General features: G+C 56.8%; 47 protein-coding genes and 3 tRNA genes. 18 read left to right on the top strand and 32 right to left on the bottom strand.

The features are described 5' to 3' along the window. The first annotated feature begins 146 nt into the window (after nt 1–146). Entirely contained in the window at nt 147–602 is a 456-nt protein-coding gene (locus tag NOM06_RS16405) for a hypothetical protein (RefSeq protein ID WP_255912383.1), read from the top strand. 61 nt (nt 603–663) lie between these two features. Further along, nucleotides 664–3,552 carry a hypothetical protein gene (locus tag NOM06_RS16410; protein ID WP_255912384.1) on the top strand — a complete coding sequence of 963 codons (2,889 nt, stop codon included), beginning with the start codon at nt 664–666 and terminating at the stop codon, nt 3,550–3,552. Nucleotides 3,553–3,940: 388 nt separating this feature from the next. On the opposite strand, the gene NOM06_RS16415 is transcribed toward NOM06_RS16410, so the two are convergent. The 18 genes from NOM06_RS16415 to NOM06_RS16500 all read right to left on the bottom strand — a co-directional run bounded on the left by NOM06_RS16415 (nt 3,941) and on the right by NOM06_RS16500 (nt 21,754). Next, the gene (locus NOM06_RS16415; protein WP_255912385.1) at nt 3,941–4,987 is read right to left on the bottom strand and encodes a DUF3800 domain-containing protein; all 1,047 of its coding nucleotides are present in this window, start codon (nt 4,985–4,987) and stop codon (nt 3,941–3,943) included. Nucleotides 4,988–5,062: 75 nt separating this feature from the next. Further along, the gene (locus tag NOM06_RS16420; protein WP_255912386.1) at nt 5,063–7,390 is read right to left on the bottom strand and encodes a P-loop ATPase, Sll1717 family; all 2,328 of its coding nucleotides are present in this window, start codon (nt 7,388–7,390) and stop codon (nt 5,063–5,065) included. A gap of 587 nt (nt 7,391–7,977) precedes the next feature. Next, complete coding sequence (locus NOM06_RS16425) at nt 7,978–8,397, bottom strand: DUF2787 family protein (protein WP_255912387.1); 420 nt, start codon at nt 8,395–8,397, stop codon at nt 7,978–7,980. 62 nt (nt 8,398–8,459) lie between these two features. Beyond that, complete coding sequence (locus NOM06_RS16430) at nt 8,460–9,065, bottom strand: hypothetical protein (RefSeq protein ID WP_255912388.1); 606 nt, start codon at nt 9,063–9,065, stop codon at nt 8,460–8,462. A 122-nt stretch (nt 9,066–9,187) separates the two neighbouring features. Then, on the bottom strand, nt 9,188–9,490 hold the full coding sequence (locus NOM06_RS16435) for a YkvA family protein (RefSeq protein WP_025201450.1): 303 nt from the start codon (nt 9,488–9,490) through the stop codon (nt 9,188–9,190). Then, on the bottom strand, nt 9,483–9,839 hold the full coding sequence (locus NOM06_RS16440) for a hypothetical protein (RefSeq protein ID WP_255912389.1): 357 nt from the start codon (nt 9,837–9,839) through the stop codon (nt 9,483–9,485). Before NOM06_RS16440 ends, NOM06_RS16435 begins: the two co-directional genes overlap by 8 nt. 147 nt (nt 9,840–9,986) lie before the next feature. Then, a complete protein-coding gene (locus NOM06_RS16445) occupies nt 9,987–11,192 on the bottom strand; it encodes a site-specific integrase (RefSeq protein WP_255912390.1) in 1,206 nt (401 codons plus the stop codon). 349 nt (nt 11,193–11,541) lie between these two features. Beyond that, nucleotides 11,542–11,628 (bottom strand) — tRNA-Leu (locus tag NOM06_RS16450). Between the two features lie 41 nt (nt 11,629–11,669). Next, nucleotides 11,670–11,743, bottom strand: a tRNA-Cys gene (locus NOM06_RS16455). A 35-nt stretch (nt 11,744–11,778) separates the two neighbouring features. Beyond that, a tRNA-Gly gene (locus NOM06_RS16460) sits at nt 11,779–11,854 on the bottom strand. Nucleotides 11,855–12,035: 181 nt separating this feature from the next. Beyond that, on the bottom strand, nt 12,036–12,590 hold the full coding sequence (gene pgsA / locus NOM06_RS16465; protein ID WP_031227442.1) for a CDP-diacylglycerol--glycerol-3-phosphate 3-phosphatidyltransferase: 555 nt from the start codon (nt 12,588–12,590) through the stop codon (nt 12,036–12,038). A 199-nt stretch (nt 12,591–12,789) separates the two neighbouring features. Beyond that, the gene (gene uvrC / locus NOM06_RS16470) at nt 12,790–14,643 is read right to left on the bottom strand and encodes an excinuclease ABC subunit UvrC (RefSeq protein WP_255912391.1); all 1,854 of its coding nucleotides are present in this window, start codon (nt 14,641–14,643) and stop codon (nt 12,790–12,792) included. Between the two features lie 127 nt (nt 14,644–14,770). Further along, nucleotides 14,771–15,415 (bottom strand): UvrY/SirA/GacA family response regulator transcription factor, encoded by a 645-nt coding sequence (gene uvrY / locus NOM06_RS16475; protein ID WP_005337448.1) that lies wholly within the window; start codon nt 15,413–15,415, stop codon nt 14,771–14,773. A gap of 212 nt (nt 15,416–15,627) precedes the next feature. Further along, nucleotides 15,628–16,377 carry a 3-deoxy-manno-octulosonate cytidylyltransferase gene (kdsB, locus tag NOM06_RS16480; protein WP_201906360.1) on the bottom strand — a complete coding sequence of 250 codons (750 nt, stop codon included), beginning with the start codon at nt 16,375–16,377 and terminating at the stop codon, nt 15,628–15,630. After that, nucleotides 16,374–16,562, bottom strand: a complete 189-nt coding sequence (locus NOM06_RS16485) for a Trm112 family protein (RefSeq protein WP_005347033.1) — start codon at nt 16,560–16,562, stop codon at nt 16,374–16,376. The genes kdsB and NOM06_RS16485 overlap by 4 nt, the downstream gene beginning before the upstream one ends. Nucleotides 16,563–16,683: 121 nt before the next feature. Continuing rightward, nucleotides 16,684–17,685 (bottom strand): tetraacyldisaccharide 4'-kinase, encoded by a 1,002-nt coding sequence (gene lpxK / locus NOM06_RS16490; protein ID WP_255912392.1) that lies wholly within the window; start codon nt 17,683–17,685, stop codon nt 16,684–16,686. Further along, nucleotides 17,685–19,448 carry a lipid A ABC transporter ATP-binding protein/permease MsbA gene (gene msbA / locus NOM06_RS16495; RefSeq protein WP_255912394.1) on the bottom strand — a complete coding sequence of 588 codons (1,764 nt, stop codon included), beginning with the start codon at nt 19,446–19,448 and terminating at the stop codon, nt 17,685–17,687. Before msbA ends, lpxK begins: the two co-directional genes overlap by 1 nt. Nucleotides 19,449–19,552: 104 nt before the next feature. After that, entirely contained in the window at nt 19,553–21,754 is a 2,202-nt protein-coding gene (locus tag NOM06_RS16500) for a DNA internalization-related competence protein ComEC/Rec2 (protein WP_255912396.1), read from the bottom strand. A 27-nt stretch (nt 21,755–21,781) separates the two neighbouring features. On the opposite strand from NOM06_RS16500, the gene NOM06_RS16505 reads away from it, so the two are divergent. Next, a complete protein-coding gene (locus NOM06_RS16505) occupies nt 21,782–22,300 on the top strand; it encodes a DUF2062 domain-containing protein (protein WP_005347037.1) in 519 nt (172 codons plus the stop codon). After that, nucleotides 22,294–22,797: a DUF2062 domain-containing protein gene (locus NOM06_RS16510; RefSeq protein WP_107682359.1), complete on the top strand. Its 504-nt coding sequence runs from the start codon at nt 22,294–22,296 to the stop codon at nt 22,795–22,797. Before NOM06_RS16505 ends, NOM06_RS16510 begins: the two co-directional genes overlap by 7 nt. A gap of 106 nt (nt 22,798–22,903) precedes the next feature. Here the strand turns inward: NOM06_RS16510 and NOM06_RS16515 are convergent, their stop codons facing one another. The 9 genes from NOM06_RS16515 to glpT form a co-directional block, all read right to left on the bottom strand. Next, the gene (locus tag NOM06_RS16515) at nt 22,904–24,094 is read right to left on the bottom strand and encodes an amino acid aminotransferase (protein ID WP_005347039.1); all 1,191 of its coding nucleotides are present in this window, start codon (nt 24,092–24,094) and stop codon (nt 22,904–22,906) included. A gap of 145 nt (nt 24,095–24,239) precedes the next feature. Further along, nucleotides 24,240–25,181: a hypothetical protein gene (locus NOM06_RS16520; RefSeq protein ID WP_255912398.1), complete on the bottom strand. Its 942-nt coding sequence runs from the start codon at nt 25,179–25,181 to the stop codon at nt 24,240–24,242. Between the two features lie 171 nt (nt 25,182–25,352). Further along, nucleotides 25,353–26,225 carry an HTH-type transcriptional regulator HdfR gene (hdfR, locus tag NOM06_RS16525; RefSeq protein ID WP_255912400.1) on the bottom strand — a complete coding sequence of 291 codons (873 nt, stop codon included), beginning with the start codon at nt 26,223–26,225 and terminating at the stop codon, nt 25,353–25,355. Continuing rightward, complete coding sequence (locus NOM06_RS16530; RefSeq protein ID WP_005350885.1) at nt 26,225–26,596, bottom strand: DUF413 domain-containing protein; 372 nt, start codon at nt 26,594–26,596, stop codon at nt 26,225–26,227. Before NOM06_RS16530 ends, hdfR begins: the two co-directional genes overlap by 1 nt. A gap of 298 nt (nt 26,597–26,894) precedes the next feature. Continuing rightward, complete coding sequence (gene eco, locus NOM06_RS16535; RefSeq protein WP_005337529.1) at nt 26,895–27,377, bottom strand: serine protease inhibitor ecotin; 483 nt, start codon at nt 27,375–27,377, stop codon at nt 26,895–26,897. Nucleotides 27,378–27,595: 218 nt separating this feature from the next. Continuing rightward, nucleotides 27,596–28,684 carry a glycerophosphodiester phosphodiesterase gene (glpQ, locus tag NOM06_RS16540; RefSeq protein WP_255912402.1) on the bottom strand — a complete coding sequence of 363 codons (1,089 nt, stop codon included), beginning with the start codon at nt 28,682–28,684 and terminating at the stop codon, nt 27,596–27,598. 106 nt (nt 28,685–28,790) lie between these two features. After that, the gene (gene glpD, locus NOM06_RS16545) at nt 28,791–30,278 is read right to left on the bottom strand and encodes a glycerol-3-phosphate dehydrogenase (RefSeq protein WP_255912405.1); all 1,488 of its coding nucleotides are present in this window, start codon (nt 30,276–30,278) and stop codon (nt 28,791–28,793) included. Nucleotides 30,279–30,595: 317 nt separating this feature from the next. Continuing rightward, the gene (locus NOM06_RS16550; RefSeq protein ID WP_005347045.1) at nt 30,596–31,354 is read right to left on the bottom strand and encodes a DeoR/GlpR family transcriptional regulator; all 759 of its coding nucleotides are present in this window, start codon (nt 31,352–31,354) and stop codon (nt 30,596–30,598) included. A gap of 102 nt (nt 31,355–31,456) precedes the next feature. Continuing rightward, nucleotides 31,457–32,815 carry a glycerol-3-phosphate transporter gene (gene glpT / locus NOM06_RS16555; protein WP_005337540.1) on the bottom strand — a complete coding sequence of 453 codons (1,359 nt, stop codon included), beginning with the start codon at nt 32,813–32,815 and terminating at the stop codon, nt 31,457–31,459. Nucleotides 32,816–33,304: 489 nt separating this feature from the next. Here glpT and NOM06_RS16560 point away from each other — a divergent pair, with 489 nt between their 5' ends. From NOM06_RS16560 to NOM06_RS16575, 4 genes are all read left to right on the top strand, one after another. Continuing rightward, on the top strand, nt 33,305–34,153 hold the full coding sequence (locus NOM06_RS16560; protein ID WP_005350866.1) for an MIP/aquaporin family protein: 849 nt from the start codon (nt 33,305–33,307) through the stop codon (nt 34,151–34,153). A 54-nt stretch (nt 34,154–34,207) separates the two neighbouring features. After that, a complete protein-coding gene (gene glpK / locus NOM06_RS16565) occupies nt 34,208–35,710 on the top strand; it encodes a glycerol kinase GlpK (RefSeq protein ID WP_157160496.1) in 1,503 nt (500 codons plus the stop codon). A gap of 226 nt (nt 35,711–35,936) precedes the next feature. Continuing rightward, a complete protein-coding gene (locus NOM06_RS16570; protein ID WP_255912407.1) occupies nt 35,937–37,913 on the top strand; it encodes a methyl-accepting chemotaxis protein in 1,977 nt (658 codons plus the stop codon). A gap of 193 nt (nt 37,914–38,106) precedes the next feature. Next, on the top strand, nt 38,107–38,340 hold the full coding sequence (locus NOM06_RS16575; protein ID WP_113738681.1) for a hypothetical protein: 234 nt from the start codon (nt 38,107–38,109) through the stop codon (nt 38,338–38,340). A 171-nt stretch (nt 38,341–38,511) separates the two neighbouring features. On the opposite strand, the gene NOM06_RS16580 is transcribed toward NOM06_RS16575, so the two are convergent. Further along, nucleotides 38,512–39,414 (bottom strand): LysR substrate-binding domain-containing protein, encoded by a 903-nt coding sequence (locus NOM06_RS16580; protein ID WP_107682356.1) that lies wholly within the window; start codon nt 39,412–39,414, stop codon nt 38,512–38,514. Nucleotides 39,415–39,609: 195 nt separating this feature from the next. On the opposite strand from NOM06_RS16580, the gene NOM06_RS16585 reads away from it, so the two are divergent. After that, nucleotides 39,610–39,999 carry a DUF6404 family protein gene (locus tag NOM06_RS16585; protein WP_255912410.1) on the top strand — a complete coding sequence of 130 codons (390 nt, stop codon included), beginning with the start codon at nt 39,610–39,612 and terminating at the stop codon, nt 39,997–39,999. A 443-nt stretch (nt 40,000–40,442) separates the two neighbouring features. On the opposite strand, the gene NOM06_RS16590 is transcribed toward NOM06_RS16585, so the two are convergent. Both NOM06_RS16590 and NOM06_RS16595 read right to left on the bottom strand, forming a co-directional pair. Next, nucleotides 40,443–40,811 carry a VOC family protein gene (locus tag NOM06_RS16590; protein ID WP_199416085.1) on the bottom strand — a complete coding sequence of 123 codons (369 nt, stop codon included), beginning with the start codon at nt 40,809–40,811 and terminating at the stop codon, nt 40,443–40,445. Nucleotides 40,812–40,974: 163 nt separating this feature from the next. After that, on the bottom strand, nt 40,975–41,442 hold the full coding sequence (locus NOM06_RS16595; RefSeq protein WP_110302933.1) for a hypothetical protein: 468 nt from the start codon (nt 41,440–41,442) through the stop codon (nt 40,975–40,977). A 154-nt stretch (nt 41,443–41,596) separates the two neighbouring features. Here NOM06_RS16595 and NOM06_RS16600 point away from each other — a divergent pair, with 154 nt between their 5' ends. The 9 genes from NOM06_RS16600 to gloA all read left to right on the top strand — a co-directional run bounded on the left by NOM06_RS16600 (nt 41,597) and on the right by gloA (nt 52,565). Next, nucleotides 41,597–44,740 (top strand): DUF3427 domain-containing protein, encoded by a 3,144-nt coding sequence (locus NOM06_RS16600; RefSeq protein ID WP_255912413.1) that lies wholly within the window; start codon nt 41,597–41,599, stop codon nt 44,738–44,740. 181 nt (nt 44,741–44,921) lie between these two features. Next, the gene (gene rsxA, locus NOM06_RS16605) at nt 44,922–45,503 is read left to right on the top strand and encodes an electron transport complex subunit RsxA (RefSeq protein ID WP_005337600.1); all 582 of its coding nucleotides are present in this window, start codon (nt 44,922–44,924) and stop codon (nt 45,501–45,503) included. Nucleotides 45,504–45,505: 2 nt separating this feature from the next. Further along, on the top strand, nt 45,506–46,084 hold the full coding sequence (gene rsxB, locus NOM06_RS16610) for an electron transport complex subunit RsxB (protein WP_005350799.1): 579 nt from the start codon (nt 45,506–45,508) through the stop codon (nt 46,082–46,084). Nucleotides 46,085–46,098: 14 nt separating this feature from the next. After that, on the top strand, nt 46,099–48,813 hold the full coding sequence (gene rsxC, locus NOM06_RS16615) for an electron transport complex subunit RsxC (protein WP_255912416.1): 2,715 nt from the start codon (nt 46,099–46,101) through the stop codon (nt 48,811–48,813). Between the two features lie 11 nt (nt 48,814–48,824). Further along, nucleotides 48,825–49,877 (top strand): electron transport complex subunit RsxD, encoded by a 1,053-nt coding sequence (gene rsxD / locus NOM06_RS16620; RefSeq protein ID WP_255912419.1) that lies wholly within the window; start codon nt 48,825–48,827, stop codon nt 49,875–49,877. A 153-nt stretch (nt 49,878–50,030) separates the two neighbouring features. Next, nucleotides 50,031–50,663: an electron transport complex subunit RsxG gene (gene rsxG, locus NOM06_RS16625; RefSeq protein ID WP_255912421.1), complete on the top strand. Its 633-nt coding sequence runs from the start codon at nt 50,031–50,033 to the stop codon at nt 50,661–50,663. Between the two features lie 15 nt (nt 50,664–50,678). After that, nucleotides 50,679–51,440 (top strand): electron transport complex subunit E, encoded by a 762-nt coding sequence (locus NOM06_RS16630; protein WP_005350792.1) that lies wholly within the window; start codon nt 50,679–50,681, stop codon nt 51,438–51,440. 13 nt (nt 51,441–51,453) lie between these two features. Continuing rightward, complete coding sequence (gene nth / locus NOM06_RS16635) at nt 51,454–52,095, top strand: endonuclease III (protein ID WP_255912422.1); 642 nt, start codon at nt 51,454–51,456, stop codon at nt 52,093–52,095. Nucleotides 52,096–52,151: 56 nt separating this feature from the next. Continuing rightward, nucleotides 52,152–52,565 (top strand): lactoylglutathione lyase, encoded by a 414-nt coding sequence (gene gloA / locus NOM06_RS16640; RefSeq protein ID WP_005337610.1) that lies wholly within the window; start codon nt 52,152–52,154, stop codon nt 52,563–52,565. Between the two features lie 86 nt (nt 52,566–52,651). Here gloA and NOM06_RS16645 read toward each other — a convergent pair whose 3' ends face one another. Then, entirely contained in the window at nt 52,652–53,527 is an 876-nt protein-coding gene (locus NOM06_RS16645) for an OmpA family protein (protein ID WP_005337611.1), read from the bottom strand. 88 nt (nt 53,528–53,615) lie between these two features. Further along, the coding region (locus NOM06_RS16650; protein ID WP_255912423.1) for an IS3 family transposase at nt 53,616–54,299 on the bottom strand (684 nt) is incomplete at its 5' end.

Below are 54,299 nucleotides of genomic sequence, written 5' to 3' on the forward strand. Positions count from 1 at the left end.
ATGATTTTTCGTGTCATGCTGCCTATGTTGGGGTTGGCATCATTCGAATCAACTCGGTTTTGTTAGCGGCTCTTAGTGAAGTGGAGAAGTGGGAACGTAAACAACTGCAAAACCACAATTAACAACCCTAACTACAGGAGGCTCTCATGAGCACAAATAACACTCAACACACCGCTGCCTATCAAATCGTAGGTGCATTCATCAAAGTGAACGATGGTTTGACGAACCTCGGCACGATCAGTCGCGTTGCACACATGCAGCTCAATGATCCCGACCAGCCACATGCGCTGATGGCATGGTCCGACAGCAACTCATACCCGGCCATTATGTACAGGAGCAGTGACCGTCAAGAAATCGAGGAGCGCTTCAAAGAGGTCTCTAGTCTCGTGCTCAAGCAAAAGAAGCGCAAGTTCATCCGAACCAAGAAGTTACTGGTCGCAACAGACCTGATTGCCGGTTGCACCCCGATCGTAAAAGACGCCAATGTCTGGATCAGTATTTCCCTTCTGTTGCCAGACACCAAGCCCCTGTGGGTTGCATGCGACTCTAAAGAAGAACTTGATGCGGACATGGAGGCTATCGAACGCCAGCTAAGCGCCTAACCGTATTCCTTTTCAATAAAGGGTCTCCAAGGAGGCCCTTTTTTTTTACGAGCCAACACGCATGAAAAGACAAGAACAACCTACACATAATGCTGGAGACACGGCGGTGAACTTTTCCTACGCAGATACCGACCTGCTGCCGGAGCTTAATAACAGCCCCCTTCCCGATGACTACGGCATGCTCAACGACGAGCAACACCAGAGTGCATTGGCGCTCGCGATTGAAAGCGCACTCGACCCCTGCCAGTACATGAATGCTCCCTCACGCCTTCCTGACTGGATGATAGATGGCCTGAGTTCTGATGTGATTGCGGGAGACCCCGACATACCTGATTACCTGCTACCCGTGCAGGAGAATTCTACCAACAAGGCACTGCGGTTACGCACTCAGCATTATCTCAAACCGGGAGAGACAGTAACCCCGGCCAAAGGGGCTAGGCTCCATATCGGCATAGACAGCGAGTACGTTTACAATCCCGCGACAAAGCGTAACGACATTCTCTCCTACCAGTTCTTTGCTATGACAGAGAAAGGAGAACATTCAGACATCATTTACCCCGCATCCAATCGGATATCTGATCGCCTGAGTTTCGATAAATTCCTCGGCCACATCGTAGTGGTATGTAAGGAAAAAGGGTTACTCACGGAGTGGCCGAAACATGTCTTTGTGTATGCCCATTTCCTGCGGGCAGACCTTGCCTCGTTTGGCGACTTCTGGCAGTTCAAAACTCAGGTTAATGGCATTCGCCGAACAGTGGCGTCAGTAAACAATGCCTATGGCATCGATCTTGAGAACGTCTTGCACCGTCAAGCAAAACCGGCCCCGCTGATTTTGCGAGACAAGCAGCGTAAAGCACAAAGAACTTTGATCACCTTTGTCGATACTATGTTACACACCCCTGGTGGTGCGGGCCTTGCAGCCGTTGGTGAACTCATTGGCTTACCCAAATTGTCTCTCCCTGCGGGTCACTCTATTGATCGCATGGATGAACTACTTGCCAGCAACAAGGCAGCCTTTGAAGCTTATGCCCTGCGCGATGCCGAAATTGCAGTCAAATATGGCTTACAACTCCATGCATTCGCTAAGACACTGGGGCTTTCATCTCTGCCAAAGACGATTGGAGGCTGCGCCACATCGGTGTTCCTGAAACATCTGCGCGAAACGGGCCAAGACCGGGATCAGCTATTTGGAACTCATGAGGTGGTGCAAACTGGATGGAACAAGAATGCATCCAGACCTGTGACCAAGACGATTCGGGAAATGACCCCTGCTGCAAAGCTATTCGAGAGTCTTGCCATCGATTGCTACCACGGTGGACGAAATGAATGCTTTTGGGGTGGCGCGACCCCACTATCGCTCTTCAACGATTTTGACCTCAGCGGAGCCTATACCACAGGGCTCGTTGACCTTTTTCCCCTTGATTATGAGCGAGGGCGAATGACCACGAACACAGCCGACTTCTGTGGCCATGTCTTTGGTCTTGCTCGCGTTAAATTTAGATTTCCATACGGGACACGTTATCCCAGTCTACCAGTGCGTACTGGAATTGGCCTGTTGTTTCCCCTCACTGGTGAATCTTTCTGTACCGCACCAGAGATCGAGGTCGCACTCCGTATGGGTTGCCAGATTGAGATACATCAGGGTGTCATCATTCCTTGGGCAGATACGACGCAGCGCCTGTTTGAGCCCTTTGTCTCGCAGGTTCGGGAAAAACGCCAATCGTATGTGAAGAAATCCTTCGAAGAGCTACTTTGGAAAGAAATCGGTAACTCTCTCTATGGCAAGCTGGCTCAAGGTCTGAGGGGCAAGTCAGCCTTCGATACATCCAGTGGATTGAGCAAGCCCATTGAGCGCTCAGCCATCACCAACGCATTTTTTGCCGCGCATACAACCGGTCTGATCCGCGCTGTACTAGGAGAAATCCTCGCCTCTATCCCCACCCACAGGACAGTGGTGAGTGTCACCACGGATGGCTTCCTCACCGATGCAACCTATGACGAACTTGTGCTGACTGGCCCGATATGCCGCCGCTTTCAGGAACTGGGCGAACGACTGGATGGCCCTGGCTTTCGGATGCTGGAGCAAAAACACCAGGTTAAACAGGTCATCGCGATGAAGACTCGTGGTCAGCTCACAGCCGAAGGCGTTGAGGGTCAGCCCCAGATCCTGGCCAAGGCTGGGGTTAAGCCCCCCTGCTCTAAGGACCAGCATCAGGCGTACATGCTTGACCTTTATCTGAATCGTACCCCCGGTCAAAAAGTCGAGAATGACCATTTAATATCTACGGCTGAAATGTGGATCAATGAACGCGATCTCGTCTCCGTGAGCAGGTCAAAGACCCTGAATCTTGAGTTCGACTTCAAGCGGCAACCCATGCTGCCATCAATGCAGCACGTGCTGGGCACCGAGCATATTTGCTTTGATACACGCCCCTGGCCGACGGTAGCTGCCGCTATGGAGCAACGTGTGGTATTCGACAACTGGCGGCGGACGAACTGTCTGAAGACCCTCGATGACTGGGAGAGCTGGGAGGATTACTTCTCCTGCAAGGCGTCGATAAAAGGATTGCCAATGCGTATGACGGATGAGGGGTCGCTTGGCATCCTCAAGCGGGTTTTCCTGCGTGCTTATGCCCAGTCCGCTTTCGGTATGACGAAAACGATGGGGTACGATGAGTTGGCCGAATGGCTGACGGTCAATGGCTGCCCAACCAGCGTGGATGACTGTAAGTTAGCCAAACGCGCCAAGCTGGTCGGGCAGTGTGTACCGGTGACGACGCGCACCGTCCGCCTGGTACGGGTGATCCTGCAAGAGTGCCCAGGGATAGAGCTGGGGGCGCTGTTCAAGCCCGAGGACATGCCACAGCTCCAAAGCCGGTTGAATAACCCCAAGACCGGGATAGCGCAAATCACGCAGGATGCGCCGAGTCATGACGTGATAACCGACTGATTGATATAGCAATATCTGGTTAGTGTAATAAGGCGATTGGGGAAGCAACCATTATGTTGCTTCCCCTTCTCTTTTTTTACAGGCTCTGTGATGATGGCATGTGCTCCTGAATACTCACCCCCAGAGCCGTTTTAGACGCCCAATAGCCTGTCAGTGTGACCCATGGGCATGAATGGCAACAACGCAGGGGAAAACGGCTGGATGGGTGTTTAGAATCGCTTCTAGTGGAGCAGCTATACTACTTTCCACGCCATTCGAAAGTGATGTGTGACGTCATAGCTAACAACACAACGGCAAAGCCAACCGTCCATACAATAATCCCGACACTGAGCTCGGTCGCACGGTTGTTTCGCGTCGGTTGCTGCGCGTTGTGAGGCTGCAACCTTCTTCAATCACTAAACTGCGAAAAGTAGTCGATTACCTCTGCAGCCTGTGTCCCTTTCCGAAATCGACGTTGTGCCTCGAAGTCTATCGACGGGAGCAAATGTATGAGCTGTTCATTCGCGTATAGCGCTAATACCATCTCTGGGTCCAACCCTCTGGGCTGCTTCCTCTTTAAGCTATTCGTCATTTCAATGGCCGCACCGATCATCACATCAGCCAGCTGAACAGCTGGACTGATCTTTGAATCAACCTGACTAACTGACACAAGTTTAAGCGGGAACTTGATACTGGTGATTTCTGTCTGCCGGAACTCGACCTCGTCATCATGGTTAATGTACCGTTCGAGCAGATCATGATAAGTAAGCAGGTTTTTTGACTGGTCGTGTTCAACCCGATACGGCCCTTCAGACATGACTTCCATCCGGCTAATTAGCGACTGCAACACGATGAAAGCAGCATCGGTACCGACTCCTGGTGTTGCTATCGCTGACAGGCAAGAGGGTGCCGCATGGAACGCCAATGGTCCAAGGGCTTCTGGTAGTTCACGCCAGTTTGTGTTGCGTGCTGCGATGACGAGATCGGACAATGCCTCTGGGGTCTTTTCTTTCATTGCTCGCTGAAAGGCTGCCAGCAGCATGTCAAAGGCATTCTTACCCAACAGTGTAGGGCCTACGTAATACAGAAGCGATGCCAGCGAATAATTTTGTCCGTCCGCATAGAAATTTATTCCCCGCTCGTAGTAGAACGGCTCGACTGCGTAGTCCACGAACATCAGCAGCAGCAGGAAACGCTTGTCACAGACGTATGTTACACACTTGTAGTTTTTCAGGACGTCACTGAGCAAAGCGAGCAGTCGGGGGTGGTTCTTAGGTCTTCGTGCAAGCGACCTGTATTTGAGTTCTGGCGCCTGTAGCCCCGGGAAGTGTGTATTTATGAGAGACCTAGCATGCTCATCGCTGATCGCAATTGCAGCAGCGCCCTGAAAGGGCTGTTCAGCATTTAACAAATCAAAACCAGTATATCCGCTTTCATCGATCCGAAAACACTCCATTGGAAAACCTCCATTTTCTTGGGCTATCAGAACTCGTCCGAAAGTGTTCTGTCCACTATTTCCCATGAAAATATTTTATGAATTGATCATCAACGCAGGCCAAAATGCTTGATTAATGCATATTGTACACGACTTGGACCTGTTTTTTACGCCATCCATAAGCTCTTTATTATAAGAGAAATCGTATATGAACTTAGGTTCATCATCATTAATCTTGATTCCTAAAAATCCATACCAAAGCAACAAACTAAAAATTCTTCTTGCCTTCCCATCATTATCCTCACTGCTTGAGATCATTATTATGACCTCGTCTTCGCTGAGTTCTGACTTACACCCAATGAATGAATAAAGAATGTTCTCTGTATCTGCCGCTACGTCCCTTAGCTCATAGCCTATATCCCTGAGCAGGTCTGAAGAATATGCAGATAGACCTTTATCAATATCTGACTCACAAATGAGATCATGATTCAAATTAATAGCGAAGCTTTTGCAATGATTAATCAAATTAAGTAAAAAACGAGGTCTCATCAGAGATCTTTCAATCAAATACTGCGATGTTTCCTCACCTTTATAGTGACTAACAATAACTTTTAACCAAGCATCAGAAAACTTAGTGTTATTATCTAACCCATTTGAGACTATGCGCAATCTAACCATCTCCCTTAATAGATCAGGATCAGTCCAGTCTAGAAGGACACTAGCTTCTTTTCCCCTGTCCGCCGTTTCCTTAACCAACAATTCATAGACGTCATTCCTAAGGAATACTGCAGTTTTTACATCAAGATCTTTTTTACCAAAGACCCTCTCAATTTTTCTAGTCGCATCAATCAGGGCACGTATCATTAAAAGATCATTATGCTCTAAACCAGATGTGGGCCAGCCATTATCTATGTTATCAAACAATAACCATAACGTACCCTTGTTCTCCATATAAGACAGCAACTCTTGTCTTAATGATTTCACGTCATGTTTATAAAGAAGCTCAGTAACCTGTGAGGCAGATAGACTTACTTTTGTTTCACCCGAATGTAAAGACTCATATTCTGAGTAAATTTTTTCCATAAGCCCCGACATTCGCTCTGAAAAATCACCATCAGAATCATATTCCTCAACATTGTAAATTTGAGATAAACGTCTATATCCATCATACAAGGTGTGATCATGAATATGTCTTTTTTTGTCTTTTTCTAAAACCTTATAACAAATTTCCAGAAGTAAAACATACTCCCAAAAAGCTGTAATTGTGTGTAGATACGTCCCCTCCTCTAAGAAAGACAATATCCTTTCTTTAAACTTTATCAACTTATATCCGTCAGGTTTTAAATCCAAGACAATATTTAAACTTCGATTTCTTTCTCTTTCTATATCTCTAATCTGTAGAAATATTGCAGATTTCCCTGAGCCTTTCCTACCTATCACTAAGTGGGCTTCACCTCTTAACGCTTTTAAGTATTGATCTGTTTCTAAGTAATACGAGTTTAAGTCTCGCATTTCATTTTCAGCAGATGATGAGCCTAAGTTCAACTTTTTCAAGAAAGAACGTTCTGGCTGAATATGTTCTTCTGTTTGTACTTGGAAAGCCCGTGCCACATTACTAGCAAACTCTGCTATAAAATCATTTATTTCGTCCGGATGATAAGTGACATTTACAAAGTCACGATAATCAAGTGGGACTGGATCATCACCGTTTTGTAAAATGCAAATTGCTTTCTGCATACCCTCTGCTAAACCAGCTATGAATGCTGCTCTCATATTGTGACTATCACTACCAGCAGATATCTTTGATAGTAACGGAACGATGACACCGTATGACGATCCGACTTGGTTTATTGCATCGTATGCTGAAAGTCTTGGTTGCTCATTAGGATCAAAGTTTCTAAAAATGTAGCCTGACTTCTTAATTCTGGAAACTATGCGCCCAGACCAATCTGTTTTAAAGGGTGTTTCTAGCAAATAAATTGGTGCTTTGCGATTATGCTTTTCTTGTATTTCCAGAGGTGCTTTTTTTGAAGCCTCAAGTATAAATCGCTTTAACTCATATGAGTTTTGATATTCACAAAAACCAAGTGTATCAAATATTCCGACTTCTTCTATTGTTACTCCCATAGCTTCAATGCTTTTATTTTTCGTCAGCAGCACTCTTTTCGCACTGCCTATTGCATAGCCTATCTCGTAAGTTACATTAAAATTTAGAGTTGTAATATCAGCAATAAGAAAGTCAGCCTCATCAATACCTCTCAAAACCTCTGTAGATATGAAATGACCAACAATGTCCAGTTGTTTCCAAGTCTTGACCTCTATCTTCGACTGAGAACGATTGTAGTCTTCAACTGCCTGCTCTATACATTGCCCTATCTGAGCCGGTGTAGATGCATAAGCATAAAACCCAACAATGTCACCCATTCTGTATCTTCCTCTGATCTGTATTTTCTTATTGTTGGCTTACAATTAGCCCAAGCCTAATTGCTCAGACTTCCGATTGTGGAAAACACTAACTCATGATGCGTAAGAGTCCTACCTTATCACCTCATTGAGTTGATGAACATTTGCGAATATCACACTATGAGTAGTTGCTCAAACTTTCTTGATTACCGATGTTCAGGGGGCAAAGATGTTCAGGGTCTAACTGCGCAAACCATCCCTGCCGCGGAATAGAAAAACACCATAACCTATTGATATTTAATTAAAATAACGCAAGGTGGAATAACCCCATTGGGTATACACACATAATCTGTCTTTCTCCCTCCTCGCCGATGACAAAAAAACAAGCCTCCCAGCCACGGGCCGGGGGATACTTGTTTTGGGGGGGATGGTGGCTGAGAGGGACATCTGAAACAGACGAAGGATGGACTAACCTACTGAGCCGCTGACCGGTTTCGAGTTGGGTTAGTCCATGGCTCCTTGCCCTGCATGGAAAGGCAAACTCGGCAGCACCACTACCAGTGCCGAACCGCCGCTGGTTCCTGTTCCTCTCCTGTCCGGTGCGACGGTTACGCAGCCACTGAGACGGTAAACACGCCCATCTGGTAGTAACTGACGAAGTTCGACTCCCACATCGTATAGAGCTCCCTGGCCGACGCTGGTCCCATCTGGCCGTAACGGAGCAGGTAGTATTCTTTGCTCAAAAAGTTGAAGTCGATCTCTTTGACCAACTCCGCCATATCCTCCGGCCCCTGATAGCTAAAGTCCGTCACGTAATCGAACTGCCACTGGTCTTTACGCTTTAGCAGCCGTATTTCTACCGGATGGAACCCACCACGAACCGGGCCGTAATCCGGGTCTCGGAAGTTGAAGACCAGACTGGATTTTCCCTTCAGCACCATTCCAGATCTAACCAGTTCCTGATCCAGAATACTCATCAATGCCTGACTGACAGGCAGGGCAAAATCGCCCGCAAATGGGATCGTCATAATCACCTCAGATTGATTGTTTAGGGGGGCTCACCCTTGGACAGGTGAGTGCTATGCAGGGGTTATTCGATGGTAGAAGTTACGGTAGAGAGCTCATTGGTTAGCGAACCCCAGCGCTCAAGGTAATCAGGCACCAGTTCGTGCAGCATCGGATTGCCGTCAGCCTTCTGGATCAACTTCAGCCCGTCCGAGCGCAGAATGGCTGATAAGAATCCGGCGTTATTGGCGCTGCCCCCATTAAACAGTCGCTTCATAATGCTGGATTTAAAGGGCTTGTCTGCGGGCAAGGAGCGCAACACATCGTCAATCGCCGACAGCGCAATCCACTCCTTGCTATGCAGACCCCCACCCTGATTGCCTGTAATTTTCAGGAACAGCTCGCCACTCTCGTCATGACGACCAATGGCATAGAAAATCAGCCCTTCTGATCGGGCACTAAGTTTCTCGGCGGTATGGTTGAGCAGGGTGTGTATGGGTGCAGGGCCGCCGGGTGCAGACTCTGCGGTGTCGCCGGGTCCTGGCCTGGCCTTGTCGGCGTCAGCCGCAAGGGCTGGCGAGAGGGGGTCGGCGCAGCCGCTTGCTCCGGATGTGAGAGGGCTCTCGTCGGCTGGCGTGGCGCTGGCAGGTTTAGGGGTCTCTTCAACGCGGTTTTTACGGGGTCTTGTCATGATAGTTTCCTTACAACGTCGTTAGATAACCGGAGATTGCGATCTCCAGATCATCGCTAGATGGATCATAGATAAAGGGTCATAGAAAACGCGATAGCGTGACAGGACCGACTCCATCACTGTCACAGTGATCTCATTCGGTCCTTGGCGGATTGACGGTGGTGTGACTTAACCGGCAGTGCGGCTAATGCCGAGGTGATGACCGATAAATCATCCAGATAACCGGCAAATGGAATGGGATCTGGTACCACGTCGAACGGGTTTACCAGATAAGCCAGCGCACCGATGATGAGTGCATAGCACCAAACCGGCAGATCGCCATCCGTGAGCAGGACATACAAGAGCACAGCCTTTTCCAGCAGCTCCTTAATCCCCTTGATCTCTTTTAGCTTGCGCATGATGTCGCTATGGCTGGGATTACTCATGGTGCATCGCCTCCAGGGTGGTGTTCAGCGGTGCATCTGAGTGGATCAGTAGGTAAATCCCCGCCCCCTCATCGTTGAGGATGGCCAGCAGCAGACGCCAATCTTCGGATATGGCGAATTCTTGCTCCGGGTAACGCAAACCGAACATCACCTGATTCTGGGTATGCTGTGGCGTGGCCTGGAACTCATTCACCGAGTCCGTCATCTCGATAATGACCAGACTACAACCGGTCGTGTCCCAGAATGCCCTCGCCTCCTCTACTGATGAAAAGGGCTCAATAATTTGCTCCATGACCGAGACATGGAGTGCCGGGTAGGCCGCGAGCAATGTCTCCTCCGGCCATTCCATACAAGTTTTCATCGTGTTTCTCTCCAACAAAAAGGCCCTTAAGCTCAGATGAACTTAAGGGCCTGGGAACTGTGACATGTGGACCAACAGCCGATGTGACAGCGCTGTCTGGTTATTAATATCTGTTTATAAACAATACCTTTTCGGTCACTCCGCCTGGATCATAGACGAGAGACCTTCGCTGATATTGCGACTGCGCTCAGAGGTCAGCTTTGCATACCGCTGGGAGGATTGAATGCTGGCGTGGGCCAGTTGTGCCTTGACGTCATACAGGCTGTATTGCCCGGAAGAGACCAAGGCACTGGCGACAGAGTGGCGAGCCGTATGGAAGCAGACCTCATCGCGGTCTTCGATACCCGCTTTCTGCAACACCCGTTCATAGGCACATCTGGGTTCACCGATGGGCTTGCCCTGACAGCGAATATGCTGGCTCGCGAACACATAGGGATTACCGGCTATTCTGGGGAGCTTCTCCAGAATATCGATAGCCAGCGCACTCAGGTAAATGATCCGGCTCTTGCCATTCTTGGTTAGGGGTACGAACAGCGTCTTATCCTCCCAGTTCACATGTTCCCATTTAGCGAGTAGCACCTCTGACTTTCTTGCCCCCGTCAGATAGAGCATCGCGATGAAGCTGCCTGCGGCTTGATTACGGTCCTGCAACGCCGCCTCAATGACCCGTTTCATCTCTTCAATCGATAGGAAACGCGTCCTGGCATTGTCCTCCTTCAACAGCTTGATCTTGGCCGCCTCATTAGTCTCCAGAATGCCCCAGCGCACCGCATAGCTGCCCATGGTCTTTAACTGGGCCAATACCCTGTTGGCGGTACTCGGCGCGTAGGCCGTCTGCTGAGGGTTATTAGGGTGAACCATCTCCGATTGCAACTGCAGGACATCCATCGCCTTGAGCTGTCGGTAACGCATGGCCCCAAAGCGTGGTTCGATGTTGTGTTTAAACCGCTGAATATCGCTGCTGATCGACCGTTTGCCGATGGTCTTGAGGTGCGGCAAAAAGGTCTGCCAGAAGAACTCCGAAAGGGTGGGCTCAGTTTTGTAGCTATCCCGCTCTGCTACCGGGTCGATGCCTTCTGCCAACATCGCCTTGTACTTGCGGGCAATGGCCCTGGCTTGGCTCACGTCGATATCGCCGAATCGTCCTAGGGCGATGCTGCGCTTCTTGCCCTGGAGGGTATAGCGCAGTAGGAAACGCTTACTGCCCTGGCCTTTTCCTGACAAGAGCTTTAAGCCGATGACCTCTGTATCGGAGAACTCCAGTTCAGTAGCGCCAGCCTCTCGTTGTTGTGCGGGCAAAGCCTTGATGGCTGCATTGGTAAAGCGAAATTTGGTCTGCATAGATACCTCCGATGATGGGTTGGATCATGGGATTAATATCTGTTTCAAAGAGGATTCAATGCGGGTTTGGGAGGGGTGAAGAGGAAGGGGTAACTGTGAGCGGCACTTGTGTCAGCACCAGAGACAGACCCCGGAAAGGTCCGGAGCAGTGGCCTACCAAACGTCCTTGGCTATGTTGGAAGACTGAGCAGGTTGTTCGCAACGAGTAGCAGGAAGTAGTAAGTCGCTTAGACAAGAAATGGACAAGAAAGGAAAAGCGAGAGAGGGAAAACGCTGGGAAGCAGAAACAAAAACGACGCCATGAGGCGTCGTATCTGTTTAATCTGAAAGGCTTTTTCTTTAATCTTAATGGTGCCCGAGGCCGGAATCGAACCGGCACGACGCGAACGTCGAGGGATTTTAAATCCCTTGTGTCTACCGATTTCACCACTCGGGCACCGCAATCGGTATCAAGCTCGCGTGGCGGGCTTGTCAATATGGAGGCACGTTCCGGAGTCGAACCGGACTAAACGGATTTGCAATCCGCTGCATAACCGCTTTGCTAACGCGCCATGCAAAAGAGAGTTGGCTCTCTATTGTCTGAATTTGGAGCGGGAAACGAGACTCGAACTCGCGACCCCGACCTTGGCAAGGTCGTGCTCTACCAACTGAGCTATTCCCGCATTGGTCTGGCTGACTGCCTGACTACGAGGACGCATTCTAGCGATGTTCCTCGCCCAGTCAACCAGAAATATTTAATTACCTGATCGTTCGGGCATTTTTTGCCCTTTTTGAACAGTTTTAGCGCCTTTGGCCGTTTCCTGCCTCAAATCAGCGGAAACCTCACCTTGCGGCGCAGGTGACTCACAGGTTGGCGTGGTGGGTCAAATCGCCCCAGGCGGCCTTCATGTACTGGAACATCGACCAGAAGGTGAGCACGGTGGCGACATAGAGCATCACATAGGCGAGCCACACCATCCAGACGTTGTATTGCCAAATCAGACCGGTGAGCGACACCATCTGGATCATGGTCTTCCACTTGCCAATCCAGCTGACCGCCACCGAGGAGCGTTTGCCGAGCTCGGCCATCCACTCACGCAGGGCGGAGATGATGATCTCGCGGCCAATCATGGTCATGGCGGGGATGGTCACCCAGATGGTGTTGTAGTGTTCGACGATAACCACCAGTGCGGCGGCGACCATGATCTTGTCGGCAACCGGGTCAAGGAAGGCGCCAAAGGCGGTGGACTGATTGAGCTTGCGAGCCAGATAGCCATCAAACCAGTCAGTGGCAGCGGCCAGAATAAAGATGATGGCGGCAGCCAGATAGGACCATTGATAAGGCAGATAGAACAGGATGACGAAGACGGGAATGAGCAAAATCCGGAAAAACGTCAACAGGTTAGGTATGTTTGTCATTATTTTCAGCCACTTCTTGTACGTCGCTACATAGTGCGCCAAAGCCGATTTGCGATGCAACCGCACTGGCGCCCGTCTTGGTCTTTTTAATCCATCAATCTTCTCAAAATGCGAAGGCCATTATGGCATTTACGGCCCCCCCGCGTCACGGCTCTTGTGCATCAAGGAGTTAGCGATTTTGCCATGCCGCTAACCCTGCTCAGGCGCTGTGCAAGCCATCGTGGATGGTCTGGGCCAGCTCCTGACTGATGCCGGGAACCTTGGCCAGTTCATCCACGCTCGCCTTTTTGACCTCCTGCAGGCCGCCCAGATATTTGAGCAGCGCCTGCCGCCGCTTTGGCCCCACCCCCGGAATATCCTCCAGACTGCTGCTGGTGCGGGCCTTGGCCCGTCTGGCCCGGTGGCCGGTAATGGCAAAACGGTGAGATTCATCGCGAATATGCTGAATAAGGTGCAAAGCGGGCATATCTGCCGGCAAATGCAGCTCTTCGTGGCTCTCCCCCATGATGAGTGTTTCCAACCCTGCCTTGCGGGTGACCCCCTTGGCAATCCCCACCAGCAGCGGATATTTGCCGCCGAGAAACTCCAGCTGACGGGCCAGGATCTCTTCGGCGCGGCGCAACTGGCCGAGGCCGCCGTCGATAAACAGCACGTCCGGCACCTTGTCCGGCTCCTGCTGCTTGCCAAAGCGGCGCTCCAGCGCCTGCTCCATCGCCGCGTAGTCATCACCGCCAGTGATACCGTCGATATTAAAACGACGATATTCCGATGAGAGCGGCCCCTCCCGGTTGAACACCACGCAAGAGGCCACGGTGCGCTCCCCCATGGTGTGGGAGATATCGAAACACTCCATGCGGGCGATGGGACGCTCCAGCTCCAGCAGCTCTTCCAGCTGGTCGTAGCGGGCGGTGATGGTGCTCTTGTGAGCCAGCCTCGAGCGCAGCGCCGTCTCGGCGTTGATGGAGGCGAGCTTGATAAAGCGGGCCCGTTCGGCGCGGGTACGGCTCACCACCCGCACCTTGTAGCCTGCGGTCTGGCTCAGGGTCTCGGCGATGACGCTCTCATCCTCCAGCGCCACATCGAGCAGCACCTCACTCGGGATCTGCCGCCCCCCTTGCCCCGAGAGATAGAACTGCAGCAGGAAGGATTGCACCACCTCGTCGAGCTGGGTATCGGCCGGCACTTTCGGGAAGTAGCTGCGCGAGCCCAGCACCTTGCCCTGACGGATAAAGAGCACGTGGATGCAAGCAGCGCCTTGCTGGAAGGCGACCCCCACCACATCCAGCTCGTCCAGCACGTTGCCGCTCACCGACTGCTGCTCGGTGACCCGGCGCAGCGCCAGGATCTGATCCCGATAGCGGGCCGCCTCTTCAAAGCGCAGATCGCCGCTGGCGGACTCCATCTTGCCCACCAGCTCGCCAATCACCTGCTGGTTCTTGCCCGCCAGAAACAGCTTGGCCAGCTCCACCTGCTGGGCATATTCGGCCTCGCTCACCAACCCGGGTACGCAAGGGCCAGCGCAACGCTTGAGCTGATAGAGCAGACAGGGACGGGTGCGGTTGGCATAGACCGCATCCTCGCACTGGCGTACCGGAAAAATCTTCTGCATCAGATGCAAACTCTCACGCACCGCGCCGCCAGAGGGGTACGGGCCGAAGTACTCTCCTTTGATCTTGCGGGCGCCGCGATGCACGCCGATGCGTGGATGCTGGTGCGCGGTGATGATGATCCAGGGGTAGGATTTGTCGTCCCGCAGCAGCACGTTGTAGCGGGGCTGGTACTGCTTGATGAGGTTGTGCTCGAGGATCAGCGCCTCGGTCTCGGTGTGGGTAACGGTGACCTGGATATCGGCGATCTGTCGCACCAGGGTGCGGGTCTTGATGCTGTCGACGTTGGTGCGAAAGTAGGAAGCGAGCCGCTTTTTCAGATCCTTGGCCTTGCCCACATAGATCACGGTGCCACCGCTGTCATACATGCGGTAGACGCCACTTTGATGGGTGACGGCGCTCAGAAACGCCTTGCTGTCGAAGAGATGTTCGGGAGAGAGGGTCATCAGCTACTCGGCTCACACAAAGGCAAAAATTGACGGGCAGAGCATACTGCCCCCGCCGCCTGAAAAGCAAAAGGGCAGAAAAGCAAAAAGGCGGCACGCGCCGCCTTTGTGACCACACGCCACCCGATTAGAGGGTATCGGCATCCAGCATGCCATAGCGAATGGCCAGATGGGTCAGTTCCACGTCACCGTTGATCCCCAGCTTGCTGAACAGACGATAGCGGTAGCTGTTGACCGTCTTCGGGCTCAGGTTGAGCTGCTCGGAGATATCGGTCACCTTCTGCCCCTTGGTGATCATCATCATGATCTGCAGCTCGCGCTCGGAAAGGGACTTGAAGGGATTCTCGTCAGCGGAGGCAAACTGGCTGAGGGCCATCTGCTGGGCAATCTCCGGGGAGATGTAGCGCTGACCGGAGTGCACCAACCTGATCGCCTGGATCATCTCGTCAGGGGCAGCACCCTTGGTCAGGTAACCGGCGGCGCCGGCCTGCATCACCTTGGTGGGGAACGGATTTTCTGAATGAATGGTCAGCACTATGATGCGCACATCGGGGCGGATCCGCAGAATTTTGCGGGTCGCTTCCAGACCACCAATACCCGGCATGTTCATGTCCATCAGGATCACGTCCGGATGGTGTTGGCGACAGAAAGTGACTGCTGTCTCGCCGCTCTGTGCTTCGCCCACCACCTTGATCCCGCGCACATCTTCAAGAATGCGTCTTATCCCTGTACGCACCAGCTCATGATCATCGACCAGGAATACATTTATCACCCAAACACCCCGTTTTATCTCGTTTTAGCCGCCCGGTTAGGGTTAACAGGGCGTCTTGCATCATAACCAAACTCGTCGCTTTGGCAAACCATGCACGCCAAAAGTTTGAGAAAACCCATGTTTAACGTTTAAAATCAAATAATTATATAAATTTTCAAAACAAAAAACGGTGCCTTGCGACACCGTTTTTCATGACGTTAGTGCTGTGGCCATCACTTGGCCAAAAAGGCCCGCACCTTCTCAAGATCGGCCTGGGTATCCACCCCGACCGGCGGCGCTTCAAGGGCCTGGGCGACGTGGATCTTCTCCCCGTACCAGAGCACCCGCAGTTGCTCCAGTGCCTCGACCTGCTCCAGCACGCTCGGTGCCCAGTCTACGTAACGCTGGATAAAGCCGGCGCGATAGGCGTAGATACCGATATGACGCTGGTAGTGGTCACCAATCTGCTCATGGCTCTTGGCAAAGCGATCCCGATCCCAGGGAATGCTGGCGCGACTGAAGTAGAGGGCGTAGCCATCCTTGTCAGTCACCACTTTCACTGCGTTCGGATTGAACGCCTCTTCGGCATCCTTGATCGGCACCGACAAGGTCGCCATCGGCGCCGTGGCAGCGGCCAGATTGTCCGCCACCTGACGAATGATGGCGGGCGGAATGAGCGGCTCATCCCCCTGCACATTGACGATGATGGTATCGGCGGCAAAGCCGTAGTGACGGCACACCTCGGCCAGACGCTCGGTGCCGGACTGGTGATCCGGTGAGGTCATGCACACCTCGACGCCGGTGCTCAGCAGTGCCTGCTGTACCCGCTCGTCATCGGTGGCAACGATCACCCGATCGGCACCCGATTGCAGGGCTTTCTCCACCACGTGCTGCACCATGGGCTTGCCATGGATATCCGCCAGCGGCTTGCCCGGCAGACGAGTTGACGCATAGCGGGCAGGAATGACGACGACGAAACTCATGACGGCAGCTCATCGCTGTTGAGCGGACGGGCACGGTTCTCCAGTAGTACCGGGATCCCCTCTTCCAGCGGATAGGCCAGCTTGTCAAAGCGGCAGACCAACTCATGAACTGCTTTGTTGTAATGCAGCTTACCCTTGCAGACCGGGCAGGCGATGATGTCGAGCAACTTGATGTCCAAAGCCAAAACGATACTCCTTCAACGATGTCGCGCTGGCGGCTTCATCACGCCAGCGATGGATGTCGAGCAACCAGCTATTCCATGCGGGGCATATTTCCCCCCTGCTCCCCCGCCGAGGCGAGAGAGATTAATCTTGTGCCTTGGTTACGCCTTGCGCCTTTCCACTCGTGTTCAGCTTGTGCAGCAGGGAATCGAGCAGGGAGGCGGGCAACTCGGCACTGACCGGCAGATACCACCAGTTTTCGAGGGCAAACGGACGACACTTGACCGCATCCTTCTCGGTCATCAGCAGCGGCTTGCTGGCAAAGCGGCCCACCAGCTCATCCCGATCGAAGGGGTGATGATCGCCGTAGGCGGCCTGCTGATCCAGCTGGTAGCCGAGCCCTTCAAGGGTGGCAAAGAAGCGGGGCGGATGACCGATCCCCGCCAGCGCATCGACTGGCCCCGACAAGGGGGCTGCCAGCGGGGCATCGTCGCGCACCCGGCGCGGGGTGTCGGCGACCAGTTGCATGGGGTACTCCCCCTTGCCCGGCTCGCCGCCGTTGCAGATGATGGCGTCCACCCGTTTGAGACGAGTGATCGGCTCGCGCAGCGGCCCCATGGGCAGCAGGCAGGCGTTGCCGAAACGGCGCGCTCCGTCCACCACCACCAGCTCAATGTCGCGGGCCAGCCCGTAGTGCTGCAGACCGTCGTCGGTGATGATGATATCCACTTCACCGCTCTGCTCCAGCAGTCGTACCGCGTCGGCTCGTTTCGGGGCAACCACCACGGGGCAGCGGCAGCGCCGGGCAATCAGCACCGGCTCATCCCCCGCCTGCGCCGTGGTGCTGGTCTCATCCAGACGATAGGGGTAATGGGGCGCCTTGCCACCATAACCACGGCTCACCACCCCGGGGCGATAGCCGCGGGCTTGCAACTGCTCCACCAGCCAGACCACCACCGGCGTCTTGCCGTTGCCCCCCACCGAAATATTGCCCACCACAATGACCGGCAAGGAGGAGCGATACCCCTTTCGCCAGCCATGACGATAGGCGTAGCGGCGGGTGCCGCTGATGATGGCGAACAGCAGGGCAAAGGGGGCCAGCAACCAGCGCCAGCCACTTTTGCGATACCAGAGCCGTTCCAGCATCAGGCCTTGCTTCCCGCGTTGCCAAACTGAATGGCGCGCAGCTGGGCATAGGTGCCGCGCTGCTCCATCAATGCTTCGTGGTTACCGCGCTCGACGATATGGCCTTCGTCGATCACCAGGATCTCGTCCGCCTTCTCGATGGTAGATAGGCGGTGAGCAATCACCAGCGAGGTACGGGCCTTGCAAAGCTCGTCGATGGCCGCCTGAATGTGGCGCTCGGACTCGGTATCGAGGGCCGAGGTGGCCTCATCCAGCAGCAGAACCGGCGCATCGCGCAGCAAAGCCCGCGCAATGGCAACACGCTGGCGCTGACCACCGGAGAGGGATGCACCGTTCTCGCCAACCACAGTGTCATACCCGTTGCTCATCTTGCTGACGAACTCGTCGGCATGAGCGATACGGGCGGCCTGCACGATCTGGTCGCGGCTGTATTTGTCTTCTGCCGCGTAGGCGATGTTGTTGGCCACCGAGTCGTTGAACAGGTGGACATGCTGGGAGACCAGCGCGTACTGCTTGCGCAGTTCGCTCAACTTGTATTCGCGGATGTTGATGCCGTCCAGCAGGATCTCGCCCTGATCGATGTCGTAGAAGCGGGTCAACAGGCTGGCTATGGTACTCTTGCCAGAGCCGGAACGGCCCACCAGCGCCACCGATTTACCCGCCTCCACCTTGAAGCTGACGTTGTGTAGCGCCGGGGTGTCCTTGGTCGGGTAGGTGAAGGTGACGTTGCGAAACTCGATCTCGCCGCGGGCACGCTCCAGAGTGCGGGTGCCGGTATCCCGCTCCGGCTCGGTGTCGAGCAGGCCAAACAGGCTGTGGCAGGCGGTGATGGCCCGCTGGAACTGGTTGTTGACGTCGGTCAGGCTTTTCAGCGGCTTGAGCAACATCATCATGGAGGTGATCATGACGGTAAAGGTACCGGCAGTCAGGGTTGATTTGACGCTGTCAATGGTCGCGACATAGAGGAAGGCCGCCAGCGCGATGGAGGCCACCATCTGCACCACAGGGCTGCCGATGGCATCGGCGGCGACCATCTTCATGGTCTGCTGGCGCATGTTGTTGCTGACCTGGAAGAAGCGTTTCTCTTCCACCTTCTGGCCACCAAACATCAGCACCTCTTTGTGCCCTTTGAGCATCTGCTCGGTGGAGGTGGTGATATCCCCTACCGCCTGCTGGATGTGACGGCTGATCTGGCGGAAACGGCGGCTGATAAGTCCGATGATGACCCCTACCAGCGGGCCAACCACCAGGAAAATCACCGACAGCTGCCAGGAGTGCCAGAACATCAGGCCGAGCAGACCGACCACGGTCGCCCCTTCCCGCACCAGGGTCACCAGCGTGGTGCTCGCCGCCGAGGAGACCTGACTGGCGTCATAGGTCACCTTGGAGAGCAGATGACCGGTGTTCTGACGGTCGAAGAAGCTCATCGGCATCGCCACCATGTGATTGAACACCTGCTGTTGCAGACGCATCACGACGTGGTTGCCGACCCAGGCCATGCAGTAGTTGGAGAGAAAGTTGGCGACACCGCGCAGGGCCACGATGCCGAGGACGAAGAAGGGCATCCATTTCAAAACGGTGCTGTCGTTGCCATTGATGCCCTGATCGATCAGCGGCTTGATGGAGTAGACAAAGGTGGTATCCACGGCGGCGTAGCCCAGCATCCCGATGATGCCACCGACCAGGCCCAGCTTGCGATCACGGACATAACCGAGCAGGCGTTTGAATACTGGCCAGCTCTCTTGTGAGGTTTCTTGTTGCATGAATAGCCGTTAGTAATGGAAATGACGGGCTATTCTAGCCAAAGCGCAGGCTTACACCAAGCGCCGCCACCTATATCGCATTCCTACACGGCAGAAATGGCCGATTATTGCTCAAACCACACTCGCGGTCGCCACCACTCGCCACTGCGCCGGTACCAAGGCCCCAGATCTCGCTCGGCGGTGACGCTCAAGCCCTCTGCGGTGGGTTCGACCAGCATCGCCCCTTGCTGACCGGTGATCCACTGGCGGGCATCCCGATAGCGGGCTACTACATCGGGACGGGGAAAGCCCCACTGATTCATAAAACCGGCGCTGTGGATCACCTCCTTTGCCGCCACCGCCGCGACAAACGAGGGTGTGGAGGAGGTGCGACTGCCATGATGGGGGCTCACCAGCAAGGTGCTGGCCAACCCCTCCCCCTCCAGCGCCACCAGTCGTTGTTCGGCCTGCCGTTCGATATCGGCGCTCAGCAATATGCTGCGCTCGCCATCGCTGATGCGTACCACGCAGCCATCGTTGTTACGCCCACCGCCTGGGTATTCGGGCCAGAGCACCACAAACGAGAGCCCCTGCCAGCGCCACTGTTGCCCACGCTGGCACAGGGTGGTTCCCTCACTGAAGGGGTAAGAGGAGAACTCGTGACGCACCGGCATGGCGCTGAGCAGTCGCTTGCGATTGCCGGCATGGTCCCGATCCTTGTGGCTGATGATGAGGCGATCGATGACCCGGATCCCCAGATGGCTTAGCTGGGGCAGGATCACCGCGTCCGCCATGTTGTAGCCTCCGGGATAGCGATCACCTGTGTCATAGAGGATGGCACGCTCCCCCTTGCTGATCAGCACCGCCAACCCCTGCCCCACATCCAGCACCCGTAGTTGCCAGCGGACTGGCGTTGGCCAGAGCGCCAACAACAGCGCACACAGACCCGGTAGCAACAGCCAACGTGCCGGGCGCCACTGCGCGGCGAACCAGAGCAGCAACAGCAGGGTGCAAAGCGGCAGCCACCAGCCGGGCAGTGGCCACCACAGTTGCAGTTGCTCGGAAAGCCAGTTCAGGATCGTCAACACCCACCCGAGCCCCAAATCCGCCAGCCAGAACAGGCCGTAGGCAAGCGAGGTGGAAAGCGGCGCCAGCAGCACACCGATCAGGGCCAGCGGGATGATGGCGATACAAAAGAGCGGCACCGCCAACAGGTTGATCACCATGGCAAGGGGCGCTATCCCCTCGAACAACGCCAGTTGCAGCGGCAGCAGACCGAGTAGCAGCCAGAGCTGGATCTGCCAGAGCCCCGGCTTGTCGTGGAGATATCCCACCAGCAGCAAGATGGCCACCGCCAGAAACGAGAGCCAGAAGCCGGCCGAATAGAGGGCGAAGGGATCCCAGAGGGTCAATACCACAAAGGCCCACAGCCAGATGCGCCAGGCCGGCCACTCTCGCCGGCTCCAGCGCAATACACTCCACACCAGCACCATGATAAGAGCCCGTTCGGTGGCCACCGCAAATCCGGCCAACGCACTGTAGACGGCGGCAAACAGCAGGGAGGTGATGATGGCGCCGCGCAGACCAAACAGCCTGCCCAGCCACCACCCAAGCACCGCCACCAGCGCGATGTGTTGCCCTGAGATGGCGATGATATGGGTCAGGCCGCTGCCGCGAAACAGCTCCCACTGGGCATCCGTGATGCCGCTCTGCTCGCCAAAAGTGAGCGCCGCCAGCAAGGGGGCATGGTCAAGCGGACGCCAACTCTCGGTCGCGGCCCCCAACCAGCGTTCACGCCAACCCGCAGGTGCCTGTTGAATATCTATCACCCGACGCAGATTGCCAGTGGCGGTGATCCCCTTGCCCAGCAGCAGACGCCGCCCATCCAGCCCCGCCTCGTTGGCAAGACCGTGAGCCGGTTTCAACGAGGTCACCAGGGTGATCCGGCTGCCTACCGTCATGGCGGGTAATGCCTGATAGGCATTGACCCGGATCAGGGGCTCAGGTGTCACCGGTTGCTCGTCGAGGGTGCTCACCCGCAGCAGCAGCCGGACAAATTTATCCCCCTCGGGCTCTGCACTTTGCAGCTGTGCGGTTATCATGTGGCTCGTCTGATCGCCCAACCGCTCCAGCCAGGCCAGCCGATAGGCAAGATTGGCCTGCATCCAGAGGATGCCGAGCAGGAGAAACAGCCACCGCCAGGCACGGCAATATGCAAGGGGGATCAGCAGGGACAGCAACAGGCCCCCCCATGCGAGTGAAGGTAACCATGGCCAGAGCAGTGAGGAGCTTGCCCCCAGGGCAAACGACAACAGACGCAGATCCATGGAGCAAGTATTTAGCAAGGTTTCAATATGCCCAAACGACTCATTAAACGCTGGATGCCCGATCAGCAAACCCTGAAAGAACACAAGCACCTGCGACTGTTCGGCAAACTGCTGCTCGATGCCAACCTCTGGCACCTCAACCGCCGCTCGGCTGCCGGGGCATTTGCGGTGGGCCTCTTCATGGCCTGGGTGCCGCTCCCCTGCCAGATGCTGCTGGCCGCCGGTGGCGCTATCCTGTGCCGGGTCAATCTGCCGCTCTCGGTGGCGCTGGTCTGGCTCTCCAACCCCTTTACCATGCCGCCCCTGCTCTATGGCGCCTATCTGGTGGGTTGCCAGCTCATGGGACATTCCGCGCAGCAGATAGAGATTGAATTCACCTGGGAGTGGCTGGTCTCGGTACTCGGCACAGTGGCACCACCGCTGTTGCTGGGCTCGCTGATCCTGGCCCTGCTCAGCTCCCTTATCGGTTACACCCTGATCCGCACCTTCTGGCGGATCAGCACGGTGCGCCAGTGGCAAAAACGCAAGATGGCCCGCCCATGCTGAGTCGCTGGTTTGCCCGCTTCAAGCTCGATCCCGATACCCTGCGCCAGCAGAAGTGGTTTGCCCTGTTTGGTGAGCGACTGCTTGCCCCAGCCCTCTGGCAAGGGGGCACCCGCGCCCTGAGTGGCGCGGTGGCGGCCGGGATCTTCGCCTGCTGGTTCCCCATCCCGATGCACTCGCTTATCGCAGTCGGTCTGGCGCTGGCATTCAGCCTCAACCTGCCGCTGGCACTGCTGGCGGTCTGGTTCAACAATCCGCTGACCCTACCATTCATGTATCTCTACGCCTATCGCACCGGCTGTCTGGTGCTGCACAAGACGCCGGAGCCTTTCCACCTCAGCTGGACCCTCCACTGGCTGGAGCAGGAGGCGGCCACCCTGGTGCCCCCCTTCCTGCTCGGCAGCCTGCTGCTGGCGGTACTCACCGCCCTGAGCGGCGGCGTCCTGACCGCGCTGCTGTTACAACTACGCAAGCTGTGGCAAGGTGCCCGCCAACAGTGAGTCCCCCTTCCTATCGTTTGACGATCAACCGTTGGCGATCAAAAAAGCCCGTCACCAAGGTGACGGGCTTTTTCATGGCATAGTGCCAGAGCGCAAGGTGATGCGATTACAGCACCTTGGCGATCGCCTCGCACAGGGGATCGATATTGGCGCGGGTAATTCCGGCCACGCTGATCCGGCCGGAGCCGACGATGTAGATGGCAAATTCGCTCTTGAGGCGCTCAACCTGATCCTTGGAGAGGCCGGAGAAGGAGAACATGCCGTTCTGCTCGCGGATAAAGCTGAAATCCTGGCTCACGCCGAGGGCAGCCAGCTTCTCGACCAGCAGCTCGCGCATCTCGCGAATACGCACCCGCATGGCAGCCACTTCTTCGACCCACTCGGCATAGAGAGCCGGATCGCTCACCACGGCGGTGACCACAGCGGCGCCGTGTGACGGCGGGTTGGAGTAGTTGGCACGAATGACGGTCTTGACCTGGGTGAAGGCCACATCGGCGATCTCTTTGGTCGCGCTCACCAGCGTGAAGGCGCCGACCCGCTCGTTGTAGAGGCCGAAGTTCTTGGAGAAAGAGCTCGCCACCAGCAGCTCGTCATGGCACTCGGCGAAGATGCGCAGGCCTTCGGCATCCTCTTCGATACCACGGGCAAAACCCTGATAGGCGAAGTCAAACAGCGGCAACCAGCCGGCGGCAGCACTCTGCTTGGCCAGCGCGCGCCACTGATCGCTAGTGGGGTCGATACCGGTCGGGTTGTGGCAGCAGCCGTGCAGCAGCACCAGCTCACCCGGCTGCACTTCGGCCAGCGAGGCCTGCATGGCAGCAAAGTCGAGCCCCTTGGTGGCGGCGTCGTAGTACTTGTACCACTTGACGGTCAGGCCCGCGGCCTGGAACACGCTGACGTGGTTGGCCCAGGTGGGATCGGAGATCCAGATGGTCTTGGCCAGACCGTTGCGCACCACGAATTCGGCCGCGATACGCAGGGCCCCGGTACCGCCCGGCGCTTGCGCGGTCTTGGCGCGGCCACTGGCAACCAGCGCAGAGTGCTGCCCGAACAGCAGTTGCTGTACGATGCGGCCATATTCGATATTGCCTTCAATACCGAGGTAGTTCTTGGTCTTCTCGTCGGTCAGCAGCTTCTGCTCGGCTTTCTTGACGCAGTGAAGAATGGGGGTGGCACCGGACTCGTCCTTGTAGATCCCTACGCCCAGATTGATCTTGTGGCTGCGAGAGTCAGCGCGGAAGGCTTCGGTCAGGCCCAGGATCGGATCCGCTGGGGCGGCAACAACCTTTTCAAACATGGTATTCCCTGTATTCCGTTGAGTTCGTTGGGTGGCAAAGCGGCTTGATAAACAAAAGCGCTCATCTGGCGAGCGCTTCGTCAACTCTTTATATCACCGCGTTCAATGGGGGAAAACCGCTTTTTGGCTCGCTTTCAGGCCAATTTCAACCAACGGCATGCCACGCTGGCGCCAGCGCACACACCTCGGCCGACAAGCCACCATTGGACTCAACCAAACCGCTACAAACTGCTAACAATGACTTGGGGATCCGGCTCGGTTCCCACGGCCTAGCCTCAGTCAAAGGTTGGGCATACGCGCTGAGGATGGGGGCCAGATCACGGGGCAGCCACCAGCTGGCCGGACGGCCCAAGCGCTGGGCCAGCGCCTGCAGCCGATCCACCCCTGCTGGATCGAGGGAGGTGAGATGACTCCACAGCACATTGGGGGGCAAGGCGGCCACTACCTGCTGCAAGGCGAGAGGAGCCGATGGGGGGGCCCACACCAGCAAGATGCCAATATCAAGGGGCATCTCGGCAAAGGCGCCGACGCTGTCTGTGGTGATCACCCGCTCGATACTCCCCTCCCCCCACAGGATCTTGCCAAGACCCGCCAGGGTGCGCTCGGGTAGGGCCACCTCCCCCAGCGCCTGCAACCAGGGGGCAGCATCGATCAGGGTGCCGCCGCTGAAAAAGAGGCTGAACGGCTGGGCGGCGCGCAAGCGCAACAGCTGATCGGCACAGAGCCGGATCCCCTTGTCCTCGAAATCGATCTGCTCGTTGGGGGTGAAGTTCACCTCGCTCTTGCGATAGAGCGCCGCCAGCACCCGCTCGTTGACCTGCTCCCCCAATTGCCAGCCCTGAGCATGCAACCACTCCTCTGGCTCGGGGGGAGCGGTGGCGATCTCGGCCAGCATCAGCTCGCGGGTGAGATAGCGCCGCCCGGCCGGGGTGAGCTCATAGCTGTGGCTGCCGTGGGCGAGCAGCAGCTGGTTATCCTTGAGCAGGCCCACCAGCGGTTGCCACTGGCGGCCACGGATCACCACAGGTGAGTGGCTCAGCAACTGCTGCGCCAGTGCCCGCCATTCGGGGTGACTAAAGTCGATCAATTACAATCCATCCCTGTCAGTGCTCAATCGGATAAACAGCCTGAAAAGGTACCGTTACAGGCCGATGACGCCAAGCCTCCCGCGCCAATTACGTGACCTCGCTCCCTGCAATGTTCCCCAGACAGAAGAGCCCACCGTGGGGTGGGCTCTTCCTTGGATAACACTCGATACTTATTCGACGTTGAGGCGCAGCTCGGCGTCGTGCCAACCCAGTGGCAGGGTCAACAGCTGATCGAGCAGCTCCCGGCGATCGGATTTCTCCAGATAGGCGAGATAGAGCGGGCGGCTCAGCGGCTGACCCCCCTCCACCAGATGGAGCGCCCCCTTCTCGAGGAAGGGGCTGACCATCCGCCGTGGCAGGTAGGCAGCCCCACCGTTGGCCAGCACGAACTGCAACGCCATGCTGGCGGAGCTGGAGTGCAGCACCGGGGTCTTTTGCAGGCTCTGCAAGCGGCTGGGTTGCGGCTCGAAGCTGGTGCCCCAGTCGAGGTGGATGTGCGGCATCTGCATCAGGTTGTCGGCATTGGCGGCCGGATCCCGGCTCACCAGCTCGAACACCAGCTCACCGATGGGATGCAGGGCAATCTCGTCGATCTTGGTGGGCTCGGAGAGCAGGGCCAGATCGAGGGAGCGCTCCAGCAACTGGCGGCAGAGGTGCTCGCGGGAGGCTGTTTCCAGCCGCACCGCCAAACCGGGCGCCAGCGCATAGATGTGATTGAGCCAGTCGTTGAAATCGAGCTCCCAGAACACAGCGGGCGCGCCGATGGCCAACTGCTGGCTGAATCCTGGCGAGAGTGCCACATCCTGCTTGGCACGACCAAGGGTGTGCAAGATAGCGTCTGCGTAGGGCAGCAGACGCTCACCGGAGGCGGTCAGACGGATATTGTTGCGATGACGGGCAAACAGACTGACACCCAGTTGCTGCTCTAGCTGGCGGATCCGGAAACTCACCGCCGACTGGGTCAGGTAGAGATTTTCAGCAGCCCGGCCAAAATGCCGGGTCTTGCTCACCTCGATAAAGGTCCGAAGCAGCTCGGTATCCATTAATCGATGGACTCGTCACTGCCACCGCCGCTGCCACCACCGACATCAAAGCTGCCGCCACCGCTGCTCTCTTCGCTGGCGCCGCCAACGACGGTGCAGAGGCGATGAACGCGCTTGGGACCGATCACCTTGAGGTACTTGAACCACACCTTGGCATGGGGGTTGGCACCGGCTTCGCCGGATTTGACCTGCTCGACGAAGGCGGACTCGACATCGTCACGGGGTGCAAGGTTGCCCTGGTAGAGTGCCAGCATGGCGGTACCATACTTTTCCAGACTGTCCGCTTCGGCCACAGTGAATTCACCACTGCGACGCAGGCCACGGGGAAAATGTTTGAAGTCGTTGAAACGCTTGTCTGATTCGAAGCTCATAGTGCTCTTTTTTCTGGTTAGTTTGACCTTTGCGGGCAAGTATCATCAGGCCATCGCCGAGTGCAAAATCAATTTTCTCACTATGTTAATAAATATCTTTTATCGAAGTCACTTTGCCCCATCGCTGACGCCGATTTTGTGGCATAACACACAAAAAACGTTGATAAATAATAAACTTATGTAAACGTGCAGCCAATTTGCACGTCACTTTTGGGACTTCGCAGGCAAAAATAAAGCGCCATACGGCGCTTTATTTATCACATCAGGTGAACCAGCTGAACCTTTGGTTCAAACATGCTTACTCAATCATGGCCGGTTGGGCCAAGTTGTCGGCACGCCACAGACGGTAGCGCACTTCATACTCCTGCGGCACGTAGATCACGAACGGCAGTTTTGAGTTGTAGTTCACGAAGAAGCCCTGACCGTAGATCTGGACGAAGGTCTCTTTCTGCTGGTTATCCGGGCACATCATCAGGGTGCTGATGGGGTCAGAGACCTTGCCCAGTTTCAGGTAGTTGTAGCCCCAGCCTTTGACGCTGTGCTGTTCCAGGTTGCCTGCAAAACGCGGTACGTTGCAATCAACCATCATCTTTTTGCCGACCTGCAGCTCGACCATCATGTCGGCTTCTTTTTCGACTTCAGGCAGGCGGATCACCACACGTTCCTGATTCACGTCAGCGGCTGGGAACATGCTGATATCAAATTTTTTCGGCTCGGCGGCGAAGGCATGGCCACCCAGCAACAAGGCGCCCAGCAGGCTAAAACGCAATACGGTTTTCATCTGTACCTCATGGGGTTGGTTCAACGCCGCTAGACTAACCGCTCTGCCGATTTCATGCCAGCGATCTGCTACGTAAAAACTGCGTAAAATGATGCAGATCCGGCACACCATGACGTGATCTGGCTATTTTCTGACAGGGCGCACACTCCCGTTACGGGAACCTGAAACAAAAAGCGAGGCCAATTGGCCTCGCTTTGCATTCAAATGGCGCCTGGCGGTTATTTAGCCGCCCCTTCATAGGCCTTGATGACGGCGACCGCCTTGTCGGGGAAGTCGCTGAACACCCCGTCCACATCGGCCTGATAGAGGAAGATGTTGAGCAGATCGGTGAAGTCCTTGGCATAGGCCGGGATCTGCCCCTCATCCTGACGGAAGGTATAGGGGTGAACTTTCAGGCCCGCTGCATGGGCTTCTTTTACCATGCCGGTGAAGACCGGTTTGCCCAAAGTGCCCGGCTCGGTGACGATCATCGGTTTCCACGGGCCAATCCCTTCGGCATAGCTGGCGATGGTTTTCATCGCTCCCGGCTTGAACATCCAGTCATAGTTGTAGGGGGTCGCCTTACCCTTGGCGTCGTAGACCATGGTCTCGTTCCAGTCGGTCTCGGCCATCAGCTGCACCAGTTTCAGATCCATACCCATGGCGGGCATCAGCTCGCTGTTGATGCGCTTGAGTTCATCGGCATCGAAGCACTGCAGATAGACCTTGTCATCCTTCCCGGTGTAGCCGTACTCCTTGAGCACCTTCAGCACCGCCTTGGAAATATCCTTACCTTCGTGACGGAACAGCCAGGGTGCTTTGATCTCCGGATAGATGCCGATGTTCTTGCCGGTGCTCTTGTTGAGCCCCTGGATCATCTCGATCTCCTCCTGGAAGGTATGGATATTGAAGTCTGACTTCCAGAGCGGGAAGCGGGCCGGATAAACCGGCACCTGCTTGCCATCCACCAGCTGGAACGGCTCGGTCATACGCAGGGAACGCACCTCATCCAGGGTAAAATCCACCACATAATAACGGCCGTCCGGACGGGCACGGCCAGGGAAGCGCGCCGCCACATCGGTGATGCCATCGAGAAAGTGATCGTGCATCACCACCAGCTGGTCATCCTTGGTCATCACCAGATCCTGCTCCAGATAGTCGGCCCCCATGCCATAGGCCAGTGCCTTGGACTCCAGGGTATGCTCGGGCAGGTAGCCGGAAGCGCCACGGTGGGCGATCACCACCTTGCCGTCATCGGCAGCCAACGCGGGTAATGAGAGGGATGCCCCAAGGCTTAAGGCGATGAGGGAAACGGCGAGTTTTTTCATATGTGATGCTCTTTATTATTGTGTGTAGGTAATTGTTCTATCAGAGGTTTATTGCACATTTACGGTGGAAAAAGGTGGGCAGCAGCGCACTGCCCACCGTCACTCATCAGCTCGCCTTGCGCAGAGCCTGATGGTATTGGTCGAGCCAGATCTGCAACATCTGCTGCTCTGAGTCGTTCAGGCGCAGCCCCAGCTTGCTGCGGCGCCAGAGGATATCGTCCAGTGAACAGGCCCACTCCCGCTCGATGAGATAGCGCACTTCCGACTCGTACAGGCCACCACCGAAGTGAATGCCGCGATCCTCTTTCAGCCAGAGACGGGCATGGGCGCCATAGGCCTCAGCGATGCGCAGGGCGCTGCGATCATCGAGCCAGTCAAACTCCAGTGCAAAAGCGCGGGCCAGCTCGCGTACCGAGCAGTCAAACTCGCCACCTGGCAGCCGGCTGGTCGCCGTCCAGTCATCCCCCATCTGGCTGAACCAGGGCTTGAGCTTGTTGCAGGCGGCCTGCGCCAGCTTCCGATAGGTGGTGAGCTTGCCGCCAAACACCGACAAGAGCGGCGCACCGTCAGACTCGCCAGAGAGCTCGAGAGTGTAGTCGCGGGTCACCGCTTGCGGCGAGTCTGACTCGTCATCACAGAGCGGGCGCACCCCGGCGTAAGTCCAGATCACATCTTTCGGCGCAATTTGGCGAGTGAAGTGGGCGTTGACCACCTTGCACAGGTAGGTAATTTCGGCCTCGCTGATCTTCGCTTCCCGCGGACTGCCGTGGTGCTCCACATCCGTGGTGCCGATGAGGGAGTAGTCCTGCTGATAAGGGATGACGAAGACAATACGGTTGTCCTCGTTTTGCAGGATATAGGCCTCTTCGCGCTCATGGATGCGCGGCACTATCATGTGGCTGCCTTTAATAAGGCGAATGCCGCGGGGGGATTTCTCGTGCAGGCTCTCGTCATAGAAGGTCTTGACCCAGGGGCCAGCCGCATTGACCAGACCACGGCAGGTGATGGTGAACTGCTCGCCCCCTTCCCGCTCCAAAGTGAGCGTCCAGTGTTTGGAACCACGCACCGCCTTGATGCAGCGGGTGCGGGTCTGCACATCGGCCCCCTTGTCACGAGCCATCATGGCGTTGAGTACCACCAGTCGGGCATCGTCGACCCAGGCATCGGAATATTCAAACCCCTTATTGATCCCCGCGCTCAAACCATCTTGTGGCAGGAAGCGCACGCCACAGCTCCCCTTTAGCTTGTCGCGCTTGGCCAGATTGTCATAGAGGAACAGACCGGCGCGGATCATCCAGGCCGGACGCAGGTGCGGACGATGCGGCAAGCGAAAGCGCATGGGACGGGCGATGTGAGGCGCCATACCGAGCAGCACCTCACGCTCCGCCAACGCCTCTTTCACCAGCCGGAATTCGTAATGCTCGAGATAGCGCAAACCGCCGTGGATCAGCTTGCTGGAGTTGGACGAGGTGGCAGAGGCGAGATCTTGCGCCTCAAACAGGGCAACCTTCAGACCCCGTCCTGCCGCATCGGCTGCGATGCCGACCCCGTTGATGCCGCCACCGACGACGACCAGATCATAATGTTCGCTCATGTTCACCTACTTTCATTTTTATGATTGCTATAACAGCAATGTTTGATTTCGCTCATTTTAGAACATGAAAATACAACAAACGAACATTTTATGATGAAAGTGTGATCGCCACAGCCCGCCAGAGGTGGCAAAGGGAACAGGTCAGCTGAGCAAATGGCGTCGGGCCGAAATCAGCGGGTTAATAGCCAAAAAAACCAGATTGAATAGTAGTTTTGGCAATACCCATAAAGGGGTGAGATGGGTGCAGGGATGGGGGAGAGAAAGAGAAAGGAGGCCGCCCTGACGGGCGACCGGCACAGCCTTGGCGTGTTTCGCCGTCAGCAGATGTGGCAGGCGATCTGGTGTTGCGCCATCAATCGCGTCAGCTTTTCCGGTGGCTCCTGATCGGTAAAGAGGGCGTGGATCTGGCTGAGATTGCCCAGATTGACCATGGCATTGCGACCGAACTTGGTGTGGTCGGCGGCCAGGAACACCTGACGGGAGTGAGCGATGATGGCCTGGGCAATCTTCACCTCGTGATAGTCGAAATCGAGCAGGGAGCCGTCGTTGTCGATCCCCGAAATCCCGATGACGCCATAGTCCATGCGAAACTGACCGATAAAGTCGCGGGTCGCCTCCCCCACGATGCCGCCATCGCGGTTGCGGATCTCGCCACCGGCGATGATGACGGTGAAGTCATCCTTGGCCGTCAGAATGCTGGCCACGTTGAGGTTGTTGGTGACGATGCGCAGCTCACGGTGATCGAGCAGGGCGCGGGCGATCGCCTCGGTGGTGGTCCCTATGTCGATAAAGAGCGATGAGCCGTCGGGAATATTGGCAGCGACCTCGCGGGCGATGCGCTCTTTCTCCTTGAGTTGCATCACTTTACGGGCGCTGTAGGCGGTATTGACGGTACTCGAATGCAGGGAGGCACCGCCATGATGGCGCCGGATCTTGTTCTGTTCGGCGAGATCGTTCAGATCCCGGCGAATGGTCTGGGGGCTGACGTCAAAGTGGGTCACCAGATCGTCGGTCGAGACAAATCCCTGCCGCGTCAGGACGTCCAGGATCTCCAGATGTCGTTGGGTTTGCTTCACGCTTGCACTCCGATGATGAGACAAAAAAAGGCCCCGGCAGATGCGGGGCCTTTTGGCAGTTTACCTGATCCCCTTTGGGATCAATAAGCTGAGGATCACGTTTTATGCCTTATGGGCAGCCGCTTTCTTGGCCGCAACGGCAATGTTCTCATGCTTGAGGGTCATCGCCAGCAGGATGATGGAGAGCACGCAGGAGACAGTCAGCACCATGAAGCCGCCATCCCAACCGAAATGGTCAACGGTATAACCCAGCATGGCGTTGGCTGCCACGGCGCCGCCCAGATAACCGAACAGACCGGTGAAACCTGCCGCAGTACCAGCAGCTTTCTTCGGTGCCAGCTCAAGAGCATAGAGGCCGATCAGCATGACAGGGCCGTAGATCAGGAAGCCGATAGCCACCAGCGCCATCATGTCGATGGTCGGGTTGCCGGCCGGGTTGAACCAGTAAACCAGCACAGCCAGGGTCACCAGCACCATGAACAGGATACCGGCCGGTGCACGGCGGCCCTGGAACATCTTGTCAGAGATCCAGCCACACAGCAGGGTGCCAGGAATACCGGCCCACTCGTAGAGGAAGTAAGCCCAGGAGGAGTTGTCGACGGTGAAGTGCTTGGCCTCTTTCAGGTAGGTTGGCGCCCAGTCCAGCACACCGTAACGAATGAGGTAAACGAAAGCGTTGGCGATCGCGATGTACCACAGCAGTTTGTTGTGCAGCACGTACTTGACGAAGATCTCCTTGGCGGAGAACTCCTGCTCGTGGCTCTCGTTGTAATCCTTCGGATAGTCGTTCTTGTACTCCTCGATAGGAGGCAGACCGACCGATTGCGGGGTATCACGCATCACGAAGAAGGCGATCACCGCGATGGCGGCCGCCGCTGCCGCAGGCACATAGAAGGCACTGCGCCAGTCGTTGAACCAGCCCATCCCGAGGATAAACAGCGGGCCAATCATGCCGCCGCCCACGTTGTGCGCCACGTTCCAGACCGCAACCACTTCACCGCGCTCTTTCTGTGACCACCAGTGCACCATGGTGCGACCGCAGGGCGGCCAGCCCATGCCCTGTGCCCAACCGTTCAGGAACAACAGCACAAACATGATGGCAATGCTCGAGGTGGCCCAGTGCATGGTACCCATCATGAACATGATGGCAGCCGAGAGCAGCAGACCGGCGGAGAGGAAGTAACGGGCGTTGGAACGGTCAGAGACGTTCCCCATCAGGAACTTGGACAAACCGTAAGCGATGGAGACCCCGGAGAGCGCGAAACCGAGATCACCACGGGAGAAGCCCTGCTCGATCAGATAGGGCATCGCCAGACTGAAGTTTTTCCGTACCAGATAGTAGCCGGCGTAACCGAAGAAGATCCCGAAAAACACCTGCCAACGCATGCGTTTGTAGAAGGGGTCGACCTTGTCAGCCGGGAGCCTGTCGATGTGCGCCGCAGGCCTGAAGAGACTAAGCATGTTCTGCTTCCTTATTGTTGTTATGGGCGGTTGAGGATGCCCTGACCATTCCGACGAATCATGTGAGTCCACCGATTCGCAAGCGAGCCAATTGTGCTCATATGCGCTCATTTAATCTGTGATGCATGCTCAAATATTGCAGTTTTATTACAAATAAAAGCTCCAAATGAGAAATTGCTCAGCAAGCGCCAGCCCTTGTGTGGCAAGGGTTGCAAGCTACCCCATAAGTGGTAAGTGGCTGTTATCAAGATGCTTTACGTCACATTTTCTTAGCAATGAGTGGGATCTTGTCCACATTTCCTATGGAGGGGGGATGGTGAAATTAGCGGGAAGGGTTATTTTCTGTCACGACCGATAACGAGCGCAAACGAGCATATCGTTTGCGCAAGACGCAAAAACAACAAGGAAACGTTTTCGGCAGCAACGGATAGACACAAAAAGATAGAACGGAACATCAAACCTCTACGGGTGGATATAAGGAATAAAAGTATGAGCATACAAAGACCCAATACCCTGCTTGGCGAGTGCATCGCCGAGTTTATCGGAACCGGCCTGCTGATATTTTTCGGTGTCGGATGTGTGGCGGCACTGGTGCTGGCAGGCGCCAACTTCGGGCAGTGGGAAATTTCCATTACCTGGGGTCTGGGCGTGGCCATCGCCATCTATGTGACAGGCGGTATTTCAGGTGCCCACCTGAACCCGGCCGTCACCCTGGCGCTGATGACCTTCTGCGGTTTCGACAAGCGCAAGGTGGTGCCCTACATCATCGCCCAGATGGCCGGTGCCTTCTGCTTCGCCGCCCTTGTCTACTTCCTTTATGGTAACCTTTTCACCCAATGGGAAGTGACCCATAACGTGGTGCGCGGCAGTGTCGAGAGCCTCGGCACCGCCGGGATCTTCTCCACCTACCCCAATGCCCTGCTGACCAACATGCAAGCTTTTGCCGTCGAGCTGGTGATCACCGCCGTCCTGATGCTGGGCATCATGGCGCTGGGTGACAACAACAACGGCGCCCCCAAGGGTTTCGCTGCCGCCCTGCTGATCGGTATCCTGATCGCGGTGATCGGTGCCTCCCTTGGCCCGTTAACCGGTTTTGCCATGAACCCGGCCCGTGACTTTGGTCCGAAACTGTTCGCGTTCTTTGCTGGCTGGGGTGATGTTGCCCTGACCGGTGGTCGTGACAACCCCTACTTCTGGGTTCCGATCCTTGGCCCCATCGTTGGCGCCCAGATTGGTACCGCTCTGTATGTCAAAGTGCTGGCTCCCTGCGTCCCGGGCAACCGTGTCGTCACCACCGAGCAAGCGACCCAAACCGCCAAAGAAGAGGCTGCCGCATAAGAGCGGCCCCCTCCAACGTATAAAAACGTGGAAAATAGAAACGTGGAGAACATCATGTCTGCTGAAAAGAAATATGTCGTCGCTCTGGACCAGGGAACCACCTCTTCCCGCGCCATCGTGTTTGATCAGGATGCCAATATTGTCGGTACCTCCCAGCGCGAATTCACCCAGCACTACCCGAAAGCGGGCTGGGTAGAGCACGACCCGATGGAGATCTGGGCGACCCAATCCTCCGTCTTTACCGAAGTGCTGGCCAAGACCGGCCTTCGCAGCGAAGAGATCGCCGCCATCGGTATCACCAACCAGCGTGAAACCACAGTGGTATGGGAAAAGGCCACCGGCAAGCCCATCTACAACGCCATCGTCTGGCAGTGCCGCCGCACCGCCGCCATCTGCGAAGAGCTGAAAGCACGCGGTCTGGAAGAGTATGTTCGCGAGAACACCGGCCTGGTGCTGGATGCCTACTTCTCCGGTACCAAGGTGAAGTGGATCCTCGACAACGTGGAAGGTGCCCGCGAGAAGGCGATGAACGGCGAGCTGCTGTTCGGCACCATCGACACCTGGCTGGTCTGGAAGATGACCAATGGCGAAGTGCACGTCACCGACCCGACCAACGCCTCCCGTACCATGCTCTACAACATCCGCGAGCTGAAGTGGGATCAGAAGATGCTGGACGAGCTGGGCATCCCCATGTCCATGCTGCCGGAAGTGAAACCCTCTTCCGAAGTGTACGGCTACACCACCCGTGGTGGCGGCTCCCGCATCCCCATCGCCGGTATCGCCGGTGACCAGCAGTCTGCCCTGTTCGGCCAGCTCTGCTTTGAAAAAGGGATGGCCAAGAACACCTACGGCACCGGCTGCTTCATGCTGATGAACACCGGCACCGAGCCGGTTCGCTCCAGCAACGGCCTGCTGACTACCGTTGCCATCGGCCCGAAAGGGGAAGTGAACTACGCGCTGGAAGGTGCGGTGTTTATGGGCGGCGCCACCATCCAGTGGCTGCGTGACGAGCTGAAGATCATTCACGATGCCCGCGATACCGACTACTTCGCCTCCAAGGTGGGTGACACCAACGGCGTCTATCTGGTACCGGCCTTCGTCGGCCTAGGCGCGCCCTACTGGGATCCCTATGCTCGCGGCACCATGGTCGGCCTGACCCGTGGCGCCAACCGCAACCACATCATCCGTGCCGCGCTGGAATCCATCGCCTATCAGAGCCGCGATGTGCTGGATGCCATGCAGCAAGACTCCGGCATCAAGCTGGCTGCCCTCAAGGTAGACGGCGGCGCCGTGGCCAACGACTTCCTGATGCAGTTCCAGGCTGACATGATGCACACCCCTGTGGTGCGTCCGACCCGCATCGAGACCACCGCCATGGGCGCCGCCTTCCTGGCTGGTCTGGCAGTCGGCTTCTGGAAGAGCTCGGACGAGCTGGAAGACAAGTTCAGCGTGGACCGCGAGTTCATCCCGCAGATGGACAGAGACGATCGCGCCAAACGTTACAGCGGCTGGCAAAAAGCGGTTGAGCGTTCACGCCGTTGGGCTGAAGAGGATTGATCGGGCACCCGACATTCCGTTGAGATAAACACCAGAGAGGCCGACCGCAATGTCGGCCTCTCTTTTTATGCTTTCCCTTGCCGCTTTCTGCCCCCTTCCCCGCTCATTGTTCCCTCCTGTTTTTCTGCCGCCCTCTGTTGTCACCATCCGCCACAACGCAATTGAGTTCTCTATCTATAATCATCATCTGGGTCGCATATGCGACCTTATTTATGAGGAGAGCGATATGGAGAGGGCGATACACCGTTTTACACTGCACTCACTCTGGTCAGGGCTCGGGATCCGCACCCGGATCCTCGCTGGCGTGGCGATACTGATGGCCATCGCTATCAGCTGCATCACCTTGATCCTCGAGCAGATATCCCACAGTCAGGCCCAGCAGCGGGTCGAACGCTACGAGCTGCCAAGCAGCGTGGATCGCATTGCCAACCAGCTGACAGCGCAGCTTATCCAGCACCTGACCGAGGCGCAGGCGCTGGCCAGCAACCGTTTTGTCATCGACTGGCTGACCACTGGCATGCCAGAGCAAGAGTGGCCCGCCATGGAGCGCTACTTTCAGGATCTGCAACGGCGTATCGGCGGCAACGTCTTTATCGCACCCCGCCAGAGCAACACCCTGATCAACTTCAGCGGCGGCCCCACCGCCCAGAAATCGCTGAGCGAATCAGACCCGAAAGATGAGTGGTTTTTCGGCTTTCTCAAACGCAGCAAACCCTATGAGCTGAACCTCGACATCTCCGATTTTGACAAGCGCGCCTCCCTCTATATCAACACCGCCGTCACCCACGAGGGCAAGACCCTAGCGGTGGCTGGCACCTCCATCGATATGAGCGCCCTGAGCAAACTCATCAGCGGCTACCGGATCGGCAAGAGCGGTCAGGTCTATCTGGCGGATATGGAGGGCAATATCGAGATCCACCCCGAGCAGGAGGTGGAAGGCGCCGCCCACCACCAGCAATCCTTCCTCGATACCGTCAAGCGGCTTATTCCCAATGCCCGGGAACAGGTGGCCGTAGAGGCGCTAACACTGGAGGGGCAAACCTACCTCATCGCGGTGCGTTACATCCCCACCCTCAACCGGCTGCTGATTGGCGAGATCAACAGCGCCGAGTTGGAAGAGGGACTGCAGGAATCCCGCCAGCTCATCATCATGGTGTCGCTCGCCATCGGCGGGATCGCCATGCTGGCCTCCGCCTGGCTGGCTCACTCCATCAGTCGCCCTATTCGTCAGGCTGCCGATGGTATGCACCACATCACTGCCGATCGGGATCTGGCGACCCGGCTCGACTTCTCGGACGAGTCGGAGCTGGGTTTGATGGCTCAAAGCTTCAATCGGCTGATCCAAAGCTTGAACCAGAGCTTCTCCCGCTTCCAGCAGTCAGGCAGCGCCCTCTCCGCCCAGTCGTCCCAATCCATGCAACAGGCCCAGGCACTGGCAGGAGAAGCGTGCCAGCAGGCCCAGAGCATTCAGGAGCTGACCACTGTGGTCACCACCATCGGTGACAACGCCGAGCAGATCGCCAGCCGCTCTGAAGGGGTCAACGACGTGACCCAACGCATCGCCAACCATATGCTCAGCATCGAGCAGGATGTGACCCAGAGCGCCGCGCAACTCGACACCTTGCGCAGCAGCATCAGCAGCTCCTCGGCCCTGCTCGATGAGGTGGTGAAAGACAGCAACAACATCACCCAGATCATGAATCTCATCCGCGATGTCTCGAACCAGACCAACCTGCTGGCCCTCAATGCGGCCATCGAAGCGGCCCGTGCGGGGGATATGGGACGGGGCTTTGCGGTGGTGGCCGACGAGGTACGCCAGCTGGCGGTGCGTACCCAGACCGCCACCAAGGATGTGCAGGATCTTATCTTGCGCCTGCAGGAGGGAACCCGGCAGGCCAGCAGCTCGATGGCAGACTCCCGCAACCTGAGCGAAGAGGGATACAACCGGATGAATCAGGCCAGAGAGGTGCTGGTTGATGCCGCCAGCCAGATCAACCAGACCGCCCTCGAGATCAACGAGATCAGTGCGCTGGCGCAGGCGCAGAATCAACAGATGGGGCAAGCCAGAACGGCGCTGGACGAGCTGGCCATGGTGGCCGAACACCAGCGGGAACACGCGCAGGAGAGCAATGCCGCCAGCCGCGAACTGTTCGAACTGGCCAAGGCCATCGACGAGCAGATCCGCCAATACCGGATTGGCTAGGCCCGGTGCTTCCCCCTCTCCCTCTCAATAACCAAGACGCCACCGCAGGGTGGCGTTTTCATTTTGCAAATCATTTTGCCTGCCCTCTCGAAACGGGAATGACGACAAAACTCGCAAGCCATTGATAATTAACATGAAAAAATGTGGAACGGCCATTGCTTAGTGATATCAGACTCAACAGAGGGATATCGCCATGAAACCGACCACCAATCAAGCGCCCGTAGCCCACGTCGCCACTCAAAAAGAGACCCTGACCCCCCGCGAAGGCACCTTCCTGATGATGGTGGCCCAACTGGTGGTGCTCACCTGCATCGTACTGGCCGCCACCATCGGCGGCCTCTCCTGGCAGTGGACCCTGCTGCTGGCCATTCCACCGGTGATCGGCGGCGCCCTGCTCAGCCGGGTATGGGGCAAACTGCCCCGCTAACTGCGCTTCAGCTCACACACCTTCCCGAACCGGCGGCCGACCCTCAAGTCGGCCGTCTGTTTATCTGCCACCAGGCTAATGCTGATTGGCCGCAACGAAGGCGCGGCTTGTTCTTCGCCAAGCAAACCGCAGCGACGAACCGTTCAAACAAACCGTACAAACCAACCTGCACTACAGGGTATGGCTGCCAAGCTGCTCTTTAAGAAAGTCGAGCCAGACCCGCAGTCGGATATCCCGCTGGGCATCGGAGTAGAAGACCGCATTGATGGGGCGCGAGGCGCCACTGTTGCTGCGGGCCAGCACCTCCACCAGCGCGCCGCTCTCCCGATCCGGCCCGGTCATGAAATCCGACAGACAGACAATCCCCTGTCCCGCCAGCGCCAGCTGACGCAAAGTTTCGCCGCTGCTGGCACGCAGACTAGGGGTGATGGCAAAGCGATCCCCCTGCTCGGCACTGAGCAGCGGCCAGTGGTTGAGGTGATCGGGATGCAAAAATCCAAGCAGCTCGTGACCGCTCAGCAGATCCGTCGGTTGGCGCGGGGTGCCGCGCTCGCTCAAGTAAGCAGGAGAGGCCAGCAGCCGCAACCGCGAACGGCCCAGCGGCAGCGCACGCAGGGAGGAGTCGGTCAGCTCGCCGATGCGGATGGCCATGTCCACCCGCCGCTCCATCAGATTGATAAAGCCCTCCGAGCTGTGCAGTTGCAGCTCGATGGCAGGGTAGCGGCGGCGAAACTCGCCGATGATCGGCACCAGCCGGTGCAGGATAAAGGGGGTGGCCGCATCGACTCTCAACACCCCTTCGGGTTGTTCCCGGCGCATCAGCAGATGCCCCTCCGCCTCGCTCATCTCGGTCAGGATCTTCACCGCCCGCTGATAGAACCAGCTCCCCTCCTCGGTCAGACTAACCCGGCGGGTGGTGCGATTGAGCAAAACGGTGGAAAGCTTCTCCTCCAGCCGCTTGATGCCACGGCTCACCACCGAGTTGTCCATACCGAGGTTCTCCGCCGCCTGGCGAAAACTGCCCGCCTCCACCACCGCCACAAACAGGGTCAGTTCATCAGAATGGGTCTTCATTGCTGTTATCCGGACAAGAGTAATGGGCCTTTATAGGCGCAGCCGCTGTGGATTGGCAAGCGTGCGGTGAGGCCAGTTCTTTTTTTCTACAGAGAAAGAACGTGACCGCGAGCCCACATCATGCCCGCGATTTGTCAGTACAATGCAGCCTGAAAAGCACCGTATGGCACCACTTATTTCACAAGGATGAATACCATGACATTTGAAGAGCGGCTGGCCGCCGCCCATCAGGAGCTGGCTAACAAAGGGGTATGGCATGCCAACTACAATCCACCGCTGTGCAGACTGCTGCGCAGGTTCGGTTATCCCGTCAAACCGCCTCACTATGAAGGTTGGCTAACCAACGTTCTGGTATTCGGGGTAGGCATTGGTCTGGTATGGGGCATGGCGATGTGGTTTTTCAGTTGGCACCCCATGGGGATAGATCCGCTATTTGCCCTGCGCCAAACAGCCCTGTTTGCGGGATTCTGCGGCCTGATCATGGCATCTTGGCTCTGGCTACGGCGCAAGCAGCTTAAACTGACCCCGTGGGAAGAACTTGCTGAGCCCAGCGATGCTGATGATGAGGGAGAAAAACGGCATTAACATCCATGAAAAATGAACTATGTGGAGTTTTCTGCGCGGGATCTTGCGGCGACTAGGCTGTGCCCCTAGTGTAATTAAAATATCAACTTAAAAAATTAAATATTATCAAAGAATTAACGCCAGCACAGTGTCCTATCGCTATCAATTGACCAATACACCATGAGGACTCATCGCCCCCCTTATTTCTACCTCACCGCATAAGCGATGAGGTATGAAAAGCTGGCGGGAAGTGTTGCTGCATTTATCCAGCTGACTTTCTGCATTCATTACCTATAGAAACTATTGGTAGACAGAAAACCAGCATTTTGCGAACGCAGCCTAGGGGTCTCTATCGCATCAGCCAAGCGACGCTGGCGCTGGGCCGATGGCGATACGAGAAAGGGGCCGTCAATTGACGGCCCCTTTCTGTTGCTGATGGCGATGGGACTGATGGCTTGGTGGACTCAGGGATAACGGCTGACCTCAATCAGGTTCTGGTCTGGATCGAGGAAATAGATAGATTCTATCGGCCCGCAGGCACCGCTTTTGGTCACCGGCCCCTCGACAATCTCCACCCCGTGGCAGGCAAGCTGGGCCATCACCTGCTCCAGCGGCCAGCGGGTGATAAGGCAGACATCCCCCGACCCCACCTGCGCCCGGTTGCGCGGCTCCTGCCCCAGCAGTTGCAGATTGATCTTCTGGTTGCCAAACCCTACCGCCCGGCGCCCCGCACCGAAGGTGATGGCCTCCATATTGAGCACCGAACTGTAAAATTCCACGGCCCGTTCGATATCACTGACCGTCAATACCAGATGGTCGATATGGCTGATCATGGTTACCTCCTGGTGGTGATCTGGCTGATGTGACCGGCATATACCCGCAAACATCCGACTGTTGCCGCCACGGCGGGCTACCCCATCATACCCGGCAAGGGGAAGCCCATGTGTGCCGTGGCGCGCAAAGCGAGCGCAAATGTTCTGGTCAGATAAATTCGCGTTACTGCACCGCAGCGCACGCTTTGTCACGCTGGGCCAGCAGGGCTTCATCGTCACTGTCCATCGCAGCCAGAATCGCCTGATTGCAGGCACGCTCCGCCAGCTTGGCAGGACTCTGTTTGGCATCCCCGATTTCGGCGATAAGGGGCCGATAACTGATGGCCGCCGAGCAGTACATGGTGCGAAATTTGGGCAGTTGCCAGCTGCTGTCATCCTGCCGGGTCAAGTCATCGCACAGCTTGTGAAACAGGGCGGACGCCTTGACCGTGCACTGGCTAAAACGCCGAACATCCTGCTCGTAGGAACGACAAACGCTCGGCTGCTGGATCTGCCACAGCTGAAAAGAGAACGGGACCGACTCCCCCTCATACTGCACCACCAGCGTCTTGGCCTCGGTGCCATAGATATCCGCAACCTGCTGCTGTACCAGATTGAGATAAGCCGAAAAAAGATAGGAAACCGGATCCATCACCACCTCCCTGTGGTTCTCACTGCCGGGCTTTATTACCGAAAACCGGGGCGATTTTCAAACGAGTAACAGGCGACAACAGCTTACTGATTTGGTTGGAAAAAATGATACTCTTCTCGCCACCCACATGTACAACGTTCAAGGCTAAAGTGCGATGCAACAATGCGGTATTTATGAACAGCTCATTACTCAACTGCTGACATCTCGACTCGACCGCGAGCACTTTTACGTAGGGGAACGCCAGCTTGAACCTGCCGAAGCGGCAGTTTGGTTATCCAGATTTCTGAGCCGGGTTTTGGAATATGCGGTGGGCTCGGTAACTGGAGAGGATCAGCTGCAACGGCAGATCGAGCTGGCTAACCAGTTATTGCTTTGGCTAAAGGATCGCACCCAAGACCCAGACTTTATTAGCGAGAACCTCATCGATAGTCAGGGAAAAATTCTGACAGCACTCTACCAGTTGGATAACCCCATCTCCGCCAATTTAAAACAATATGCCGAGGATATTTTCCCTCTGACAGGTCTCACTCAGAGCGAACTGTTTTGTGGCAGCAATGCGGGTTTGTCGATGGAGTCGGAGATTAAACGGGAAATATTATCGGCAGATAGCATCTGCTGGCTGGTCTCATTTATCAAATGGGCAGGTATCCGGATTTTCCGTCATGAGCTGGAAGAGTTCACTCGCAGCGGCCGCCAATTAAAAGTAATTACTACCTCTTATATGGGGGCGACCGACGCCAAGGCAGTTGAATTTTTAGCCAGCCTCCCAAATACCGAAGTCAAACTCAGCTATAACACCCAGCGTGAGCGGTTGCATGCCAAGAGTTATCTCTTTTGCCGAAATACCGGCTTTCATACCGGCTATATAGGTTCATCCAACCTCTCTCATTCTGCCCTCACCAGTGGCTTGGAGTGGAACCTAAAAATCACCTCGCAAGAGATCCCACATATTATCGAGAAATCCCTGAGTACCTTTGAAACCTATTGGGAATCCGATGATTTTGAGCTGTTCGATGGCAAGCTCGAAAGCCGCAAGAAATTACAACATGCCTTGCAAGAGGCCCGTGGGGATGGGGACAAAAATAACCCGGCCTATTTCTTTGATATCGCGCCGTTTCCCCATCAACAGGAGATCCTTGAACAATTAGCGATGGAGCGCGCTTTACACCAGCGCTTCCGTAACTTGGTGGTTGCGGCCACCGGTACAGGGAAAACCCTGATCTCCGCCTTTGATTTCGCGCGTTTTCTGAAAACCAAACCCGATGCCAAGTTTCTGTTTGTCGCTCACAAAGAGGAGATCTTGCGCCAAGCATTGGCCTCATACCGCGGTGTGCTCAAGCAATCCAATTTTGGCGAACTCTTGGTCGGCGGTGCCGTGCCTACTCACTACCGTCAGCTATTTGCCTCGGTACAATCCTTGAATAACCAGCTGGCTAATTTACGTCTTAGCCCAGACTATTTCGATTACATCGTCATCGATGAGGTTCACCATATTGCAGCGGCCAGTTATCGTGGTCTGCTCGCTGCCTTTGAACCTCACATTCTGTTGGGATTAACCGCAACGCCAGAGCGCCATGATGGCGGTGATATTCTCGCTGACTTTTGTGGTGTCATCGCAGCGGAGATCCGTTTACCAGAGGCCATCAATCGTCGCCATCTCTGTCCGTTTCAATATTTTGGTATCGATGATGATACTGACTTGCGCCAAGTGACTTGGAAAAATGGCCGTTATGACATCACTGAGCTCACCAATATCTATACCCACAATCAGCAACGGGTACAGAAGATAGTCCAGAGCCTCAATGAAATCGTCACCGATATTACCAAGATCAAAGCGCTGGCATTTTGTGTGAGCCGCGAACATGCCGATTTTATGTGCAAGGCATTTTTATTGAAGGGCATCAAGGCTGACATCCTCACCAGCGATAACCGAGACGAGCGCCATAGCAAACAACAGAATTTGCGTACCGGCGTTATCAATATTCTCTGCGTGGTGGACATTTTCAACGAAGGTGTTGATATCCCAGAAGTCGATACCTTGCTGTTTTTACGACCAACGGAAAGCCTCACTATTTTCTTGCAGCAATTAGGGCGGGGCCTGCGGCTGGCGAGCGATAAAGAGTGTTGTACCGTGTTGGATTTTGTTGGCAATGCTCGCGCGGAGTATGACTTTGCCCAGAAATTCCGGGCTCTGGTGGGTAAAACCAATAAGGCGATCAGCCACGAAATCAAACAAGGCTTTCCCCATGCCCCATTGGGTTGCCGCATCGAACTCTCAAAACAGACCCAAGAGTTAATTCTGAGCAATATCAAGAAGGCGACCCTCAATACCTCGCGCCTCATGGGCCTGATCCGCCGTTTCTCACTGGATTGTGATTTACCGCTGACGCTGGCGAACTTTTTGAAGTTCTACCCTCACATCAGCCTTGAGGAGATCTACAAGCGCGGCAATTGGAGCAACTTGGTCAAACAGGCCCGCAACCATACCATTTCTGAAATGAGCGATGAGAAGCTGTCGACCCTCTACACCCAGGCCATCAAAACCCGGCTATTGGGCTGCGATGCACTCCATTACTTGAACTTCTTACAAACCTTGGTGGAAAGCGCCTTTACCTTAACGGCCGAGCACGATGCACGCATGGCCTTGATGTGCCACTACGACTTCTGGCAACAGAGCGGCCCCAACGCAGGCTTTAGCTCCTTGGCGCACAGCCTGAAACAGCTCAATCAACCAGAGTTAAGGGCCGAGCTGGCAGATCTGTTACCCATGCTGATCAACCGGGTGCTGCACGAACAAAGCACCATGCCAAACCTTCCAGGTAATCCGCTGCAACTGCATGCTCGCTATGCCAGAGAGCAGGTGCTGGTTGGCTTTGGCGCGACCACCTTCGCGCAGCAACCCACGGCTCGCGAAGGAGTCTATGTCATCGCAGAGCAAAATATCGAGTTGCTGTTCGTGACCTTGAACAAAACGGAACAGCACTTCTCCCCCACTACCCGTTATCACGACTACGCCATCAACGAGTCGCTGTTTCATTGGCAGAGCCAAAACAGCGCTCGCCCAGAACGGGGTAAGGGGCTGAGTTACATAAACCACAGAGCAGAAGGTAAGCGCTTGTTTCTGTTCGTCCGCGAGCAGAGCAAAGATGAATTTGGCCGTACCCTTGGCTTTGTGAACTTTGGTGAGGTGGAGTACGTATCCCACACTGGCAGCCAACCGATGAACATTAAATGGCATCTCACTACTCCGATGCCGCCATTTATGTGGAAAGAAGCCGCCAAACTGGCTGTTGGTTAGTAAGGCTTCTCACCCGGTGGGGATATGGCGCAAAACCCACCGGATTCTTGCCCAAAACCCCGGCTAAATTATCCAGTTGCATAATAACCATGCGGCCTTGCGGTTGTTTAACTGGCCCTAACGTCAGATAATACCGCCCGCCTTCAAACCCCGATAACCCGACTTTCAGTGACGGTAATTGATGACTGAGTACCTGCTTTTATTGATCGGCACCGTGCTGGTTAACAACTTCGTGCTGGTGAAATTCCTCGGCCTCTGCCCCTTTATGGGGGTCTCCGGCAAGCTGGAAACCGCCATCGGCATGGGGCTGGCGACCACCTTCGTGATGACCCTCGCCAGTGCCAGCTCCTATCTGGTGGAGCACTATATCCTGCTGCCGCTGGATATCGCCTATCTGCGCACCCTCGCCTTTATTCTGGTGATCGCCGTGGTGGTGCAGTTTACCGAGATGGTGGTGCGCAAGAGCAGCCCGACCCTCTATCGCCTGCTGGGGATCTTCCTGCCCCTCATCACCACCAACTGCGCGGTGCTCGGGGTGGCGCTGCTCAGCATCAATGAGCGACACGACTTTATCCAGAGCGTGATCTACGGCTTTGGCGCCGCCACCGGCTTCTCGCTGGTGTTGATCCTGTTTGCCGCCATGCGCGAGCGTCTGGTCGCCGCCGATGTGCCCGCCCCGTTTCGCGGGGTGTCGATTGCCATGATCACCGCCGGTCTGATGTCGCTGGCCTTTATGGGCTTTACCGGCCTTATCAAGATATAACCATGATCCATATTCTCTTTGCCATTCTGGTGCTCACCCTGCTGGCGCTGGCGTTCGGGATTATCCTGGGCTTTGCCGCCGTCAAGTTTCATGTGGAAGCAGATCCCATCGTCGACCAGCTCGATGCCCTGCTGCCCCAGACCCAGTGTGGCCAGTGCGGCTATCCCGGCTGCAAACCCTACGCCGAGGCGCTCGCCAACGGCGATCAGATCAACAAGTGCGTACCCGGTGGCGAGGCCACCATGCGCAAGATTGCCGATCTGATGGGGGTCGAGCCCCAGCCACTGGGGGGCAGTGACGAGGCCGCAGTGCCGGTCAAGAAGGTCGCCTTTATCCACGAAGATCAGTGCATCGGCTGCACCAAGTGCATTCAGGCCTGCCCGGTGGACGCCATCGTCGGCGCCACCAAGGCGATGCATACCGTGATTGCCAACGAGTGCACCGGTTGCGATCTCTGTGTCGATCCCTGCCCGACCGACTGCATCGAGATGATCCCGGTGCCCACCACGGTCGATAACTGGAAGTGGGATCTCAATAACGTGCATGTTCCGGGCAAGATTCCGGTCAAGATAGTGGAATAAACAGCGGAGCAACCATGCATTCCTTACTCGAACGTATCAAAGCCGGCACGCTCTGGGACTTTCACGGTGGCATTCACCCCGCCGACAACAAGCTGCAATCAAGCCAGAGCCCGGTGGTAGACGCCGGTCTGCCGCCACGTCTCATCATTCCGCTGCGCCAGCACGCAGGCCCCGCCGGCGATCTGCTGGTGCAGGTGGGCGACAAGGTCAAAAAAGGGCAGCCTCTGACCCGTTATGCCAAGGGGCGGGTCGTCCCTGTCCATGCCTCCACCTCCGGCACCATCACCGAGATTGGCAACCACACGGTTGCCCACCCCTCCGGACTCGGCGATCTCTGTGTCATTCTCACCCCCGATGGCGAGGATAAGTGGGGCGAGCGCAATGGCAAAGCCGATTACTGGAATCTGGAGCGGGGCGAGCTGCTCGAACGCATTCAGCAAGCGGGGGTGGCGGGCCTTGGCGGCGCCGTGTTCCCCACCCACAGCAAGCTCGATGGCCGCGGCCAGCTCACCGAGATCCTGATCGTCAACGGGCTGGAGTGCGAACCCTATATCACCACCGACGATCGGTTGATGCAGCAGTATGCCGACGAGATCATGGATGGCATCCGGGTGCTCAAGCACCTGCTCAAACCGAAACTCACCCTGATCGGGGTGGAAGACAACAAGCCCGAGGCGATCGAGCAACTGACTCGCCACGCCACCGACGAAGATGTGCTGGTCAAGACGGTGCCGACCAAGTACCCCTCGGGCGGTGCCAAGCAGACTATCGAGCTGCTCACCGGCCGTCAGGTGCCCAAAGGCGGCCGCGCGGTCGATATCGGCATCATGGTGCTTAACGTGGCCACCGTGTTTGCCATCAAGCGCGCCATTATCGACGGCGAGCCGCTGATCGAGCGGATCGTCACCCTTACCGGCGACAGCTTCAAGAAGCCCGGCAACGCATGGGTGCGCCTCGGTACGCCGGTACGCTGGCTGTTGCAGCGTTTCGAGCTGCAACCGGAAGCGGAGCAGCGGGTGATCATGGGGGGCCCCATGATGGGCTTTACCCTGCCCCACGCCATGGTGCCGGTGGTCAAGGCCACCAACTGCCTGCTGGCGCCGACGCAGGCTGAACTGCCCGCCCCCGGCCCGGAGCAGCCCTGCATCCGTTGTAGCGCCTGCGCCGATGCCTGCCCGGCCACCCTGCTGCCGCAAGAGCTCTACTGGTACAGCCGGGCCAAGGAGTATGACAAGGCCAAGAAGCTCAACCTGATGGACTGCATAGAGTGCGGCGCCTGCGCCTGGGTCTGCCCGAGCGAGATCCCGCTGGTGCAGTACTACAAGATCGCCAAAGACGACATTCGCGAAGCCCGTGCCGAGGCCGAAAAAGCCGAACGCGCCAAGCAGCGTTTCGAGGCCAAGCAGGCCCGTTTCGAGCGGGAGAAAGCGGCCCGCGAAGCGCGCCATGCCGAGGCCGCCGCCCAGCGCCGTCAGACCATGACGGCCGCAGGCGGCGAAGATCCGGTGGCCGCCGCCCTCGCCCGCATCAAAGCCAAGCAGGATGCCCCCATCACTGCCATTGCCGCCACCGCCGAGGGCTTGCCTGACAATAGCGCCGTGATCGCCGCCCGCGAAGCCCGCAAACAGGAAGCGGAGGCGCGCCGCGCCGCCAAGCTGGCGGAGAGCGCAAACAGCGACACTGCCGCCGCAGCGCCCCAATCCGCCGAGGCGGTTGACCCCGCCAGCGATCCCAAGAAAGCGGCCATCGCTGCCGCACTGGCGCGCGCCAAGGCCAAGAAAGCCGCTCAGGCAGGCGAGAGCGCCGAGCCTGTGACTGCCGAAGCCGTTGCTGCGCCTGCGGTAGATGCTGATCAGCAAAAAGCAGAGGTTGATCCGAAAAAGGCAGCAATTGCCGCCGCCATTGCCCGAGCCAAGGCCAAAAAGGCCGAGGCGAATGGTGAACCGGTAAGCGCAGCCAACGGCACGGCAGCCGAGGTCAACACGCAAAATGATGCCCCTGTCGACCCCAAGAAAGCCGCAATTGCTGCCGCTATAGCCCGGGCCAAAGCCAAAAAGGCGGCCCAGCAGGGTGACAGCGCTGAGGGCGATCTGACTGCAAACGCAGGCACCAGCGAATCCGCTGCAACCCAAAGCGATGCGCCATCTGCGGCCAGCGAAGCGGTTGATCCCAAGAAAGCCGCTATCGCCGCTGCCATTGCCCGCGCCAAGGCCAAAAAGCTGGCCCAGCAGGGCGAGAGTGCCGGTGCTGAGGGTGCGCAAGGTGAGCTATCAGCAAGCGCGGAGACCCGCGACGTGGCGCTAGCCAAGAGCGAAGTAACCACCAGCCACAGCGATACGGCTGCAAGCGAAGAGGTCGATCCCAAGAAGGCCGCTATCGCCGCTGCCATCGCCCGTGCCAAGGCCAAAAAGCTGGCCCAGCAGAGCGCAAGTACCAGTGCAGAGGTAGAAAATGCCGGTGCTGAGGTAGAGAGTGCCGGAACTGAGGGTGAGCGCGCACCGGCCGAGCCGATGCAAAGCGATGCAGCCAGCAGTGAGCAACCACTTGCCGTCACTGCCGCGCCTGAAGCGAACGCCCCTGCAGCTGATGCCCCGGTTGATCCGAAAAAAGCGGCCATTGCAGCCGCGGTGGCCCGCGCCAAGGCGAAGAAGCTGGCGGTCGAGGCAGCCAGAGCCGCCGAAACCGCCGCTGAAGATGCCCCGTCAGCCGACCGAACAACCACAAGGTAATCGACAGACTCATGTTCAATATTGCGACTGCGCCGTTTGCCCATAACCGCAAACAGACCCGAACCCTGATGCTGCTGGTGATCCTGGCCTGCGTGCCGGGCTTGCTGGCCCAGACCTGGTTCTTCGGCTGGGGCTCCTTTATCCAGATCCTGCTGGCGCTGGTCACTGCGCTGCTGTGCGAGGCGCTGGTGCTCAAGCTCCGTGGCCGCGCCATCAAGCCTGCCCTGATGGATGGCAGTGCGGCGCTCACCGCCGTGCTGATCGGTCTCTCCCTGCCGCCGCTGCTGCCATGGTGGATGCTGGTGGTGGGCACGGCCTTTGCCATCATCGTCGCCAAGCACCTTTACGGCGGACTGGGCCAGAACCTGTTCAACCCCGCCATGGTCGCCTATGTGCTGCTGCTGGTCTCCTTCCCGGTGCAGATGACCAGCTGGCTGCCGCCGGAGAGCGTGCGCGCCTACAGCCTCGGTTTTGGTGATGCGGCGTCGGTGATCTTCACCGGCTTTAGCCTCGACGGCTACAGCATGGCCCAGCTCAAGCAGGGGGTGGATGGTCTCACCATGGCGACTCCCCTCGATACCCTGAAAACCGGCCTGACTCAGGGGCTCACCACCGGCGAAATCCTGAGCGGCCCGCTGTTCGAGGGTTGGGGCGGCATCGGCTGGAGCTGGGTCAACCTCGGCTATCTGCTGGGCGGCCTGTTCCTGCTGCAGCAGAAGGTGATCAACTGGCGCATTCCGACCGCCATTCTCGGTGCCCTGCTGGTGGCGGCGACCCTTGGCTACCTGATGAGCCCGGATGCCACCGCTACGCCGATGTTCCATCTCTTTAGCGGCGCGACTATGCTGGGGGCCTTCTTTATCGCCACCGATCCGGTCAGCGCCTGCACCACGCCGCGCGGCCGCTTGGTCTATGGCGTGCTGATCGGGGTGCTGGTCTACATCATTCGTCGCTTTGGCGGCTACCCGGATGCCTTCGCCTTCGCCGTACTGCTGGCCAACCTTTGTGTGCCCTTTATCGACAGCCTGACTCGCCCGAAGGTATACGGAGCCCGTCGCCAATGACCAAGACGATAACGCCGAAACGTATCGAGTGCTGCTGGCCAACCTCTGCGTTGCCCATTTTTATCGACACGCTGACTCGCCCGAAAGTGTATGGAGCCCGTCGCCAATGATGTTTCTGCCCTCTTTCCCCATCACAGCTGACGGAGCCCGGACATGTTAAAGAGCATGCGCAAGAATGGCCTGATCCTGGCCATGTTCGCGCTGGGCTGCACCGCTCTGGTGGTGCTGACCAACGAGTTGACCAAGGATAAAATCGCCCACCAGCAGCAGCTGGAGAAGTTGCAGACGCTGGAAGCGCTGCTGCCTGCCGGCAGCTATGACAACGATCTGGTGACCAGCTGCAAGCTGGTGACCAGCAGGAAGTATCTGGGCAGCGATCAGCCGCAAGCCCTCTACACCGCCAGCAAAAATGGCGTAGTGACCGGCTATGCGCTGGAGGCGATCGCGCCGGATGGCTACAGCGGTGCCATCCGCATCGTGGCGGGCTTTGATGCCAAGGGCACCGTCAGTGCGGTGCGAGTGCTCGCTCACAAAGAGACGCCCGGCCTTGGTGACAAGATCGAGCTGAAAAAATCTAACTGGATCAACAGCTTTACCGGAAAATCCCTGACCGCCGACAATGAATCCGAGTGGGCAGTGAAGAAGGATGGCGGCGAGTTCGATGCCTTTACCGGCGCCACCATCACCCCCCGTGCCGTGGTCAAGGCGGTGAAAAACCTGCTGAAACTGCAGCACGAGCACCCGGAACTGCTCAGCAACGCCCCGGCTTGTCCGGCGGCGAACTAACGGAGTCGAGCCATCATGAACCAGATGGAACAGATTGAAACGGGCGCAACCCCGATTGCCGAGCTGGAAAGCCGCAAGGGCGAGCTCAAGGAGCTGATGAGTCAGGGGCTGTGGAAGAACAACCCCTCGCTGGTGCAGGTGCTGGGCCTCTGCCCGACCCTCGCCGTCTCCTCCACCTTTACCAATGCGCTGGGGCTGGGCCTTGCCACCATGGCGGTGCTGGTCTGCTCCAACCTCGCCGTCTCGCTGGTGCGCAACTGGGTGCCGAAGGATATTCGCATCCCGGTCTATGTGATGATCATCGCCTCGCTGGTGACCAGCGTGCAGCTGCTGATGAACGCCTACACCTATGGCCTCTATCAGGCGCTCGGCATCTTTATCGCCCTGATCGTCACCAACTGCGTCATCATAGGCCGTGCCGAGGCCTATGCCTCCAAGAACCCGCCGCTGCTGGCGGCCCTCGACGGCCTGATGATGGGCCTTGGTTTTACCCTGGTGCTGCTGGTACTGGGCGGCATGCGCGAGATCATCGGCATGGGTACCCTGTTTGATGGCGCCGAGCTGCTGCTGGGCGAGTGGGCCAAATCCCTGCGTATCGAGCTGTTCCACGCCGATGCCAGCCTGCTGCTGGCGATTTTGCCGCCGGGCGGCTTTATCGGGCTGGGACTGCTGATCGCCGCCAAGAACGCCATCAACGACTGGCGGGACCGCAAACAGGCCGCTACCGTGGCCCACTGCAACGTTGCCCCGGCCCGCGTCCGGGCGACCGAGCTATGATCGGACGCCTAGCATGAACAACCAGAAACGCAGAGAGATCCTCGAGCGACTGCGGGAAAACAACCCCCACCCCACCACAGAGCTCAACTTCAACTCGCCATTCGAGCTGTTGATTGCCGTGCTGCTCTCGGCGCAGGCGACCGATGTCAGCGTCAACAAGGCGACCGACAAGCTCTATCCGGTGGCCAACACCCCGCAGGCGATGCTGGAGCTCGGGGTGGACGGGCTCAAGGAGTACATCAAGACCATTGGCCTCTTCAACACCAAGGCCGAGAACGTCATCAAGACCTGCGCCATCTTGCTGGAGCGCCACGGAGGCGAGGTGCCGGAGAACCGCGAAGCGCTGGAAGCCCTACCGGGCGTCGGTCGCAAGACCGCCAACGTGGTGCTCAACACCGCCTTTGGCTGGCCCACCATCGCCGTCGATACCCATATCTTCCGGGTATCGAACCGCACTGGCTTTGCGGTAGGCAAGAACGTGGATCAGGTGGAGGAGAAGCTGCTCAAAGTGGTACCCGCCGAGTTCAAGCTGGATGCCCACCACTGGCTGATCCTGCACGGGCGTTACACCTGTCTCGCTCGCAAGCCCCGTTGTGGTTCCTGTATCATCGAGGATCTGTGCGAATACAAAGAGAAGGTCTATCCCGACAGCTGATAGCCTCGCAACCGAGATTGAAAGCAGTACACATCACCAACCCGGAGAACTGAGCAATGAGAATTCTGCATACCATGCTGCGTGTCGGCGATCTGCAACGCTCCATCGACTTCTACACCCGCGTCCTCGGCATGAAGCTGCTGCGCAAGAGCGAGAACAGCGAGTACAAGTACACCCTGGCCTTCGTCGGTTACGGTGACGAGAAAGATGAAGCGGTGATCGAGCTGACCTACAACTGGGGGGTGAGCGAGTACGAACTGGGCTCTGCCTATGGCCATATCGCGCTGGAAGCGGACGACATCTATGCAACCTGCGAAGCACTGCGCGCCGCCGGTGCCAAGATCACCCGCGAACCGGGCCCAGTCAAGGGCGGTACCACCGTCATCGCCTTCGTCGAAGATCCGGACGGTTACAAGATTGAACTGATTGCCAAGAAAGATGCCGGTACTGGCCTGGGTGACAGCTTCTAAGCGGCCCTAATCCCACTGCCTAATGGCAGGATCAAAAAAGAGCGCAGATGCGCTCTTTTTTTATGCTTCTCTGACCGGGGACGGCGCTAGATCTCGCCGTTGCGCCCCATGCTGATCACCACTCGCCGGTTCTTGGCACGACCCTGTTCGGTTTCGTTGGAAGCGACGTGCTGCTTCTCGCCATGCCCCTCCACCGAGATCTTGCCGGGATCGATCCCCAGATCGACAAACACCTTCTTGATGGCATCGGCCCGCTTCTCGGAGAGTTTCAGGTTCGGCCAGCGGCCGCCGTAGCTGTCGCTGTAAGCATCGATCACCACCACATCAATGCTCTTGTCCGCCTTGATAAACTCGCTGATCATCGCCAGCCGCCGCTTGGAGGGGATGGAGAGCTGATCGCTGTTCTTGTCGTAGGTGAGCACGCTAAAGGCGATATCGTTGAAGCTGTAGGGCAACAGCCCGCTCAGACAGTCGATAAATGCCTGATATTTGACCCGAAAGTTAACTGACGAGAGGGACACCCGCACCGCACGGTTCTGGCGATACCAGTCCCGATACTGGAAAGTGGGCATCCGCCCCCCCTCCAGCTCGTCGAGCATGGTCCAGGCAGTCTGTCCCTCAACCAGTCCATCGAACTGCTGATAGAAACGCAGTTGACTCACTTCTCGCCCGGCGATCCCCGGGCGCCATACCGGCGGCATGATGCCAAGGCTCACCGTCTGGGTCTGGGCCTGCGGCCGCTTGCCCTTGAGCTCGAAATCGAGGTTGATCTTGCGCCCGGCGCGGCTGACAAAAGCCCCCGTTCCCCAGTTGGGAATAGGATGCTCGAGGCGACACTCAATCTGGGTATCGGAGGTCAAACGCCAGACGGATTGATCCAGACCGGCACCAAATTCGGTAACCCCAGCCTGTAACTGCATACTCACGGATATGCTGACCAACCCCAACACCCAAGCGTTCAATTGCTTGTCCTCCACACGATCTCACAAGAGATATCGGCGGCAAAAGGCCAAGCTTTAGCGACAAACTGCAAAGGCGTGCCTGTAGTGGTCAACTAAATCCGGACACTTGGTTAGGCCGTTCTTCGGCTTGTGCTGGCGGTATCCCGTCATTGTGTTGATGTGGACGCCGCCAGTTGTAGTAATCCATCAGGTAATAACTGACATCCCGCTTTGCTTCCCGCAAGCTCATATATCCCATAGCCGGGAGCCACTCTGACTTCAGGCTTCTGAACAACCGCTCCATCGGGGCGTTATCCCAGCAGTTACCACGACGACTCATGCTCTGGGTCATGCGATAGCGCCACAGTCGTTGCCGAAATGCCCGGCTACCATATTGGCTGCCCTGGTCAGAGTGAAACAGCACGCCTGACGGACAACCCCGCTGCTGATAGGCCATCTCCAGGGCTTTGATTGCCAATTCTGCATCAGGTTTATCAGACATCGCCCAGCCCACGACCCGCCGGGTGTGCAGGTCAAGAACCGCTGCCAGGTAATGCCAGCGACCACCGGCCCAGACGTAGGTGATATCGCCACACCACACCTGATTGGGTTGCTGGACATCAAATTCACGGGCCAGCAGATTGGGAATATCCGGTCGTTCTGACCGTGCCACCTTATAACGGTGTGCGCCCGGCTGTTTGGATACCAGCCCGGCCTCCTTCATCAGGTTACGTACTTTGAATCGGCCAATCTGATACCCCAACTCTCGCATCATCGACATCAAGGCGCGGCT

The organism is Aeromonas sp. JL9, assembly GCF_024436075.1.
GTDB lineage: Bacteria > Pseudomonadota > Gammaproteobacteria > Enterobacterales > Aeromonadaceae > Aeromonas > Aeromonas veronii.

What these genes read in the sequence shown, in the direction of transcription:
- NOM06_RS16585 (WP_255912410.1), top strand. Translation starts at nt 39,610, where the DNA reads ATGACATTTGAAGAGCGGCTGGCCGCCGCCCATCAGGAGCTGGCTAAC.
- NOM06_RS16410 (WP_255912384.1), top strand. Translation starts at nt 664, where the DNA reads ATGAAAAGACAAGAACAACCTACACATAATGCTGGAGACACGGCGGTG.
- NOM06_RS16500 (WP_255912396.1), bottom strand. Translation starts at nt 21,754, where the DNA reads ATGGATCTGCGTCTGTTGTCGTTTGCCCTGGGGGCAAGCTCCTCACTG.
- NOM06_RS16560 (WP_005350866.1), top strand. Translation starts at nt 33,305, where the DNA reads ATGAGCATACAAAGACCCAATACCCTGCTTGGCGAGTGCATCGCCGAG.
- glpD (WP_255912405.1), bottom strand. Translation starts at nt 30,278, where the DNA reads ATGAGCGAACATTATGATCTGGTCGTCGTCGGTGGCGGCATCAACGGG.
- NOM06_RS16630 (WP_005350792.1), top strand. Translation starts at nt 50,679, where the DNA reads ATGAACCAGATGGAACAGATTGAAACGGGCGCAACCCCGATTGCCGAG.
- hdfR (WP_255912400.1), bottom strand. Translation starts at nt 26,225, where the DNA reads ATGGATACCGAGCTGCTTCGGACCTTTATCGAGGTGAGCAAGACCCGG.
- lpxK (WP_255912392.1), bottom strand. Translation starts at nt 17,685, where the DNA reads ATGCTGGAACGGCTCTGGTATCGCAAAAGTGGCTGGCGCTGGTTGCTG.
- rsxA (WP_005337600.1), top strand. Translation starts at nt 44,922, where the DNA reads ATGACTGAGTACCTGCTTTTATTGATCGGCACCGTGCTGGTTAACAAC.
- NOM06_RS16530 (WP_005350885.1), bottom strand. Translation starts at nt 26,596, where the DNA reads ATGAGCTTCGAATCAGACAAGCGTTTCAACGACTTCAAACATTTTCCC.
- rsxB (WP_005350799.1), top strand. Translation starts at nt 45,506, where the DNA reads ATGATCCATATTCTCTTTGCCATTCTGGTGCTCACCCTGCTGGCGCTG.
- NOM06_RS16445 (WP_255912390.1), bottom strand. Translation starts at nt 11,192, where the DNA reads ATGCAGACCAAATTTCGCTTTACCAATGCAGCCATCAAGGCTTTGCCC.
- rsxG (WP_255912421.1), top strand. Translation starts at nt 50,031, where the DNA reads ATGTTAAAGAGCATGCGCAAGAATGGCCTGATCCTGGCCATGTTCGCG.
- msbA (WP_255912394.1), bottom strand. Translation starts at nt 19,448, where the DNA reads ATGCAACAAGAAACCTCACAAGAGAGCTGGCCAGTATTCAAACGCCTG.
- NOM06_RS16600 (WP_255912413.1), top strand. Translation starts at nt 41,597, where the DNA reads ATGCAACAATGCGGTATTTATGAACAGCTCATTACTCAACTGCTGACA.
- glpQ (WP_255912402.1), bottom strand. Translation starts at nt 28,684, where the DNA reads ATGAAAAAACTCGCCGTTTCCCTCATCGCCTTAAGCCTTGGGGCATCC.
- glpK (WP_157160496.1), top strand. Translation starts at nt 34,208, where the DNA reads ATGTCTGCTGAAAAGAAATATGTCGTCGCTCTGGACCAGGGAACCACC.
- NOM06_RS16505 (WP_005347037.1), top strand. Translation starts at nt 21,782, where the DNA reads ATGCCCAAACGACTCATTAAACGCTGGATGCCCGATCAGCAAACCCTG.
- NOM06_RS16405 (WP_255912383.1), top strand. Translation starts at nt 147, where the DNA reads ATGAGCACAAATAACACTCAACACACCGCTGCCTATCAAATCGTAGGT.
- glpT (WP_005337540.1), bottom strand. Translation starts at nt 32,815, where the DNA reads ATGCTTAGTCTCTTCAGGCCTGCGGCGCACATCGACAGGCTCCCGGCT.
- NOM06_RS16595 (WP_110302933.1), bottom strand. Translation starts at nt 41,442, where the DNA reads ATGGATCCGGTTTCCTATCTTTTTTCGGCTTATCTCAATCTGGTACAG.
- kdsB (WP_201906360.1), bottom strand. Translation starts at nt 16,377, where the DNA reads ATGAGTTTCGTCGTCGTCATTCCTGCCCGCTATGCGTCAACTCGTCTG.
- NOM06_RS16435 (WP_025201450.1), bottom strand. Translation starts at nt 9,490, where the DNA reads ATGAGTAATCCCAGCCATAGCGACATCATGCGCAAGCTAAAAGAGATC.
- NOM06_RS16430 (WP_255912388.1), bottom strand. Translation starts at nt 9,065, where the DNA reads ATGACAAGACCCCGTAAAAACCGCGTTGAAGAGACCCCTAAACCTGCC.
- NOM06_RS16575 (WP_113738681.1), top strand. Translation starts at nt 38,107, where the DNA reads ATGAAACCGACCACCAATCAAGCGCCCGTAGCCCACGTCGCCACTCAA.
- NOM06_RS16510 (WP_107682359.1), top strand. Translation starts at nt 22,294, where the DNA reads ATGCTGAGTCGCTGGTTTGCCCGCTTCAAGCTCGATCCCGATACCCTG.
- pgsA (WP_031227442.1), bottom strand. Translation starts at nt 12,590, where the DNA reads ATGACAAACATACCTAACCTGTTGACGTTTTTCCGGATTTTGCTCATT.
- NOM06_RS16440 (WP_255912389.1), bottom strand. Translation starts at nt 9,839, where the DNA reads ATGGAATGGCCGGAGGAGACATTGCTCGCGGCCTACCCGGCACTCCAT.
- eco (WP_005337529.1), bottom strand. Translation starts at nt 27,377, where the DNA reads ATGAAAACCGTATTGCGTTTTAGCCTGCTGGGCGCCTTGTTGCTGGGT.
- NOM06_RS16420 (WP_255912386.1), bottom strand. Translation starts at nt 7,390, where the DNA reads ATGGGTGACATTGTTGGGTTTTATGCTTATGCATCTACACCGGCTCAG.
- NOM06_RS16580 (WP_107682356.1), bottom strand. Translation starts at nt 39,414, where the DNA reads ATGAAGACCCATTCTGATGAACTGACCCTGTTTGTGGCGGTGGTGGAG.
- rsxC (WP_255912416.1), top strand. Translation starts at nt 46,099, where the DNA reads ATGCATTCCTTACTCGAACGTATCAAAGCCGGCACGCTCTGGGACTTT.
- rsxD (WP_255912419.1), top strand. Translation starts at nt 48,825, where the DNA reads ATGTTCAATATTGCGACTGCGCCGTTTGCCCATAACCGCAAACAGACC.
- NOM06_RS16415 (WP_255912385.1), bottom strand. Translation starts at nt 4,987, where the DNA reads ATGGAGTGTTTTCGGATCGATGAAAGCGGATATACTGGTTTTGATTTG.
- NOM06_RS16590 (WP_199416085.1), bottom strand. Translation starts at nt 40,811, where the DNA reads ATGATCAGCCATATCGACCATCTGGTATTGACGGTCAGTGATATCGAA.
- uvrC (WP_255912391.1), bottom strand. Translation starts at nt 14,643, where the DNA reads ATGACCCTCTCTCCCGAACATCTCTTCGACAGCAAGGCGTTTCTGAGC.
- gloA (WP_005337610.1), top strand. Translation starts at nt 52,152, where the DNA reads ATGAGAATTCTGCATACCATGCTGCGTGTCGGCGATCTGCAACGCTCC.
- NOM06_RS16515 (WP_005347039.1), bottom strand. Translation starts at nt 24,094, where the DNA reads ATGTTTGAAAAGGTTGTTGCCGCCCCAGCGGATCCGATCCTGGGCCTG.
- NOM06_RS16570 (WP_255912407.1), top strand. Translation starts at nt 35,937, where the DNA reads ATGGAGAGGGCGATACACCGTTTTACACTGCACTCACTCTGGTCAGGG.
- nth (WP_255912422.1), top strand. Translation starts at nt 51,454, where the DNA reads ATGAACAACCAGAAACGCAGAGAGATCCTCGAGCGACTGCGGGAAAAC.
- NOM06_RS16425 (WP_255912387.1), bottom strand. Translation starts at nt 8,397, where the DNA reads ATGACGATCCCATTTGCGGGCGATTTTGCCCTGCCTGTCAGTCAGGCA.